Genomic DNA, 57,452 nt, shown 5'->3' on the forward strand with positions numbered 1-57,452 from the left:
GATGGTGCTGAATGTCATCGCACTGTGGAAGCAGGAGAAAATGTCGCCGATGACCAAGGCCGAGCGCGCGGCCGAGCGCCCGATCTTTCTGAACGCATGGGCCGATTTCACCAGGGAAAACGACGTGCTGCGTCTGATCTTCACGATCTTCGTCGGCACCGTGGCATTCAACATGCAAGACGTGCTGCTGGAACCCTATGGCGGCGAAATCCTTGGGCTGTCGGTGTCATCCACGACGTTGCTGACCGCGATGTGGTCTGCCGGCGCGCTTTTGGGGTTTGCTCTGGCGGCACGTTGGCTGGCACGCGGCACCGATCCATTTCGCATCGGCGGGAGGGGTCTGGTCGTTGGCATCGTCGCGTTCAGCTGCGTGTTGCTGTCGGCACCGATGGCATCGCCTGTCTTGTTTTTCGTAGGAGCGGCGCTGATCGGTCTGGGTGGCGGCCTCTTTGCAGTGTCGACCCTGATGGCCGCCATGACGATCAAGGTCACCGGTTTTGCCGGTCGTGGCCTTGCCTTGGGTGTCTGGGGCGCGGCGCAGGCGACAGGTGCCGGGCTTTCGATTTTCATCGGCGGAGCGATCCGCGATCTGGTGAACACCGCCGCCGCAAACGGCACACTCGGTCCCGCGCTTACAGAGCCGTCCACGGGATACTCCGCCGTCTATCAGCTCGAAATCATACTGCTCTTCATCACCCTCATCGCCTTAGGTCCGCTGGTGCGGACGCGTGGGCTTCACTCCAATGAATCGGTCAAGCTTGAGCTGTCCGATTTCCCCACCTGATCTGAAAAGGAGATCCCCATGGTTGGCACCGAATCTTTTGGAAACTTTGACCTCGCCAGCGCTGCGATCTGGATGTTCTGGATCTTTTTCGCCGTGCTCGTCTATTACCTGCAGACGGAAAACATGCGCGAAGGCTATCCGCTGGAAAACGACCATGGCGGCGCAGCGCCGAACCAGGGGCCGTTCCCGGTTCCCAAGGACAAGACGTTCCTGCTGCCCCATGGCCGTGGGTCGCTGACCGTCCCGTCAGGCCAGCACGGTGACCGCGAGGGCCTGGCACTTGAGCCCACGTCGAAAACCGCAGGCTCGCCGTTCATCCCCACGGGCAATCCGATGGCAGACGGCGTCGGCCCTGCCTCCTGGGCACCGCGCCGCGATGTGCCCGAGCTTGACGCGCATGGTTTGCCCAAGATCAAACCGATGTCGGCCCTGCCCGATTTCAAGATCTCGGGTGGCCGCGATCCACGGGGCAAGGCCGTGGTCGCGGGCGACGGCGAGGTGGTTGGCCGCGTCATCGACATGTGGGTCGATGTGCCCGAACAGATGGTGCGCTTTGTGACCGTCGACCTCAATCCCGAGGGCAGCGGCCAGACCCGGCTGATCCCGATCAACTTCTGCAAGATCCGCGGCGACCGCGTCACCGTGCGGTCGATCTACAGCGGCAACTTTGCCGGTGTGCCGACGCACAGAGGTTCCGATCAGATCACGCTGCTCGAAGAAGAAAAGATCATGGCCTACTACGGCGGCGGCACGCTTTATGCCGATCCTGCCCGTCTGGAAACACAGCTTTAACAAACGCGCCGGGCCTCAGCCAAGGCCCGGCTTCTGAACACAGGGGCACGGAAAATGGACAATGATGATTTCAAGTTCGAACCGGTTCGGGGACTGCCCGAAGCACTGCCGGCAGACGAGCACATTCTGTGGCAAGGCCAGCCCAATGCGCTGCGGCTGGCCAAGGACGCATGGAAGCTGAATTGGGTTCTGGGCTATTTTGCAGTGCTTGCCGTCGGACGGGTGATCATTTCAAGCGCGGACGTATCGCTGACCGTCGCGATGGCACACGGGTTGCCGTTCCTGCTGGCGGGTGTGATCGTCGGGCTGATGCTTCTGGGCCTTGCCACGGTTCAGGCGCGCAGCACCGTCTATACGCTGACCAACAAACGCGCCTGCATGCGCATCGGTGCAGCGTTGACCATGACGCTGAACCTGCCCTATGTCTGCATCGGCAACGCACAGGCGCTGGTGCGCAAATCGGGTCTGGGCACCATCACGTTCGAGATGATCGGCGATGCGCGCATCTCTTACCTGATGACCTGGCCGCATGTGCGCCCCTGGCACATCACCCGAACACAGCCTGCGTTCCGCGCCATTGCGGATGCTGCCCGTGTCGCCGCGATCTTTGCCGACGCAGCAGAAACGCGTGTTTCCCAACCCCAGATCACCCGCATCAGCCCGGCGAACGCGCCCGCTGCCGATGCGATTGCGGCGGAGTGAGCAGCATGGACATCAAGACGACATACGCACTGTCGAAACAGATGAAGCACCCGCAGCGCAACCTTGTGCCCAAGTTCATGGTGCAGGGTATGTTCGCGCTGATGCTCTCCACGCTGGCGTTGGTCAGCTACGCATCGCTCAGCGGTCGTGCCGTGGGATCGGTCGTGCCCCACAGCGACATCGTTCGCGAGATAACGGTCACGTTGGACGGGTCGCGCAGCGACGGCGTGGCGGTGCTAGACAGCACGGGCACGCAGATCGCCCACTCCACCAAGGAAAAATCGGGATTCATCGACGTTGTTTGGGTCTCGGTCAATCGTGAACGCACCGTTCATGGTGTCGCCTCTGATGCGCCGGTCCGCGTCGTGCGCCGCGCCAATGGCCTTGTCGCCGTGATTGATGACACCACCGGCTGGAAGATCGAATTGATCGGATACGGCCAAGACAATGTCGCAGCCTTCGCCAGGCTCGTCGACTGAACCACCAAGCCAAAAGGGACAAACCAATGGGACTTCTGACAAGATCGAAAGAAACCGCACCCTGCACCGTCACGATATCGCATCGTTTCGAGGAGCTGTCGGCACATGTGAAATTCAACAACGGGGCAGTCGTGAACCCCGGCGATTCCGTTCAGGTACACGGCGCCGAGATCATGGCACCCTATGGTGAGGTGGTCGTCGAGGACCGCACCGCCACGATCATCCGTGCCTCGAAAATCGAGCAGATGTGGACACGCGCAACCGGCGATTTCGAGTTCATGGAATTGTGCGAATTCTCGTTCTCCGAGGAGGTCCTGTCATGAACGCACATACTCAAACCCCGAGCCATTCGGCCTATGCCAACACCGCGGAAGAGGCGATTGCAGCGCAGGACGCGCTGGATCAAGGCGTCATGACATCGGATGCAGCGACTGAAATCGCCATGCAGAACACGCTGCTGACGCCGCGGTTCTACACCACCGACTTCGAGGAGATGGATGCGATTGACGTGACGCCCGTGCGCGAAGAATGGGACAAGCTGATTGCGCAGATGAAGTCCGACCCCAACAAGGGCCACTTCAAGAAGACCGATGAATGGGAAGCGGACTGGGAGGGGATGGAACCCGCGCTCAAGGCCGAGTTCATCGACTTTCTGATCTCATCGTGCACCGCTGAATTCTCGGGCTGCGTGCTCTACAAGGAGATGAAGCGGCGCGGGTCGAACGTGGACATCACCACGCTGTTCCAGCTGATGGCCCGCGACGAAGCGCGCCATGCCGGTTTCATCAACGACGCCCTGCGCGAAGCGGGTGTGCGGGTGAACCTGGGATTCCTGACCCAACAGAAGAAGTACACCTATTTCCGGCCCAAGTTCATCTACTACGCGACCTACCTGAGCGAGAAGATCGGCTATGCGCGCTACATCACCATCTTCCGCCACCTTGAGGAACACCCCGACAAGCGGTTCCACCCGATTTTCAAATGGTTCCGCGAATGGTGCAACGACGAGTTTTCCCACGGCGAGGCCTTTGCCCTGCTGCTGAAGACCGACCCCAAGCTGACGCAGTCGTTCTCCAACAAGCTGTGGATCAAGTTCTTTCTCACGGCGGTCTATTCGACCATGTGGGTGCGCGACCACCAGCGGCCCCTGTTCCACGAAGCGCTTGGCGTGGATGTCACCTGGTACGGGCAGGAAGTGTTCCGCAAGACCTCCGAAATCTCCAAGCAGATATTTCCGATGACGCTGGACATCGACCACCCGCGCTGGCGTCCCAATCTGGACCGGATGGAAGCCGCATCGCGGCAGGTGGCGGCTGGCAAGGCGCGTGGCGGCGTGGGCGGGACGATCACGCGCATCGGCGGCATGGCCAAGGCGACCTATGCCTTTGCAGCGCTCTACACGATCCCTGCGCAAAAGCATGTGGTTCCCGCCAATCCTCGCATGCAGCCTGCCTACTGATGTTGGGCAATCCCTGGATAGCAGCGCTTTTCGCGGTTTTCACCTGGTGGTTCTTTACGGGACTCATCTTGCTGATCGTGCGTCAGGCGGACCGCTCCGGGGCGCGCAACCACGGCTTGCTGGTTGCGCTGTCGTCCCCGCTGTTCGCCGCTGGCGTGGCGGGGATGGTGGTCTCTTCACAGGCCATGACGGTGATGAACGTCTATATCGCGTTTCTGTCGGTGATGCTGGTCTGGGGCTGGATCGAACTGGCGTTTCTGTCAGGGGTCATCGCAGGCCCCGAGCGCCGCCCCTGCCCCGCCGGGCTGACCGGCTGGGCGCGGTTCAACCGGGCGTGGCACACGCTGTCCTATCACGAACTTCTGTTGTTGATGGGCGTGCTGGTCGTGACCGTGGCCACCTTCGGCGCGGCAAACGAAGTCGCCTTTTGGTCCTATCTGATCCTGTTCGGCGCGCGCATATCGGCCAAGCTGAACCTCTTTTTCGGCGTTCCGCGCATCAACACCGAATTCGTACCGGCACGTTTGCAGCACCTGAAAAGCTATTTCCGCCAAGGCAGTGCAACCCCGGCCTTCGGCATCGGCATCGCGGTGCTCAGCCTGGCCACCGCCTATCTCGGCACGCTGCTGATCGGGGCCGAAGCCGCCCCTTTTATCGCCGGTTTCGCCCTGCTGACCTCGCTCGCCGCGTTGGCAACCCTTGAACATTGGCTGATGGTGATCCCGCTGCCCGATGCAAAACTCTGGCGCTGGATGCTTCCATCGCTTTCCGTGACCACAAAGACAGGACAGTCCCATGAACTTTGACACGCTTTTCCAGAACCAGATTGATGACCTGAAAAAAGAGGGCAACTACCGCTATTTTGCCGAGCTTGAGCGGAAATGTGGCAAATTTCCCCGTGCAGCCAATCATGTGGATGGCGAAAAGCGCGAGGTGACGGTCTGGTGTTCGAACGACTATCTGGGCATGGGCCAACACCCGAAAGTCGTCGATGCCATGTGCGAAGCCGTCCGGCGCACCGGTGCCGGTGCGGGGGGGACGCGCAACATTTCCGGCACGAACCACGATCATCTGCTGCTGGAAAAGGAACTGGCCGATCTGCATGGCAAGGAAGCGGCGCTGATCTTCACCTCGGGCTATGTGTCGAACTGGTCGTCGCTGTCGACGCTGGGCAGCCGGTTGGAAAATTGCGTCATCCTCAGCGACGCGGGCAACCACGCCTCGATGATCGAGGGCATCCGCCACTCCAAGGCGCGCAAGGTTATCTGGAAACACAACGACGTGGCCGACCTTGAGGAAAAGCTGCGCGCCATTCCGGCGAACTTTCCCAAGATCGTCGCCTTCGAGAGCGTCTATTCGATGGACGGCGACATCGCCCCGATCAAAGCCATCGTCGAGATGGCCGAGAAATACGGGGCAATGACCTATATCGACGAGGTCCACGCCGTCGGAATGTACGGCGCGCGCGGTGGCGGCGTGTCGGAAGAACTGGGGCTGGCGCACCGCATCACCCTGATCGAGGGCACGCTGGGCAAGGCGTTCGGCTGCGTCGGCGGCTATATCACCGGGTCGGTGGCGCTCTGCGACTTCATCCGATCCTTTGCCAGCGGGTTCATCTTCACCACCGCCCTGCCGCCCGCCGTGGCCGCAGCGGCCCGCACGTCGATTGCACATCTCAAGGTCAGCTCGGTCGAGCGCGAAGGCCAGAGACGGCAGGTTGCGCGCTTGCGCGCAGCACTGGACCATCAGGGCATTCCCCATATGTCCAACGACAGCCATATCGTTCCCGTGATGATCGGCGATCCGGTCAAGACCAAGATGCTGGCAGATCACTTGATGGACGTCTGGGGTATCTACGTGCAGCCGATCAACTACCCTACGGTCCCCAAGGGCACCGAGCGGCTGCGCTTCACGCCGTCGCCGCTGCACACGGACGCAGACATTGATTACCTGATTTCAGCGCTGACCTTCCTGTGGAAGCAATGCGCGATCTCGCACAGCGTCAACGTGGCCTGAGCCTGTCAGAAAACCGAATGATCGCCGCGCTGCACGTGGCGATCACCGGCAATCACCTGCGCGTAGTAGTCGAAGAGGGTGTCCGAGCCGAAAGACGGTGTCGCATCGGCGTCGTAACGCCCTGTCTGCGGGTCGAGAACCAACATGGATTCAGCGGCGTAATAGCGCCCGATGCGTTCAAGGTCGGCCTTGTCCCGCAGCCTTGCGCTGACCAGACCGCCCGCGCGCAACACGCAGGATATTCCGTCCAGCAGCGCAAGGGGCACGTGCCGAAACTTTGGGGGCTTGCCCAGCAACCGCGCCAGTGCGTTGCCCTGATCCAGCGGAGTGATCGCAGGACCCGGCCCGCCGATGGGCAGGATCTGGTTGTGCCGCGCGGGATCACCGATGCATCCGGCGATGAACCGCCCCAGATCATCGTCACTGATCGGTTTGCACGCGGTCAGCGTGCCATCACCGAACACCAGAAACGCCTTGCCCTGGCGCACCCGGTCGATCTGGCCTGAGAGCGATTTGAAGAACGCCGTCGGTCGGATGATCGAATAGGTCATGCCCGAAGCGATCAACGCCGCCTCGAATGCCAGTTTGGCGTATTGGAACTGAAGCCGTGGTTTTTGCACGCAAATGGCCGAGAGCAGGATGAATTGCGTGGCACCCATAAGCTGCGCGAGTTTCAAAATCTCCAGATGTGCCTGATGGTCAATCGCCCAGGCATCGCGTGGCGTGCCGGTGCGTGACGCAAGGCAGGACACCACAACATCGAACTGCTGGTCTTTGAAATGATCCGGCAGACTGCTGAGGTCGATGGATACCTGACACACTGACCCATCGAAAAGGTCCGGCTGTTCACGCCGCACGGCGCAGGTCACCACGTGTCCCGCATGAAACAATGCGCGCACAACGCCCTGCCCCGCGGTGCCGGTGGCCCCGAACACAAGAACGCGCTTTGTGGATGTCAGCACCACGGCGTTACGCAGCGCGCCAGTCAAAGAACCCATCGCCTGCCTGAGCCAGCAACTTGCGCGCCATGCTGCGCCCTGCCTCTGCGCCGTCTTCGACGGGAACGGTCATGTCGTCGCCAATCGCTTCCGACCCGTCGGGGCGCAGCACTTCGCCGCGCAGGCGCAGAGTGCCGCCGTCAAGCTCGGCCAGGCCCGCAATCGGGGTTTCGCAGGACCCGTCGAGCGCGGCCAGAAACGCGCGTTCGGCGGCCAGCTGCTGGCCCGTGGGTCCGTGATGGATCGCGGCCAGCATGTCCGCTGCGCGCGGATCATCTGCGCGGCGCTCGATTCCGATGGCACCCTGCGCGATGGCGGGCAGCATGTCGTCCACCGCAATCGCGACCTTGGGCACGTCGTGCATGTTCAGCCGGTTCAGACCCGCCATCGCCAGAAAGGTCGCGTCGGCCACACCATCGGCCAGCTTTTTCAGGCGCGTCTGGACGTTACCACGAAACTCGACAACCGACAGATCGGGGCGGCGCAGCTTGACCTGTGCCTGACGCCGCAGGCTGGAGGTTCCCACGACACGGCCCAATCCAAGGTTGGACAATGCGCCACCGTCCAGCGAGATGAACGCATCGCGCACGTCTTCACGCGGCAGATAGGTGTCCAGCAGCAGCCCACCGGGCTGGGCCACGGGCATATCCTTCATCGAATGCACGGCAATGTCGATGGACCCGTCCAGCAAGGCCTGCTCGATCTCGCGGGTGAACAGGCCCTTGCCGCCGATCTCTTTCAGCGGACGGTTCTGGATGCGGTCCCCGGTGACCGAAATCACCTCGATGTGAAACGCTTCCGGCGGCAAATTGAATGCCGCCGCAAGACGCGCGCGTGTCTCGAAGGCCTGAGCCATCGCCAGGGGCGACCCACGGGTGCCGATGTTCAGAGGGTGGGCGGGTGAGGGCAAGGAATATCGCATATGTCCTCTCTAAACATGTAAACTTATCCTGACAACTGTTGCGTATCGGGTTTGTTGCGGTACATGATTGATCGACCGGATTGCAAAGAAAGTGGCGCAATGAAATCGCAGAAAACCATCCTCCGCGCGCTTGCGGGCGAAAAGACCGAGACCCCCCCAATCTGGATGATGCGGCAGGCCGGACGCTATCTGCCCGAGTACCGCGCGACGCGGGCGCAGGCGGGCGATTTTTTGTCTCTGTGCTATAATTCCGAACTGGCAGCCGAGGTCACCTTGCAGCCGATCAGACGCTATGGATTTGACGCCGCGATCATGTTCGCCGACATCCTGCTGCTGCCGCAGGCTCTGGGTGCCGATGTTTGGTTCGTCGGCGGCGAAGGGCCGCGTCTGTCGACCACAACGACCCCGCAAGAGTTGCAGGCGCTGAAGCCCGCAGGCGATGTGCACGACCATCTGGCGCCTATCTATGAGACGCTGAAGATACTGACCAGAGAGCTTCCCCGAGAGACCACCCTGATCGGATTTGCAGGTGCACCCTGGACCGTGGCCACCTATATGATCGCAGGTCGCGGCACGCCGGATCAGGGGCCTGCACATGCGTTGAAGTATGAAAACATAGAAGTTTTCGAAGGTCTGATGGATCTGATCACCGAAGCGACCATCGGCTATCTGCTTGCGCAGATCGAGGCCGGCGCGGAAGTTATCAAGATCTTTGACAGCTGGGCAGGCTCGCTTGCCGGCGACGATTTCGAACGCTATTCCATTGCCCCCCTCCGCCGGATCACCGCCGCGTTGAAGGCCGCGCACCCGGACGTTCCGGTGATCGTCTTCCCCCGAGGCGCGGGCGAAAGATACGCAGGCCTGCACGCGGTGATCGGTGCCAATTGCATCGCGCTGGACGATGGCGTCAGCGCCGAATGGGCCGCCGCCCACGTGCAGAACGGCGGCTGCGTGCAGGGCAATCTGGCGTCGTCGCATATGGTCAGCGGCGGCGACGCGCTGGTCCGCGAAACCCGCCGGATCGTCGATGCGCTGTACGATGGCCCGCACATCTTCAACCTTGGGCATGGCATCACACCCGACGCGGACCCCCGGAATGTGCAGCTGATGATCGACACGGTGCGCGCGTCCAAGGGCCAGTCCGACGCGCCCCCTGCGGGCCACGCAGACATCGTTCAGAAATTAAACTTGTAGACTCGCAAAGTGTCAGATTAAACTGACACTATGACATCCGCGACAGCCTTCCCCCCAAGACGCCTGCCAGAGCCCGCAGCAATGTTGTGGCTGATCAAGCCGATTACCTGGTTCCCGCCGATGTGGGCCTATCTGTGCGGGGCGGTGTCGTCCGGCGTTTCACCCGACGGGCGATGGGGCGTCGTGATCCTGGGGGTACTTCTGGCCGGTCCGATCGTCTGCGGCATGAGCCAGGCGGCAAACGATTGGTGCGACCGCCATGTCGATGCCATCAACGAACCCTACCGCCCCATTCCTTCGGGGCGCATTCCGGGCCGCTGGGGTCTGTGGATCGCGCTGGCCATGTCCGTCCTGTCGCTGATCGTCGGCGCGCAACTGGGCCCTTGGGGCTTTGGCGCAACCGTATTCGGCGTGCTGGCGGCCTGGGCCTATTCCGCGGAACCCGTGCGCCTGAAAAAGTCGGGCTGGTGGGGGCCTGGCCTTGTTGGTCTGTGCTACGAGGGGTTGCCCTGGTTCACCGGGGCCGCAGTCTTGTCCGCCGGCGCGCCGTCATGGCAGGTGGTGGTGGTTGCGGCACTCTATGCAGTGGGCGCGCATGGCATCATGACCCTGAATGATTTCAAAGCACTTGAGGGCGACAAGCAGACGGGGGTGAATTCGCTGCCCGTCACGCTGGGCCCCGAACGCGCGGCAGGGGTTGCCTGCGGGATCATGACCCTGCCGCAGCTGGTCGTGATCGCCCTGATGTTCGCCTGGGACAAGCCGCTGTTCGGTGTGGCGATTGCTGCCGTTCTGGCCGGGCAGTTCTGGGCAATGACGGTGCTGCTGCCAGATCCGAAGGCAAAGGCGCCCTGGTACAACGGCACCGGTGTCACGCTTTACGTGTCCGGGATGACGATTGCGGCCTTTGCCTTGCGGGCACTGGCTTGAACCGATTTTGGCCTTGGGAGAACGTGGATGTATGATGTTGTCGTAATAGGGGGCGGCCCTTCGGGTGCCACCGCTGCCGAAGATCTCGCACGGTCCGGGCAAAAGGTGGCCATGATCGACCGGGCCGGTCGGATCAAGCCCTGCGGCGGTGCCGTACCGCCCCGCCTGATCGAGGATTTCCTCATTCCCGATGCGCAGATCGTGGCACGGATCAACACCGCGCGGATGATCTCTCCGACGCAGCGCTGCGTCGATATTCCGATTGAAAACGGCTATGTCGGGATGGTTGACCGCGAACATTTCGACGTCTTCCTGCGCGACCGCGCAGCACAGGCCGGTGCAACCTGTCTGACTGGCACCTTTCTGAGGTTCGAGCGTGAGAACAACGCGAAGCACGTGGTTTACCGCGACAAGAACAGCGGCGAAGAGGTCCGGTTGCAGACCAAGTTGATCATCGGCGCGGATGGTGCGCGCTCGAACGTGGCCAAGGCCGAGGTGCCGGGCGGCGACAAGATTCCTTATGTCATCGCCTATCATGAAATTATCGAGGCCCCCGAGCGGTCGCTGAGGTATGACCCGATGCGCTGCGACGTAATCTATGACGGTGCCATCTCGCCTGATTTCTATGGCTGGGTGTTTCCACACGGCAAATCCGCCAGCGTCGGCATGGGCACCGGCATCGAGGGGGTGGATCTGAAAAAGGCCACCGCCGATCTGCGCGTTGCCTCGGGACTTGAGAATTGCAGGACCATCCGCCGCGAAGGCGCGCCTATCCCGCTGCGTCCGATGGACCGTTGGGACAACGGACGCGATGTCATCCTGGCCGGTGATGCGGCAGGTGTCGTGGCCCCGTCATCGGGCGAAGGCATCTATTATGCCATGGTCGGGGGCCGCGTGGCCGCCACCGCCGCAAGTGCATTTCTAAAGACCGGGCGCATCAAGGACCTGCAACTGGCGCGCAAATTGTTCATGCGCGAGCACAAGAGTGTTTTCAAAGTGCTGGGTGCCATGCAAAATGCTTATTATCGCAGTGACGAGCGGCGCGAACGGTTCGTGTCGCTGTGCCATGATGTCGATGTGCAGAAACTGACGTTCGAGGCTTATATGAACAAACGTCTGGTCAAGGCGCGGCCGATGGCGCACCTGAAAATCGGCCTGAAGAATCTGGCGCATCTGACACGGCTTGTGTCTGCCACACGCGTCTGATGACGATCATGATCCCCGCCTGGGTCTCTGGCACCCTGCAGCCCGTTGAAAAGCTGGCCGCACATCAGCGCGGGCTGAAACACATGGCCGTGTCGGTCTTTGTGGTGTCGGGTGATGGCATATTGATCCAGCAGCGCGCCATGGGGAAATACCACACGCCCGGCCTGTGGGCGAACACCTGTTGCACGCACCCCGAATGGGGCGAGGCGGCCAGTGTCTGCGCCGTGCGGCGGCTGGACGAAGAACTGGGGATCAAGGGGCTGAGGCCGAACTATCGCGGTCAGGTCGAATATCGCGCGGATGTGGGCGACGGCATGATCGAACACGAGGTGGTCGAGGTGTTCGTGGCGACCGCACCCTCATCATTGCCGCTTGATCCAGACCCGGACGAGGTCATGGCGACGCGTTGGGTATCCGCTGATCAACTCCGGCAGATGATCGGGGACGAACCCGCACGGTTTACCCCGTGGCTGCGCATCTACATGGAAAACCATAGTGACATGATCCTTGGCGACGGCATTTTCGCCGCCCATTGATCAGCCCCTCAGGCCTTCTCTCGCGCTTAAACCGATTCTGGCTGCCTGCATCGCAGTGGCCGCGATATCTGTCGCGGTCAGACCGGCATCCGCATACATCGCATCCGGTGCAGCCTGATCAATGAAACGGTCGGGCAACGTCATCGTGCGCACCGCCAGATGGCCATCAAGCAATCCTTCGCCCGCGAGGTAATGCAGGACCATCGCACCAAAACCACCCTGAGCGCCCTGTTCGACGGTGATCAGCGCGCGGTGGTTTCTGGCCAATTGCCTGATCAGATCATGATCCAGCGGCTTGGCAAAGCGCGCGTCTGCGATTGTCACCGATGCACCATGCGCCTCCATCAGGTCGGCAGCTTTGTAGCACTCGCCCAGATGTGCGCCGAACGACAGCAGAGCCACGTCCGACCCTTCGCGCACCACGCGGCCCCGCCCGATCTCAAGCGCGGTCCCTATCTCGGGCATTGGCACGCCCTCGCCCGCACCGCGCGGATAGCGAAACGCAATCGGTCCGCTGTCGTGTGCCGCGGCGGTGGCGACCATGTGGACGAGTTCGCACTCGTCCGCGGCAGCCATCACGGTCATGTTCGGCAGGGCGCTCAGATAGCCCACATCGAACGCGCCCGCATGTGTCGCACCATCGGCGCCGACCAGTCCGGCGCGATCAATGGCAAAGCGCACCGGCAGGTTTTGCAAGGCGACGTCGTGCACAATCTGGTCGTATCCGCGCTGCAGGAAAGTGGAATAGATGGCGCAAAACGGTCTGAGGCCCCCCGCCGCCAGTCCGGCGGCAAAGGTCACGCCGTGCTGCTCGGCAATGCCCACATCGAACATGCGCTTGGGAAATCTCTTGCCGAATATGTCCATGCCCGTGCCAGATGGCATAGCGGCGGTGATGCCCACGATGGACGCGTCGACCTCGGCCAGCCTGGTCAGCGCGTCGCCGAACACCTTGGTGTAGCTTGGCGCATTGGCGCGCTTTTTCGCCTGCGCCCCGCTTTGCACGTCAAAGCTGCCGACGCCGTGGTATTTGTCTGCTGCGTTTTCGGCGGGCGCATAGCCCTTGCCCTTGACGGTGCAGCAATGGATCAGCACCGGGCCCGTCGCGCGCGTGCGGGTCGCGCGCAGCACGGCCAGCAGTTGCGGCATGTCGTGGCCGTTGGTCGGGCCGATGTACTGAAATCCCAGCTCTTCGAACAGTGTCCCGCCCGTGCCCATGGCGCCGGTGACCAGCTGCCGCGCGCGGCGGGCGCGGTCGCGGACGGGGCCGGGCAAGGCCGCCTCGAAACCTTCGGCCATGCTGTGCAGGTTGCCCAAGGGTGACGCGTAGAGGCCGGAGAGATATTTCGACATCGCGCCCACGGGCGGTGCGATGCTCATTTCGTTGTCGTTCAGGATGACGAACATCCGGCGCCCTTCGGCCCCGGCGTTGTTCAATGCCTCATAGGCCATGCCCGCGCTGATCGACCCGTCACCGATGACCGCAATCGCATCGCCGGTCGGCTGCCCCATGTCACGCGCCACGGTAAAGCCCAGCGCCGCAGAAATCGAGGTAGACGAATGGGCCGCGCCAAAGGGATCATATTCGGATTCGCTGCGTTTGGTGAAACCGGAAATGCCGCCTTCCTGGCGCAGCGTGCTCATGCGGTCGCGCCTGCCCGTCAGCACCTTGTGCGGATAGCACTGGTGGCCGACATCCCAGATCAGTTTGTCCCGTGGCGTGTCGAAGATGGCATGCAGGGCCACCGTCAGCTCCACCACACCAAGCGAAGAGCCCAGATGTCCGCCGGTTTCCGAGACGTCGGCAATCACCTCTGCGCGCAATTCATCGGCGAGACGCGACAGATCCACATCGCTCAGCGCCTTGAGACACGAAGGCGCGGTGATACGGTCCAGAATTGGGGTTGCGGGACGGGTCATGGAACAGTCCTTTCTCGACGAAGACGGCTCGACGTTTTGGCTGCCCTGCTGGCCGGGGAACTGATGGGGCACACCGCAAGGGCGACCGACACCAGCCTCCCGTAGCCAACAGGAAGGGTCAGGACGTCGAGATCCTGACATTTTCGGGCACCCAGGGACCGGATACCCGAAACGCGTGGTCGGCGGGTGGCCACCAAAGGCGACCCGCCGACAGGTTCTTCAGACCTGCACGACCGATGGGGTGCTCAGGTTGAAAGAATAGGGTGTCGGGTCCTGTGTATCGCGCGATTCAGGGGGCAGCAGTTTGCCGATCCCGTAGATCACTGCGATAGAAAACCAGATCACCAGACAGAAGATCGCCGCATAGCCTGCGCCCTTCATCATCAGCGCCAACACATCGGCACGAAGCCGGAAACTGCCTGACGCGTTTGTTCTGAGGTAGTCGTTGTTGTCGCTCATGGTCATTTCCTTTTCTCAGGTGTTCGTTTCGGGGTCAGAATGGCGGCGCATAGCCGTGCTCTTGTGCCCAGATGAACCAATTGTCGACGACGGTGCCGGTCAGAAGGATACCGATGCCCCCTGTCAGTGTTGTCAGCACGGCGAACCACCAGGCCCAACGGTGGATACCCTCCATCGTCGCGTTAAAGCCCATGGTCCAGCGCCAGAACAAGGCGGCCCGTTCCGAGGCGGTGCCACGGTCCACGATCTGTTCGATCTCGCGTTCGCCGCCAAAGCGGCTGACGGCCAGAATGGTTGCGCCGTGCATCGCAAACAGCAGGGCAGAACCATAGAGGAAGACAATCGAAAGCGCGTGGAACGGGTTGTAGAACAGGTTGCCATAGGTCAGCGAAAACAGGTTCGTCCAGTCAAGGTGCGAAAAAACACCGTAAGGCACCGCATGCGACCACGATCCCATCAGGATCGGCCGGAACAGCCCCAGCACGAAGACCAGCCAAAGCGCCGAGGCGAAGGCCCACGAGACGTGCTTGCCCAGGCCCAGCTCTTCGGCCCGCAGATAGGTGCGTATCCACCAGGTGATCAGCGACACCGCAAAGAAAAAGCCTGCGATCAGAAACCAGCCCCCTTCGTTCAGCGGTGCCATGCCCAGGCCGTATTCCTCGGCGGGTGGATCAAGCGAGAGCCAGAAGAGGTCGCGCAGGAAAAGCGCCGGAGAATAGCCGACCTGCGCCCAGTAGTTCATCCCGATGATGAAGAACCAGATCAGCCCGCTGGCCAGTGAAATCACCCCGAAGGTGCCCAGATGGATCGGCCCCAGCTGCGCGTTGCCGAAGGTGCCGAACAGCTTGGAAAATCCGACGCTCTTGGTGCGGTCCCGTGCAAGGGTTCCCGTCGGGTCCATGCCCAGTTCGGGCGGTCCTTGAACCTGAACCTGCGTGAAAATGTTTTGATATTCAGCCATGTTCCTATCCCTTTCCTACAGATCCGCCCACCAGGGCAATTCGGCGTACCAGTCCCACCAGCTTGACCAGGCGTCGAACCAGATCGTGCCCGAAATGACGATGCAGATCGCGCTCCAGACCACGGCGTTCAGCGCCAGGAACAGACCCAGACGGTGAATACCAAGCGGCCCGATCGAATAGCCGATCAGATCGCGGAAATACGTGTCTTCGTGGTCGGGCGTTGCAATGGTCTTGCCCTTGCCCGGATTGACGGCGGACAGCACCAGTGAGCCGTGCAGTGACAGGGCAAAGCAGGTCGTGAAGAAGAATGTGACCGCGACCATGTGCGCCGGGTTGTAGTGGAAGTTGCCATAGGCATATCCGACGTTGTTCACCCAATCGAGGTGGCTGAAGATGCCATAGGGGAACCCATGTCCCCAGGCCCCCAACAGGACGGGACGGATCACCACCAGCGTGACATAGGCCAGGATCGCGATGCCAAAGGCAAAGGGCACGTGATAGCCGATACCCAGCTTGCGGGCAATTTCGACCTCGCGCATCATCCAGCCGATGAATGCGAACAGCGCGCAGATCGTGATGATCTGCCAAAGCCCGCCTTCGGCCAGCGGTGCGGCCCCCAGACCCACTTCAAGAGCGGGCGGGTTGATTGAAATCAGCCAGGGGTTCCAAGTGTTCCCCAAAGACGCGCCATAGAAAATCAGGACGGTGCCGAGCGCTGAGAAAAAGAGCGTCACGACACCAAAAAAACCGACATAAAAGGGTCCAACCCAGAAATCGAACAGGTCGCCACCAACCAATGTTCCCCCTCGGACCCGGTATTTTCTCTCGAAGCTGAGCAGTGCCATCTTCTTTCTCCCATTCCGTCAGCGCCGTGCGGGCATCGGGTTGTTCAATTCATGATTGATGTTTGCTGCGGGCGGCGTCTGGCGTCGCCCGCAGCTCTTTTGAAAGCCGAGTTATTCGACGACCACGGCCGCGTCACTGAAGGCGCGGACGAACCAGTTTGTTTCTGGATAGCTAAGCAGCACGAGGTGAATCAGCACCGCCAGCAAAAAGAGAAACACACCCTGCGCTACGAATACGCGCCGGGGGTCGAAAATCAGCCAGATCTTGTAGAACTGTGCCATGAAATACTCTCCTTAGCCCCAGGCGAACCAGGGCAGTTTGATGTACGTCAGAACGTGAGCAACGACGGCGATCATCGTGAAGATCGCAAATCCGCTCATGTAGACTGAGTGCAACTCTTGCGCTTGCTCGTCTGTGAGACCCGTGAAACTCAGGTCAGTTTTATCAGCCATGTTTTTCTCCTGAAAATATGTACTGAAGCCGCGCAGCCCCCGCGACCGGGTTACGACGGGGGGTCATCCCCCGCCCAGATCTACCGCCCAGATGAGCAGTGGATTTCGAAGCCCCCGACGTAGCCGAGGGCGTTAAACTTATGCCCAGAAGATGCGGGGCGTGATCGTTTGCGCCTCGCGCCAGGCCCAGCGCACCGGGTCCTGTGGCGGCACTTGCGTCTGCCTGATCGCCGTCCACATCCAGCGGATCAGACAGATCGGCAGGGCGGCCAGGAAAATCAGCGCGAAATAAAAGGTGTATTCGCCCTTCGACGACCAATGCCGCTTGGCATCGCCAGTCATCTGAGTGGGCGTGTTGGTCAAATCAGTCATTTGGTTCCTCCCAAAGCTGGTTGAAGATCCTCTACAATTTCCAGAAACACCCGCTCGGCCCCTTTTTCGAGCGCGCGCTTTTCGGCGGCATCGCGCAGGGTTTTTGCGGCGGAAATCCGTGTCAGGATCGGATGAGTTTCAACGATCCTGTCCAGCAGCGCCTGCGCATCCATATCCCATGGAAAGTCGCGGCGCAGCGATGTGGGCGTAGCCGGTGTGGCATCCATTTCGGTGCCCAGCGGCAAGATATGGAACAGCGCGTCGAACAGGCTGTTGCACACTTCCTGAAGCAAATAGGTGGCGCCCGCATAGCCCATGAAGGGCGTGCCGGTCGCACGGCGGATCGCGGCCCCCGGAAAAGACGCAGGTATGAACGAGGGCGCAGGGCCAAAGCCTGCCTTCATCTCGGCCAGGTACATCTTTTCATTGATCGACCCCATAACGATCAGGGGGCGCTTTTCATGCAGCATGGCGCGCACGCTGTCATTGTCAGTCTTCTTGCCGCGCAGCCGCGATACGGCAAAGGCGCAAGGCAGGCCCAGATCTGTTTCCAGATAGTTGCGGATGCCGCGGGCATAGGTCTCGCTTGCGACGATGGCGAAAGAGGCCGTCGCAAAGAAATCCTGGGTGACCGAGCGCCACAAGTCCCAGACCGGTTTGATGGTCGAGTGTTTTTCCCGCTCGATGAACGGTTCGGGATCAAGCTCCAGCATCTCGCCCAGCGTGCGCAGGAATTTCGTGGTGCTGTCGATGCCGATGGGCGCTTGCAGGTATGGCTTGGCCAGAACTTCGCACAGGCCGCGACCAAATTCGCGGTACATGCAGATATTCACGTCCGCATTCACCAGCCCGCGCATTTCGGCGACATGTGCGCCCAGCGGCATCACCATGTTGATCTCGGCGCCGATACCTTCGACCAGACGCCGGATTTCGGCCAGATCAGATGGCATGTTGAACGTGCCGTACATCGGCCCCAGGATATTGACGCGCGGGGCAGCGCCCTCTTCGCGCTTCTTCTCGGGTGGCATGCGGCCCTTGGTCATGCCAAATTCGGTAAAGATCCACGTCATCGCGCGGTCTGCGGATTCCCACTGATCCTCGTCGATGGTGCGCGGCAAGAAGCGTTGGATATTTGTACCCTGCGGGGTGACGCCGCCGCCGATCATCTCGGAGATGGAGCCGGTCACGACCACGGCAGGCAATGCAGGATCAAGCACGCCCCAGGCGCGTTTCATCGATTCTTCGGTACCCGAACCCATCTCTTCCTCACCAAGGCCGGTGACGACGATTGGCAATTCATGGGGCGGCAAGGCGTCGGTGTAATGCAGCACGGATGTCACGGGCAGGTTTTCACAGCCCACCGGGCCGTCGATCACGCATTGCAATCCTTTGACGGCGCAGAACGCATAGACCGCGCCCCAGTATCCGCCGGCTCTGTCGTGGTCTTGCACCAGCATCAGATCATCTCCGCTGCTTTGGCGGCTTTCGCGGCACGTTCCAGCTTCTTGAGGTTCGTCGCACGGAAAGACGGCTGCAAATTCGGAGCGCCCTCCCAGACGCCTGCCGTATCGCCGGAGCCTACGCCCTCAAAGAAGGCGCGCATGCCGTTCATCCGGTCCTTGTTGGCAATCGCCGCGTTCACGACCTGCGCCAGCGAACCGGCACCCGCAGGACCCATCAGGGGCCGCGCCGAAATCAGGTTAGTAAAGTAGAGCGAAGGGATGCCCAGTTCCTTGCCCTTTTGCACGACGGGGGTCGTCCCGATAGCAAGGTCGGGCTGGATCGCTTCCATTGCGGCGCAATCGTCTTCTAGCGACGCGCGGTACTTGACCTTGACGCCCTTCGCCTCCAGCCAGGCTGCATCGTCGGCAGACCACGGCGTCTTGGGGCAAGCCGTGCCCACATAGGGCACGTCGGCACCGCTTTCGATCAGCAGACGCGCCACCAAGAGCTCGCTGCCCTCATAGCCCGACAGGGTGATCGTGCCCTTGATCTGGGTCGCGGCAAGCGCCTGTTTGATCATCGGCAGGAATTGGTTTTGCGCGGCTGCGACCTGGTCTGCGGGCACGTTGTACGCATCGCCCACGGCAGCCAGCCAACTGGCGGTGCCATCGTGGCCCACCGGGGCAGATCCGATGACGGCGCGTCCCGCCGCCTGAAATTCGCGGACGGCGGCAGTATAGAACGGGTGGATCGCGGCGACCGCACCACAATCCAGCGCTGCATAAAGCTCGCGCCATTCACGGCAGGGCACGACCGGACCAGCGGCCAGACCCAAGGGCGCCAGCATCTGACCGATCACCATCGGGTCGGCGGGAAACATCTCGCCCAGCAAGGCCAGCGTCGGGCGGTCGGACTTACCCGAGGCGGGCATCGCAACCGGGCCTGCCTCGATCTCTTTGCGGGCATAGTTCAGCATGGCCCCGGCCAGTACGTCCTTGGCCTCGGCGTGGGTGGGGATACCGAAGCCAGGCACGTCGATGCCGACGATCCGCACGCCGTTGATCTCTGACGGCAGCAGACGCAAGGGCACGCCCGAGGCTGTCGGCACACAAAGGTTCGTGACCACGACCACGTCGAGTTTCGCCGGATCGGCGATGTCATGCACCGCCTCGCGGATGTCCTCGAACAGCTTGCCGGTTACCAGGGTTTCCGAGTTAAACGGCACATAGCCGACCGACCGGCGCGCACCATAGAAATGCGACACAAACGTCAGGCCATAGACACAGCAGGCCGACCCGCTGAGGATCGTCGCCGTGCGTTTCATCCGCAAACCGACACGCAGCGATCCGAACGCAGGACACATGCTTTGCGGCTTGTCATGGGGGCCTTGGGGGTAGTCCCTGGCGTATTGGTCCAGAATGTCGGATTTGCCAGCAGTACGCGCAGCGGCTTCCATCGCGCCTTTGCCTGCGGTGCAGCCACCTTCCAATGCCGTGGCTTGTGTTTTCGTGGCGTCGCCGTTCGATGCAATGACCTGCACGGCACCATTTTCGTCGAAGCCGACTTCATATCCCTGACGTCCGCCATCATCCATCGCTGCGCACCTCCCTCGAAGCGGTGCAGCGCACATCATGCAGCAGCCGTCTGATCTGGTCAGGTCGCGCGTTCCGCAGCATGTGCAAAACCTCGGCGAGGATGTCGGCCTTGCGCTCAGACATTGTCATAGACCACTTCAAGGCTGACTTTCGCTTTGGAATACTTGCCGCGCATGTCCGCATCTGTGGCGGGCACCAGCTGGTAATCGCCGCCAGTGTCCTTGGCATCGAACAGCGCCAAAAGACCGTCCTGATCCAGAGGAGCCGGGCGCACTGGCGGAGCAATGCCCACCGCATCGCCCAGGGCTGCAAACAAACCGCCCCACTGCGATTTGCTCGTGCCGACAATCTGATAATTCGCCGATTTCTTGCGCAGATCGTCGTCCTGCGGAATGGCGGCCAGCACCGGGATGTCGACCGCCTTGGCAAAGGCCGCAGCCTCGCCCGAGCCGTCGTCCTTGTTGATCACCAGACCAGCCACACCGACGTTGCCGCCCAGCTTGCGGAAATATTCCACCGCCGAGCAGACGTTGTTGGCCACGTAGAGCGATTGCAGGTCGTTCGAGGCGACCAGAATGACCTTTTGCGCCATGTCACGCGCAATCGGCAGTCCGAAGCCACCGCAGACCACGTCGCCCAGGAAATCGAGCAGGACATAATCAAAGTCCCAGTCGTGAAAGCCGAGTTTCTCCAGCAGCTCAAAGCCGTGGATGATGCCGCGCCCACCACAGCCGCGCCCGACTTCGGGCCCGCCAAGCTCCATCGCAAACACGCCGCCACGTTTAAAGCAGACATCGCCGATCTGAACCTCTTCGCCAGCCAGCTTTTTCTTGCCCGAAGTTTCGATGATGGTCGGGCACGCCTTGCCGCCGAACAGCAGGCTGGTGGTGTCGGATTTAGGGTCGCAACCGATCAGCAACACGCGTTTGCCCTGTTCGGCCATCATGTGACTGAGGTTGGCCAGCGTGAACGATTTGCCGATGCCGCCCTTGCCGTAGATCGCGATGATCTGCGTCTTGCTGGTAGGTTCGCCCGTGGGCACCTCCAGCGTCGGCTCGGAGGCTTCATCGCGCAGGCGTTGGTCGAAATCTCTGAGGTTTGGCACTTCGTCTTTCATCGCGCGTCCTTCCAGTTCAGCATCATCTTCAGGCAGGCAGGATCGCTGAAGGCCGTGGTGTAGGCCTGCGGTGCATCCGAAGATTGTGCCGTGTGTGTGATCAGACCGCCTAAGTTCAGCGTTCCGCTTTCGACCAGAGCGCGCGTGGCGATCAGGTCATCTGCATTCCATTCGGCTGCGATCCGAAACCGGGCTTCTTTCATGAAGGCCGACGGAAAGGCGAAACTGATGGGGTCGGTGTAAAATCCAGCCAGGACAATCTCGCCGCCCTTGGCGATGCGACCGATCAGATCTGCCAGCACGGCGACAGAGCCGGAGGCATCATAGACCGATGTGTAATCGCGGCGCGTGTCCGTTGCGGGGTCGATTACCTCGTAGCCTGTGGCCCCGGTGCGGCGTGTCGGGTCAATCTCCCAAACCGTGGGGGCCGGTGCGCCCGCGGCGATCGTCAGCCGTGCAAGAAGACGGCCCAGCACGCCGTGCCCGACAATCAGATCGGGCACCGATTTACCCGCACCCGCCATCGCATGACGCGCCGTCGCCGCCAGCGCCAGAAGCGCCCCTTCGGCCTGCAACCCGGCGTCGATGCGCGAGACACGCTCTGCCTTGCTGACCAGCAACCGCGATGCGCCGCCGAACAGACCAAAAGCCCCTTCGTAGCAGTTCGCGCCGGGCACGAAAACGTTGTCGCCAGCCTTGAAACCGCTACCGGGTGCGGCTTCTACGACTTCGCCCGTCGCTTCGTAGCCGGGAACCAGCGGATAGCCCATGCCGGGAAACGGGGGCATGTCGCCGGACCAGAACAGCTTTTCCGTACCGGTTGAAATTCCCGAGTGATTGACGCGGATCACCAGATCCCCCTCGGTGGGCGGGGTGATGTCGAGGCTGTCGAGGCAAAGGTCTTTCGGACCCTTCAAGAGTACGGCTGTGGTTTGCAACTTGACCCCCTCTCTGTGCCTGTCCCGGTCCGTTGTGGTCGGCCTCGGGTGTTTCGGTATCTTCTGTATGTAAGGTAAATTGCACAACTTATACTGTCAACTTTTATTGACATAATTAGTATCAGAGCCTTTTGCGAGCCTCCAGGCAACGGGTGATAAAGGGCCGGAACGGCGCGGGGCTGGCCGAGATTTCAAAGCCTGCCGCCTCGCAAAGTGCTTTGATTTCAAGGAGTGAACGGGTTTTCCCTGTTTTCATTGCCAAAGTGTAAAGCGCAAAGTACACATCCCCCGCCCGCTCGGGCACGTCACCGCCCAGCATAGGCTCGGAGATGATCAGACGTCCGCCCGCAGGCAACGCGTCAAAGCACTTGGCCAGCAAAGCGGTCACGGTGGAATCGCTATGGTCATAGAGAACGCGGATCAGGCTGATGGCGTCGGCACCTGAGGGAATCGGATCGTTCAGGAACGACCCGCCGAGGATCGTACTGCGCCCCGCAACTCCGGCACGTTCAAAACGTGGCTGCGCTGACGGTGCGACTTCGGGCAGATCGAACAGCATCAGGTTCAGATGCGGAAATTCGCGCCCTGCGGCTGCCAGAAATGCGCCGGAACCGCCCCCGACATCCAGCAGGGTTTTGACGTTGCTCAGATCGACGCTGCGCAGGGTGTCATCCGCAACCAGCTCAAGACTTTGCGCCATCAGGTCGGAGTAGGCCGCAGCCGCCCGCGGCTCCATGTCACCGCCGAACACATAGGGCCAGAACGATGCCAGTTCGGTTTCGGTTTCGCCGCGAAAGAACGCGGCAGGGTCGGCAAGGTCGCGGTACAGGATATCGTGGTGCCGGATCATCGCCTGCAGACCGGGCACGCCCACCAATGCGGCAGATCTGCGTGTCAGGCCGATCTTGCCGCCCCGCTTGCGCTTGAGCAGGCCCAGCGCGGTGGCGGCGCGCACCAGTATAACCATCCGGTCCAGCGGCACATTGCACTGCACGGACAGCTCTTCCGCCGTCATCGGAGCGTTCATGAGCTTGCCCGGCATCTCGAACTGCACAAGCGCCGACAGAATCTGCGAATGGCAAAAGCCCGCCAGAAGGTCAAACAGCGCCTCGCCTTCGCGCCGGACGATCCGCCGGGTGAGGAACGACCCTGCAGCCCATTTCTGAAACCGTCGCGACGCGATCAGCCGCGCGTTCCAGCCCGCAAATCCACCGCTGTTTCCACGACCACGCGCCACAGGCATATCCGCTGGCACGTCGGTCATTTATTCACCGGGGATGTGGCTGGCCTGACCCGCGCGCCATTTGATCGGCGTCAGCATTTCAGCCTGCGCGTTGACCATTTTTGCCAGCATCGCCTCGCCCGGACATTTCGGGATCGAGGAAATCGCACCACTCAGGATGTCTTTCATCCGGCGGATCGCACCGGCGACCCCAAGTTCGGCCACGGCGTTCGGACGCCCGTGCAAATCATCCTGACCCGCGGGTTTGCCCAAGGTCTCTTCGTCGTAAAGCGCATCGCGCAGATCGTCGGCGACCTGAAAGGCCTCGCCGATCCGCGCGCCAAGGTCTTCCCATTGCTCGCCATCCTGACCGGCGGCGATGGCTCCCATCTGGGTGGCCGCGATGAACAAAGCACCCGTCTTGGCGCGGTGATAGGCCGACAAATCGATCACTTCTTCGCTTTCCCAGCCCTGGCCCGCGCAGATGCCATTGGGCATCCCCGTACGCTCGGCCAGCACCTTCAGCAATTCTATCGCGCGTGCAGAATCCAGAGCAGCAGCATGGGTTAGAACCGAAAACGCCATGATGATCAGGCTATCGCCGGTCAGCACGGCCAGCGGCTCTCCGAATGCGCGGTGCACGGCGGGTTTGCCGCGCCGGGTGTCCGCATCGTCAAAGCAGGGCAGATCGTCATGTACCAAGGACGCACAGTGGATCAGTTCAAGCGCCGCCGCCGCCGCATTTGCAAGTTCGGGATTGTCGTCACCACATGCTGCCGAAACGCTGAGCAGGATTTTCGGCCTGATCCGCGCGCCGCCGGGTGTCACCGTGTACTGCAAGGCGGACGCCAGCTTTCCGGGTGACGGGGCGGCCTGCCCGTTGCGAATGGCACGCGAAATCGCAGTTTCGATCCGGTCGTCGAAAGGCATGGGATGGTTCCTTTGTCAGCAAAGTGTACTATCATTCTTGCAACTCTAATTGTAAACTAAACTGGACACTTCGCGTTCACCTGTCAATCCATACCTGCGCAAAGGAACCTTGACCCCATGTCCGACGCCGCCCCTCACGTGGCCATTGTCGGTGCCGGCATCGGCGGGCTTGCCGCCGCTTTGCGGCTGGCGCATCGGGGTGTGCGCGTCACGGTGCTGGAACGTCACGGCACGCCGGGCGGCAAGATGCGCACGCTGCCGACCGTGGCGGGGCCGGTCGACGCAGGGCCGACCGTTCTGACGATGAAACCTGTGTTCGAGGCCCTGTTTGCAGATGTCGGCACGCGACTGGACGATCACGTCACACTGGACGCGCAAACCATCCTTGCGCGGCATTTCTGGCCTGACGGCACCCGACTGGACCTGATGCACGACCCCGACGCCAGCCTGCGGAATGTGGCGGATGTCTTTGGCCCCCGTTCGGCGTCAGAATTCGCCAGCTTTTCGGAAAAGGCACGCACGTTGTTCGAGGCCTTCGACGCGCCGATGATGCAATCCGCCGCCCCGACCAGCGCCGCGCTTACCCTCGAGGTCGCCAAGAACCCGAAGCTGATTCGCCACATCACCCCGCACCTCAGCCTGATGCAGAGCCTGAGCCGCCATTTCACCGATCCGCGCCTGGCCCAGCTTTTTGCGCGCTATGCGACCTATGTCGGCGGCTTGCCTGCATTATCGCCTGCATTGCTGAGCCTGATCTGGCATGCCGAACGCATGGGTGTCTGGCACGTCAGGGGCGGCATGATCGAACTGGCCCGTAGTATCGCGAAACTGGCCACATCCTTTGGCGCCACGTTCCATTACGACACGCACGTCACCCGCGTGGAACTGCAGGCGGGACAGGCCTGCGCTGTCTATACAGCCACCGGGCGCATTTCCGTCGATGCGGTGCTGTTCAACGGCGATCCCGCGGCGTTGCACTTGGGCCTGTTGGGCGATGCCGTGAAACCAGCCGTCACACCCGAGGCGACGCGGCCCCGCAGCCTGTCGGCTTGCGTGATGAGCTTTGCCGCCAAGCCGCAGGGTGTCGCGTTGTCAGGCCACAACGTCTTTTTCTCAGGTGACCCGAAATCGGAATACGGCCCGCTTGCGCAGGGCAGGATGCAGACCGATCCGACGCTTTACGTCTGCGCCCAAGACCGGCTTTCCGGCGACAGGCCCGATGGGCAAGAGCGGTTCGAGATCATCCTCAACTGTCCGCCCATCGACCGCCCCGACCCCGAACACGACAAGAAAGCGAGAACCATATGTCACACCTTGATCCTGAAACGGCTGCGTCACCTCGGGCTGACATTCACACCGCAACCCGGCCCCGAGACACTGACGACGCCGCAGGGCTTCGACAGTCTCTATCCGGGATCGGCGGGCGCGCTTTACGGGCGGTCGCCACACGGGATGATGGCGGCGTTCAAACGTCCGACGGTGCGCACGGCGATACCGGGGATCTACCTTGTGGGGGGCGGGGTGCATCCGGGGCCGGGGGTGCCGATGGCGACGCTCTGCGCACGGCACGCGGCCGAGGCGATCTTGAACGACCTGCCTTCGATCTCACGGTTCCGCCCGGCGGATACGCATGGTGGTACGTCGACGGTGTCAGCGACGACGGCACGCGCGCCGTCTCGGTCATCGGCTTCATAGGCTCCGTTTTCTCGCCTTGGTACGCGTGGTCAGGGCGCGGTGATCCGACGAACCACTGCTGCATGAACGTCGCGACCTATGGCGCAGGCGGGCGTTTTGCCATGACAGACCGGGGCAGTTCTGCCCTGCGCCAGTCGCGCGATTGCCTGCAAGTCGGTCCCTCCTCGATAAGCTGGCAGAACGGGCAGTTGGTCATCGAAATTGACGAAGTGTCCTCGCTGCCCCTGGTTTCGCGGATGCGCGGACAGATCACCCTGACCCCTTCCGCAATCACCCAAGCCGAGCTTCCGCTAAGCCCTGACGGTGCTCACATCTGGCGGCCCTTTGCCCCCATCGCGCGCATCTCTGTGGCGCTTGAGGCAAAGGGCTGGCAATTCGACGGGCACGGGTATTTCGATGCCAACTTCGGCACGCGACCATTGGAAAAGGATTTCAAAACATGGACTTGGGGGCGCTATCCGACCGAGGCGGGCGCGTCATGTTTTTACGATGCGACACGGCGGGACGGATCGACGTTGAACGCCGCCATCGCCTTTGCACGGGACGGCACTGCCCGGACCTTCGACGCGCCGCCCGTCACTGCGTTCAAACGTACGCTGTGGGCCCTGCGCCGTGACACCAGAGCGGACCCCGGAACCACGCCGGTCCAGGTCAAGCCGATGCTGGACGCGCCGTTCTATTCGCGGTCGATCGTGAAAACACAGATCAATGGCGAGGTTGTCCAGGGCGTGCACGAAGCGCTGGATCTGGATCGCTACGCCCAACCCCTGCTGAAACCCATGCTCGCGTTCCGCGTGCCCCGCAGACGCAACTGGACGTTCTAGGGGTCTGTCATACGCCACGCCCGGTTGGCAGCAGGCCTTAAACCTTTGACAGGTCCAAAGGCTGCACATCCGGGTTAAGCCGCGCCACCGACAAGTTCAGCAGCCCGGCAACACTGACCCAAGCCAGATAGGGCAGCATCGCGACGCCTGCCCACGTATCCAGCTGCCAGTGCGTGATCACACAGCCCAGCACCGACAGCCACAGGCACGCCATGACGATCAGCGCGCCCTTCAACCGGCGCACGCCGAAAAAGACGGGGGTCCACAGCGCGTTGAATGCGATCTGTGCGGCCCAAAAGGCCATCGCATATCCGTTGTCTGGCAAGACAGCTACCCGCGCCGCCGCAAAAGAGATCAGCAGGTAGATCGTCGTCCACATCACCGGAAACGCCCAGTTGGGCGGTGTCCAGCTTGGCTTTTTCAGCTGTTTGTACCAGTCACCCGGCGAGAATATGGCGCCGGTTGCTCCGGCCCCGAAACAGGCCGCCAGAAAGAGTGCGAAGAGAATGATATCCATATCTTGTCATAGGGCACAGGTTACTCTGCCGCTACCCCGGTTGTGCGCCCTTGCGCGGATTCGCGCGATTTCAATTCCGCCAGAACGCTGAGAACCGCGCCTGTGCGCCCGGAACCCCAGACTGCCGCGCGCGGTGCGCTGCTTGCGGCGGCATCGACCAGAAAGCGCACCTCGTCCAGCGGCGGTGCAAACAGGACGGGTGATCTGGGCAGGATCAGGCTGCCGCCGGTGCGCAGCACAGACCTGCCGATCAGCGCCATCTTTTGCGATGTGCCGGTGCGCGCGCGGTGGTTGATGGTGTCGAAACCGTTGCGCACCACGCCTGCACCGATCGCAGCATAGATATAGCGCGCGGCGAAAATGCCGGTGCGCGCGCTGCGCGGCAGCACGGCTATGCCCGATTCGGACCGGATGTAGAGCCTGCGCGCCTCGGCCAGCAGGCGGCGCACCATCTGGCGCACCTCCGGGCTGGCGGTGGGCTGCTGCAGGAAACTCGTGGGGGTCAGGCCCGCCTGCTCCAGCCACTCCAGCGGCAGATAGATGCGCCCGGCGCGCGCGTCTTCGCCCACGTCGCGCGCGATGTTCGTCAGCTGCATCGCCACACCCAGATCGCAGGCCCGCGCCAAGGCATCGGCATCGCGGACCCGCATCAGCACGCACATCATCGCACCCACCGCCGAGGCGACCCGTGCCGAATAGGCCCTGACATCCGACAGGGTGTCATAGCGCCGGTCGACGGCATCCCATGCCAGACCTTCCAGCAATGCCTCGGGCAGGGCGCGCGGCATGTCGAACCCTTCGACAATCGCGGCAAAGGCGCGATCTTCGGGGGCGTTCCGGGGGCGGCCCGCATAGGCCAGATCCAGACGCTCTTGCAGCGACAGCACCGCCCGCCCCTTGTTGTCCCCCTCGTCGACTTCGTCATCGGCCAGGCGGCAAAACGCATAAAGCGCCAGCGCAGGGTCGCGTACGGAGGCGGGCAACAGCTTCGACGCCGCGTGAAACGACAGCGACCCCGTGCGGATCACGGCGCGACAATGTGCAAGGTCGTCAGGATCAATCATTCCGCAGCCAGCCTTTCATATCCGGCCCTCCGCGGCCTGTCAGGCACCAGCTTGCCCAGAACCTCGGCGCTGGAGACGACACCCGGCAGCCCCGCACCGGGATGCGTGCCTGCACCCACCAGATAGAGCCCTCGCGCCTCTTCGCTGACATTGTGCGGACGGAACCAAGCGCTTTGCAGGATGCGCGGCTCGATCGAGAAACCACAGCCGTGCGGGCTGAGGTATCTGTCGCGGAAGGTTTCGGGGGTAAACACCAGTTCGGTCGAGATATGCTTTTGAAAGCCGGGAATCAGCTTTTCGACTTCTGCCGCAACCTTGGCGCGGTAAACCGGTTCTTCGGCGGCCCAGTCGACCGCATTCTTCCACCCCAGGTGCGGCACCGGCGACAGGACATAGAACGTGTCGTCCCCCGCAGGCGCGACCGTAGGATCGGTGACCGACGGGCGGTGGACGTAAAGGCTCATGTCGTCCGACAGCTTGCCCTTGATGAAGATGTCCTTGAGCAACCCCTTGTATCGCGGGCCGTTCAGGATGGTGTGGTGACCGACATCAGCCCATTTGTCCGCCGTCCCTTTGGTGCCGAAGTACCAAACATAAAGCCCCATCGACCAGCGTTTGCGCGACAGCTTTTTGTCGGTCCAGCGGCGGCGCGGGTGATTGCGCAGCAAATGGTCGTAGGTGTATCCGGCGTCGGCATTGCTGACGACCACCGGCGCCTTGACCTCGGTGCCGTCGTCCAGCCGCACGCCCTGTGCCGCGCCATCGGTCAGGATGATCTCGTCTGCCACGGTATTGTGCCGGATCTCGCCGCCCTGCGCGCGCACCACGTCGGCCATCGCATCGGCAATCGCCTGCACCCCGCCCATCGCGTAATGCACGCCAAACCTTGTTTCCAGATGCGCCACCAGCGCGTAGATCGACGTCACGTGCATCGGGTTGCCCCCGATGAACAAAGGATGAAACGACAGTGCCATGCGCAGCTTTTCATCCTTCACGCGGCCGGACGCATGCGCATAGATCGACCTGTCCGCCCGCAGCCGCGCAAAGGTCGGCAGCACCTTGATCGTGTCGATCAGGCGGTGCATCGGCTTGGCCACCATCCCCTCGAACCCGACCACATAGCGGGCCTGCGCATCTTTCAGGAACCGCTGAAAGCCCTTCACGTCGCGCGGGCTGAGCCGTGCCACTTCTTCCAGCATTTGCGCGGGGTCAGAGCCTGCACGAAACTTGGCCCCGTCGGGCCAGCGGATCTCGTAAAACGGCTCTAACGGGCGCAAATCCACGTCCTTGCGAAAGTCGCGCCCGCAATCTGCCCACAGATCCTCGAATACCTGAGGCACCGTCACGATGGTCGGTCCCAGGTCGAACCGGTGGCCGTCTTGCGTGATGGCCGACCCACGCCCGCCCGTGCGGTCCAGCTTGTCCAGAACCGTGACCGCATAGCCTTTGGCCCCCAGCCGCATCGCTGCCGCCAACCCGCCCAGCCCTGCGCCGATCACGATGGCGCGGTCATCTGACACTGCTTCGTTTCGCTTGAGCGGGGCAACAGCCATCAACATCATCCGATTCAGTTATGTCTAGTTTAGTTTACAATTCTAGGACGCCACACCTTCACAACGCAAGCAGTATGTGTCAGATTAAATTTACATATCGGGATCAAACGCCTTATGCCGCAAGTCGTCAGTTTCAGCTTCTTTCGATTCGATACAGTCCGGTCGCGTCTGTGGGCCTTTGCGATGATGGGACTGGCACGCGGCCCGATGGCGCGGATTGCCGACATCGGTTTCTGGAAGCTGTGCGGGTCAGGTACGGGCGAGGGGTTCACGCCCTTGCCCAACACCTCGGTCTATGCGGTGCTGGCCACATGGCCCGACGCGGAAACGGCACGGCAGCAGACGGACACGGCAGAGATTTACAAACGCTACCGTACACAGGCTTGCGAACACTGGACCGTCTTCATGTCCACCGACAGCGTGCGCGGCGCGTGGTCGGGCAAAACCCCGTTCGAGGCGTCACAGCACATGAACACCGGCCCGCTCGCCGCACTGACACGCGCGACGATCAAACCCGGCATCCTGATGCGGTTCTGGCGCCGCGTGCCCGATATCTCGGCGGTGATCGGTCAGGACCCCAACGTCATCTTCAAGATCGGCGTGGGCGAAGTGCCGATGTTGCACCAGGTGACATTCTCGATCTGGCCCGACGCCGCGCGAATGGCGGATTTTGCCCGCACCGGCCCACATGCCGCCGCGATCAAGGCCGTGCGCGAAGAAGGCTGGTTCAACGAAGAACTCTACGCCCGTTTCACGCTGCTGTCCGACGTGGGCACTTGGGGCGGCTCTTCTCCTCTTTCACGACTGGAAACCACATGAAACAGCCGTTCCCCTTTTCCGCCATAGTCGGTCAGGAAGACATGAAACGTGCGATGGTGCTGACTGCCATCGACCCCTCGATCGGCGGCGTTTTGGTGTTTGGTGACCGGGGCACGGGCAAATCCACAGCCGTGCGCGCGCTTGCGGGTCTGTTGCCACCGATCAGCGTGGTCAGATCCTGCCCCGTCAACTCGGCCCACCCCGAGGATTGCCCCGACTGGGCCAGGATCACCGACCCGGAAACGCACGAGATCCCCACGCCCGTGGTCGATCTGCCGCTGGGCGCGTCAGAGGATCGCGTGACCGGCGCGCTGGACATTGAAAAGGCTCTGACACAGGGCGAAAAGGCGTTTCAGCCCGGTCTGCTGGCGCAGGCCAACCGTGGCTATCTCTATATCGACGAGGTGAACCTGCTCGAAGATCACATCGTCGATCTTCTGCTCGATGTCGCTCAGAGCGGTGTGAACGTGGTTGAACGCGAAGGGCTGTCGATCCGGCACGACGCGCGCTTTGTTCTGGTGGGATCGGGCAACCCCGAAGAGGGCGAATTGCGGCCGCAACTGCTGGACCGCTTCGGGCTGTCGGTCGACGTGACCTCGCCCACCGATATCGACGAGCGTGTCGAGGTGATCAAACGCCGCGATGACTACGAGAACAGGCACAGCTCTTTCATGCTGCGCTGGCAGGCTGAAGATGCCGCCCTGCGCGATCTGATCATCAAGGCACGCCAAACCCTGAAAGAGCTCAAGACGCCTGATGCAGCCCTGCGCACGGTGGCCGAACTCTGTGTCAAACTTGGCTCTGACGGTCTGCGTGGCGAATTGACCCTGCTCAAGGCCGCCCGCGCCTATGCCGCATTCCGCGATGATACCGTGCTGACCACCGGCCACATTCGCAGCACCGCAGCGCTGGCCCTGCGTCACCGTCTGCGCCGCGATCCGCTGGACGAAGCGGGATCAGGCGCGCGCGTGGCGCGGGTGGTCGCAGAAACGCTGGGCGTCTGAATGACGCCCTGGGAGCACGCGGTACTGGCCCTGACCCTGCTGGCGATTGATCCGCCAGGATTGAAGGGGCTGGCCGTGCGCGCGCGCATCTCACCGGTGCGCGATGCCTTTCTGGCCGTGACCTCTGCCCTTCCGCTTCCCGCGGTGCGTCTGCATCCGCAAATGTCGCCTGCCATGCTGGACGGCGATCTGGATGTGGCCGCGACACTTGGCGGTGGCACCGTCGTCATGGCCAGGGGGTTGCTGGAACGCGGGCCATCCACGCTGATCCTGCCGATGGCCGAACGCACAAGCGCTTATATGGCCGCACGGCTTGCGCAATCCCTGGATGGCCCCGATCCGCATGTTCTGATCGCGCTGGACGAGGGCGCGGACGCGGACGAAAACCTGCCTGCGGCACTGGCGGACCGGATCGCATTTCGTGTCTCGCTGGACGGATTGGCGATGTCGGATTATTGCGGGTCAGCGCTGCCCGCCGACCTCGATGCCCTGCGCAAGGCGGCGCGCAAGGTCACGCTCCCGGACAGCATCCCAGAGCAACTGGTCGTTCTGGCGGTCAAACTCGGCATCACCAGCCTGCGCGCGCCCAGCTTTGCGCTGCGCGCGGCACAGGCTCACGCTGCGCTGCACCATCGCAAGGCCATCGCTGCGGAAGACGTGACTGCGGCAGTGGCACTGGTCTACGCACACCGGGCAACGCAACTGCCCGACACAGACGACACCGAGCAAGGCCCGCCACCCGAGCCACCGCCCGAGACCGCAGAGCGGCAGGACAACGATCTGACCATCCCCGATGATGTCCTGCTGGACGCCATCACCGCCGCATTGCCCAAGGATCTGCTGGCCGGGCTGGCCGCCCCCGCCGCAAATCAAGGCGCAGGTGCAGGTTCTGGCAGCAAGCGCACAGGGTCCCGCAAGGGCCGCCCGCTGCCTGCACGAAACGGCGCGCGCGCGTCCGGCGCACGCGTCGATATCATCGCCACTTTACGCACGGCGGTGCCTTGGCAGACCCTGCGCAGACAGAGCGCGCCGGAAAGCACCCGACCCGACACCCAGCCGATTATCCGCTTCAGTGACCTGCGGCACAAACGCTATCAAAGCCTGTCTGACCGGTTGCTGATCTTCACCGTCGATGCCTCCGGCTCTGCGGCGATGGCGCGGCTGGCCGAAGCGAAGGGTGCCGTGGAATTGCTGCTGGCCGAAGCCTATGCGCGTCGCGATCACGTCTCCCTGATCTCGTTTCGCGGAAGTGCGGCAGAGGTGCTGCTGCCGCCGACACGGTCACTGGTGCAGACCAAGCGCCGTCTGGCAGCGATTCCGGGCGGCGGTGCCACACCGCTGGCCGCAGGTCTGACCGCCGCGATGACGCTGGCGCAAACGGCGCGGCGCAAGGGCATGACGCCCACAGTCATCGTATTGACCGACGGGCGCGCCAATATCGCGCTGAACGGCCAGCCGGATCGCCGAAAAGCCGCCCAAGACGCGCAGGACACTGCGGCCAAACTGGCGTCCCTGGGGATCGAGGCATTGGTGATCGACACCACGATCAGGCCCGAAGCAGCACTTAAGACGCTGGCCGATACGATGCGCGCACAGTACGTAGCGCTGCCCCGCGCCGATGCCAAGAGCCTGTCTGCCGCCGTCGCCACATCCCTGAAGGACTGAGCGCGATGAAATGGGCCGACGCACGCGCAACATGGCCTCTTGCCCGGCATTCGCGCTTTGTCACGCAAAAGCCGCACCGCTGGCATTTGCAGGAAGTGGGCGAAGGACCGACCTTGCTGCTGATCCACGGCGCGGGGGGGGCCACGCACAGTTGGCAGCATCTGTTCCCTCTGCTGGCTGCGCACCACCGGTGCATCGCCGTCGATCTGCCCGGTCAGGGCTTTACCCAGCTTGGTGCGCAACATCGCTGCGGTCTTGATCCGATGGCCGAGGATCTGCTGGCGCTCTGTCATGCAGAGGCGATTGACCCTGTGTGCATCATCGGACATTCCGCCGGGGCCGCCATCGCGCTGCGATTGGCCGAGATGATGCAACCGTCGCCACCGGACGTCGTCGGGATCAACGCGGCGCTTGGCACATTCGAAGGGCCGGCCGGAGTGCTGTTTCCGGTACTGGCGAAGACAATCGCGATGCTGCCGCTGGCCGCCAATCTGTTCAGCGCGACCGCGTCACAACAGTCGGTCGAGCGGATCATCAAGGGCACAGGTTCGACACTGCCCCCGCAGGAGATCGCCCTTTACCGCCGCCTGGTTGCCAGCCCCACGCACGTCAGCGCCACGCTGCAGATGATGGCGCAGTGGCAGCTGGAGCCGCTTCTGGACCGCTTGCCAAGAAACACCGCGCGCACGCTGTTGATCACCGCCAGTGGCGACAAGGCCGTGCCGCCCGCCACATCGCAAAAGGCCGCCGAAAAGATGCCCAATGCGACGTGCAAGAGCCTGCTTGGGCTGGGGCACCTTGCCCACGAAGAAGACGCCGTGGCGGTCGCTGCCCTGATCCTCCCGTTTCTGGAGGGCGCCCGCGCCTGATCCCCCCAAGCCAGCCCAATTCACAAAGGAAGCAGACATGTCGCACATCAAGGATCATCCGCTGCGCTATGAATTGGCCAACGAGCTTCACGCCCGTCCGTTTCCGACGTTGCAGGTGCCAAGCACCGCCGCCTATCTTGCCATCAAGCCGGTCAGCAACGCAGCCAAGCGGGACCGGTCGGCAGACATGGCGCATCTGAGCGATCTTCTGAAACGGCACGGCGCGCCCTGCCCACCTGCGGACGCGACGCATTTTTCCGGAAAAATCGGCCAGCACAGGCTGAAATGGGAAAGCCATACCGAATTCGTGACCTACACGGCCTTTTCCTATGCTGTCAGCGACCGCCCCTTCGACCCCACCGACTTCGAAGTGTTCCCAGCCGACTGGCTGGCACAGGCACCCAGCGCCCGCATCACCTCGGCCTTGATCCGGATCGTACCCGCCACCAGCGACACGCAACTGATGGAAGAGATCGCCAACTGGTTCGTTCCCGAAAGCGCCGCAGTCGCCTCGGTTCTCGGCAAGGCCGCGACAATTGCGGGCGACTTTCGCATAGATACAGCGGGGCACCTGCGGTTTCTGGTCTCCGTGACACCTGACATTGGGGAAAAGGACGTGGGCCGGATTGTGCAAAGCCTCTGCGAGATCGAAACCTACAAGACGATGTCGATGCTGGGCTTTTCGCGGGTGCGCACCATGTCGGCGCGCATGGGGCATATCGACGACCAACTGGGCCACCTGATGAAGGAAATGACCGGCGGCAAGGACACCGCCGAGGATACTCTGGACGAGTTGCTGGAAGTGTCAGCCGAGCTGGAATCGATGGCCGTCGACACCTCGTTTCGCTTCGGCGCGACCTCTGCATACGTCAAGATCGTCGATCAGCGCATCACCAGCCTGCGCGAAGAGCGGTTTGCGGGTCGCCAGACCTTTGCCGAGTTCATGACGCGGCGGTTTCTGCCAGCCATGCGGACGGTCGAGGCGACGCAGAAAAGACTGGGCACCATGGCAGATCGCGCCATGCGCGCCAGCGATCTGTTGCGCACACGGGTCGACGTGACACGCAGCGCGCAGAACCAGGTGCTGCTGGAAAACATGGACAAACGCGCCGATCTGCAATTGCGCCTGCAAAAAACTGTCGAAGGGCTGAGCGTCGTGGCGATCAGCTATTACGCAGTCTCGCTGTTGGGCTACATGCTGTTTCCGCTCAGCGTGCCCCTGGGCATCAGCAAGGTCGTGATGACGGCTGCCATAACGCCTGTCGTCGTCCTGGGGGTGTGGTGGATGATCCGGCGCGTGCGCATGAAGATCACCTGAGCGCCTATTCGGCGGGCACCAGCTCTGCGGGCCGCCGCTCTGCGTTGGCCATGATCCGCGCCGCCATCACGGCGGCGGCAACAAACACCACAGCCTCGGCCAGGAACACGATGCCAAACGCAGGCCCGTCCGCCACCACCGCGCGCATCACGTCGACCGCAACCGCGCCTGTCAGACCGCCAAAGCCTGCCGCCACAGCCTGTGCGGCCCCCCACAGCCCCATCCGCGTGCCTTCGCGCTGGCCGCGCCCCTGGGACGCAAGCGCCATCATCGACCCGATGGCCGCCACAGCGAACATCCCGTTGAAAAACCCAAGGCCAACGACAAGCGGCGTCAGCCCAAGCATGGTCGCGGAAAAGCCGGTCATGGCGATCAGGCCCAGAAACAGTGCCGAACCCAGACATCCCGTCACGACCCAGGCGCGCAGGCTCCCCAGCTTCAGCCCTGTCGCGACGACACCCACCGTCAGCATCCCCAGAAAAACGCCACCGTTCTGCATCCCGCTGAGCGAAGTCGATTGTCCGGGCGTAAAGCCAAAAACCAGTCCGGCATAGGGCTCCAGGATCAGTTCCTGCATGAAATAGGCGTTCATCGCCAGAAACACGAAGACCGTGAAATGCCGCGTCTCGGCTTCGGCCCAGATTTCCCGAAGCCCCTGCATGAACGGCGTGCTGTCGGACTGCGGCGTGACGGTCACGCGCTGCTCGATCCGGCCGATCGCCAGCACGGTGACCCCCCATGCCAGCCCGCAGATTGTCGCCACGACCACCATCAGTCTTTGCGGTGAATAAGGGTCGAGAAAATGGCCCGCCAGACCTGCGGTCACGGCAATGCCGAAGATCATCATCAGCCAGGTGATCGTCGCCGCCGCCGCACGACGATGCGGCGCAGTCGCCGTCGCCAGCAATGCCAGCAAAGACGTGCCCGACGCCCCCACGCCGATCCCGATCAAGGCGTAGCACAGAACCGACAAGAAGACCGCGATCCAATAGCTTTGCGCAAACAGTGTGACGGCAAAGGCCGCACCCAATGCGCCCAGCGCCAGAACGCCCATGCCGCCCACGATCCAGCGCGTGCGCTTGCCGCCAGTGTCCGAGGTGAACCCCCAGCGCGGACGCGACAACTGGATACCATAGTGCAGCCCGACCAGAAGCCCCGGAAGCACGGCAGGCAAGGCAAACTCGACCACCATCAGCCGATTGAGCGTGGACGTGGTCAACACCACGATCGCCCCCAGCGCCATCTGGACAAGGCCAAACCTTACAATCTGAAACCAGCTCAGCGTCATGTCAGCCCGATCTTGTAATAACAGCGAAATTTGTCGTTTTGTAATCTTACACTTACACTTTCGCTTGCATCAAGTGTTAAGTCCTCCTTACACTCACGCAAAGGCACGTCTGGAACGCTCGGACTGGCCGGATGGTGAAAGAGGGGCGCTTCACGCAAAGTTGCTGCTTGCTGTCTTTACTGTCCTGGCGTGCGCGCTACCGTACGACCATAAACTAGGAGGAAATAAAATGAAGTTATTGAATACACTCGCCGTCGGGTTCAGCTTGGTCGCAGCCCCGCTGCTGGCAGAAGGTCATGCCAGCGGCGATGCTGATGCGGGCGCAAAGGTCTTTGCCAAGTGCAAGGCCTGCCACTCCATCGTGGCGGATGACGATACCGTCATCGAACGCGGCGGCAAGATCGGCCCCAATCTTTACGGCGTCTACACCCGCCAGGCAGGTTCGGTCGAAGACTTCCGGTACGGCGATTCGATCGTCGAGGCAGGCGCGGCTGGCCTGATGTGGAACGAAGCCGACTTTGTGTCCTACCTTGCGGACCCCAAGAAGTTTCTGGCCGAATATCTGGACGACAGCAAAGCCCGCTCGAAGATGGCTTTCAGGCTGAATGACGACGAAGATGCGGCAAACGTCTGGGCCTATCTTGTCTCGGTCGGCCCCGAAGTCGCAGAAAAGGCAGAGACCGAAGCCACCAATTGAGCTTTCGCAGCAACGCGATATCCCAAGCAACGCCTCCCTCAGCGGAGGCGTTGTTTTTCGTGGCACAACGTTGCGGAGGCATGCGAGGCACCGCAGTTGAGCCGGATTTGCCAACGAAAGGAAATGTCTGCGCAAGTTGGAATGTCACGAAAAAACGGAAGTGATTAAAGATATATAATCAGTCACTTATGTGACTTCCGAAAACGAATCGAAAGCTATTCCCTGCGCACGAAACCTATAGAGTGCGCAAAAATTTTTTGATCTTTTTTTCTCGATGATCCGAGGCGGATTAAGACACAAAAAAAGCCCGCCTCGATGAGGCGGGCCATGAAATCTAAGTCGTCGGATATGATCGGTATCAGTCGTCCAAGGCTTTCATGAACGGATCATCTTTCCGGTACAGCGTCCTGTAGTCACTGTGGGTGAACGGCGTGGCGACCCGCGAGACCATGGTCTTCCCGACCCACCAGTCCGTGAAATTGTCCCGGATCAGAGTTTCCGTGCCAGCGTCTTGACATACCATGACCGCGCCCTTTGTAACCTCGATCAACAGACCCCACCGCGATGCCGCGGCAGCGACCAACCGGTCGAAGAAATCCTGAGTCATCAGATCAGGATCAACGTCCACACCAGCCCGAAGGGCATAGCTGCCGACGATTTCATGAATGGTCCTGTAATCTTCCGGAATATTGATGTCGCTGAAGCGGATCAGGTTGAGAAGCCGATAAAGCTGGGGCTCCGTCTTCATGTAGCCATCAAGCTCCGGCACGCCGGAGAAAATCAGCATCAAAGGCCAGTCATGGGATTTCATCAAAGTCTTGAAGGAGTCGAGTACCGCCAAGCGGTCAGCATCGCTCTTTTCACGAAAGATATGCTGGGCTTCATCAAAGTGAATGCCGACGATCCCGGCGAGCTTGGCCTCCCGAACGACGATGTCCCAGATCTCGCTCTGGGTCAGCCTAGCTTTTGAGCTTACAGGATAACCGATGGCATGTGCGGTTGCTTTGCCAAGATCTTTCCAAGTTCCGATGCCCTTCAACACGCACTCTGCGAACCGCGCGCGCGAACCATCGGGGAGAGCAATGTTGTCAGCGTTGAACCGGCGGATCAAGGCGCCAATTTCGGTGGTCTTACCCGTGCCGGACGGTCCCGTTACGAGCAGTCCTTCGGTCTCGAAGCGACCGCCACCGATCAGATGCCCCAAGTGCGAACTGAACACACGGGCGAAGTCTGACTTCAGTTTTGCCGCGCGACCCAAAGGATAAATACGGCTGCCCGTATGCGCGGCTGCATCCCGATATGCCTCTATGATGAATTCGCTCATACTTTACTCTCCGTGATGGGGCTGAACATAGGTTTCGTTTTTGCTGTCGGATCATCGAAATCCTCGAGGCCTACCTGCACTTCGGATTCAAGAGAAGCCATTTCATGCATTGGGTCCGTCGGCTCCTCTGCCAAGGTTGGCACTGGCCGACGTGGACTGTCGTACAGGTTGCGGTCCATGATGCTTCCAGGGGATGCTGTCACCATCGAACGGGACAGAGGAGCAAGCTCCACGTGGGCCATTTCGGCGGCTTCCCTGCGAAGCCTGTCGATTGTGACGTAGGATGACGGCAAATCAGAGTCAGGGAAAAACCCTGAATCGCGGATCCTGCGCCGACGCGCTTCCGAAAGATGCTGTGCATGCAGCATCCGCAGTTCTGGGTTGGCCTCAATCGCAGAGCGTTTCACGGCGAGGGCTTCGTCCAGCGTCAGATCTGCAAAGGTGGTCATCGAAAGACCCGCGGTGATGACTTTGTTCGTTTCCTGAGACAGGACGCTGACTTGACGGAGGTCGTCCGGATCAAGCATTACCGTACACTTCTTGCGTGCGCCTCCCGCGAAATTCTGAAGGTCCGGAGAATTGTAAGGTATGCCGAAAATCTGGACACCTTCGGATGTCGTTGTTGCCTGTTCCTCGACTCCCAGGTGAACGCGCAGTTGCTCTGAATTCGGAGCGTCAATACCTTTGGTCCTCTGAGAGACCTCTCCAAATTTCTGCCAAGGGGTCGCACCAAACATGCCCGTCCCATTGTGTGGAGTGTACGGGTATTCATCAACAAAGAAACGGGTGATGATCCCCATCAACGCGTCAGGCGTGATCTCAGCCTTCTTCTGACCGTCATATCCGTTCAATTCGCCCGGCCGACTGCCCGTATACCCGGGCAGGAAGTTCAGAACCTTCCATTGCAGTGTGCCGAACATCCGTTCCACATAGGTATTGTCAGTGGAATTGTACGCCCGACCGGTCACGACGGCAGTGCCGAGCCCGAGCTGGCTCGCGTAAACATCAGCGTTGCGGGCAGCTGTGCCGTTGTCTGACTTTACCAGTGCCAAACTCACCGGCGGCGCTGGCTCCCGGTTACAGCCATAACGGACCTTTTCACGGGTTTTGTCCCGCAGTGCCATGCGGAGAAGTTTCTTCTGATGGTCGCCATCGGCCGATTCAGCAAGGGTCCACGCCAGAGGCAACCTGGTGGCCAAGTCCAGCATGTAGAACAACCAGAGACGACTGATTTCCCCTTCCTCGAGAGGGTCATTCGCCTTCTTAGGATCTATTTTCTTGATCCCAGTGTTACCCTTCGCATCCGTAAAGATCGACAAAAGATACTGATCGGTCGGACAGGTCTCGCCGTACTTCAGTGCGCGCACATCCGTACAGCCCGCCCCGTACTTGTTCTGCGCGTGGCGTTTCCCATTACGCCCCGATTCCTTCAATGCTGGGGATAACAGGCTCAGCCGTGTGCGGATCGTGGTGATCGATGGCAACTTGACGCCGTTCAGAATGTCATATTCCGAAAACTTGAACGCCTCTTTCGCACCCTCATAGAGCGGGGCAATTTTCGGCTGCCGTTTTTCCATGTAGAGGTTCGCGACGTAATCGACAAAACGCTCCTGCGTGGGGCACAGACGTTGCCTTTTCTCTTCCTGCGGGCCTTTCCGATGATGCCTGCGCATCAAGACAACCGGCTCGCGACCGTACCTGATAAAATTGTTGCGCATTTCCTGAAGTACGCGACCTGTGGGCAAGGAGTGCGGACGCGTGGCACTGCCGATATGGACGTCATTGAAGAGCTTAGGATTATTGGAGAGTGTCTTTGCCATTTCGCGAAGACGCTGCCGGACATCGCGGCGATCCAGGAGCCGCTGGGTGAGTTTCCTGCCCTCATTTTCGAGGCCATCCATAGCGTGGACGAGCCCGAGACGCGCACGTACATCGCGCTGTTCATCCTCGGAGAGCTGAGCAACCTTTTCCAAGCCGCCAGTATAGGCCAGAAGGTTTTTGCGGCGCTCGGCCATCACTGGCGTGATGACCTGGCCGTCGCCGACAGTCAGGGCGTCGTTGATCCGCTGGAATGGCAGAACCAAGCATTCACCATCGTCGAGGCCCTCGACGGCATAACCGTCGGCCTCCTTGCCAACCACGCGCCAGCGGCGCCGTTCCAGGACCAATTCGGAGCCCTGAGGGATCCTATAGTCTACGACGACTGACATCAGGCGAGCCAAATCCGCGAGTATTCACAGATAACCGCATGCCAGTTCGCCTTGATAACGCCCTGCCCGACATGGCGAAGAATTGCGTTGAATGCCCGAGCTGCCGGGACCTCGCACTGCGTCAGCAATTCACGCATCAGCCAGTACCGGCCTGTGCGAGCACAATCGAGGACATGGGTGTCGGCTTCTTCGTCGACGGTCTCACTCGCCCTGTAGATACGTATCAAATTGTCCCGATAAGCACGCGTGTAGTGGTCGCCATTCACGACGATTTTGTCGTCCGCAAACCATGCCGGAGTGGCTTCGAAAATTGCCTTGATTTCGTCCTTGGTTTTTTGACGTGCGAGGCTCTCGCCATGGCGGACATATACCGCGCGTCTGAACCCATCCCTGAAGGTGATACGCAAATCGAAGCTATGTTCCGCCAGCTTCCCCTTGCGATTGCGGTAAGCAACGGGCGGAAGCTGCACCTCAAGACCGTAGAGATTGGGTGAGAGGAGCGCTTCGAGGCCGACCGCCATTTCGCGCTGACCATCAAAGTGATATACCTTGCGCTGTCCCTTCGTGGCGGGAGTGGCGAACGTCATGGACACGCGGGAGGCCGAGCTGCTGCGAGTCAGCGGATTGCGATTGCCGTCGTAGGGCAGGACACCCAGGATCGGATTCACTTTCAGCGCGGGAAGCTTTTTCTGCTTGCCTGTCGATGTGTCCCATTCGAGAGGATATGGCATGACGTCTCCGTTCTCATCCGCTCGCGCGAGTGAGGTCTTGAGTTAAGGTTTTCGGGTTCGGTCGCGGTTGCCTGAACTTTTTGAAGTTCTTACTGGGCAAGATTACGCGGCCAACGGCCCTTTTCTAGCGGTGCATATTCAGGTGCGCATGGTGATGCGGAACCGAAGTTTCATCGATCTCTAACCCGCTCAATGCGATTTGGCAGAAACCGTTCAACCCAATCCGATTCGAGTCAATTATTATTTTATTACAGCACATTAGCTTTCTATTCCTTCCTCGAAATCCGCACGCCTGATCGCCCCGTTCACGTCGGTCGTGAGTATCGTTCCATCACTTGGCCCAGCTCTATTTGCGCCCTGTGACAAGGATTTAGGTTTTGAGTTTTACGAATGAAAGCTTGGGGTAATTTTGAGATGTGGATGGAGTATCTACTTTACTCATTTCCAAGTGCTTGCCAGCGTCGCCGCTGCATCTCGCCTTGCAAATGCAGCAGGTGACTTTCACTTCCAAACACCATATCTGGGGGGAGGCTTGGAAAATCGGAGCAGATGCAGCGCCCGAGCAGACCGCCGTGGAACTTTGCCAAATTTTCGGTCAGTTTGCTTCGAAGCCTGATGGCTGTTGCGTATGCCATGTCGTGCTTGTCCTGAAGTTGCCGTAAAGTGGGCATCGCTCCTCTCTGCCGGTACTGGATAATCTCTTCTGCGAGCTCGAAATAGGCCTTCAGGCCCAGGTGAATGCGATGCAGGTCCGTTCCTGATGTCAGGCTGAATTGCTTCTTGCATTTTCGGCAGGTCTGGATTTTTCGCAGATCAAGAAAATGCGCGTTTGTCTGAAAGCAGGTCGGACATACTGGTCCATCTGGCCACCGTACCTCAAACAACCGAGCCTCGCAGGCATCCTCGGATGGGAAGGCGGCATCGATACCGCCGGGCGGCAGGCCGAGATACAGTGAAATCCAGTGTATCTGTTCCAGAGTCTTGTTTGAGAATAGGTCTGGCGTCATGTGGGGGCCATAGCACATCCGCCTGGTTCGAATGAACAGGCTAAGTCATGGCGCAAGCTTCTCAATCCCAATTGACGTTTCCCGCATCTTGTCCAGTCCAAATATTCGGGAACCTCGAGGCAGCGACACGAAGTAGTGTTCGAAAAAAAACGGATTGCCCATCTTGGTGTAGTTGTTTGGACCCAATCTGATGCTCACGCGGATTGCGTTCGAACGCATCGAACGCCATGATAGGAAAAAGAAATGCAGTCTCAGGCCTTATCGCATGCCACCTGGTGTCAACCAAAACCCCGAGCAGCTCGCCCGGGACCGGATAAATGAACGCCTACGGGCGTCCGGTTGGCATGTACAGGACAAGGAAGCGCTCGATTTTAACGCGGGCCTTGGCGTGGCCGTCCGCGAGTACCAGACGGATAAAGGGCCCGCCGACTACGTCCTGTTCGTCGACAGACATGCGGTCGGTGTGGTCGAGGCAAAACCCGACAACCGGGGCGTCCGCCTGACCTCCGTCGAGGAGCAGTCCGAGGGCTATGCGAACGCCAAGTTGAAATGGGTCACCAATGCCGAACCGCTCCCGTTCCTCTACGAGAGCGCTTGCCGGGTCACACGCTTCGTCGACCGGAACGGGCAAACGTCGGAGCTCACTTGCCGTGTGATAAATCCGGCATTGCTCACAGGACCGCCCAACCAGCGATGACTTACAACTTGAACGCCTGAGGCATCCCGATATCATTTATGGTCCAGAATTCGATACCATTGGTCGCCGGAACATAAGAAAGCTGCCACCTCTCTGCGCCCGCGTATCCGCAGCCTTCTTGGTCATCTCTCCACCCTCGGGGCCAACCATGTAGATCATCAGATCACACAGATCCGACATCACATGGGTTCCCCGTTCGACCTCCGCCATGAATTCGGCCTGCGGGATGGGACCGCCGCGCAGTCTCATGCGTCTGCTGCGCCCCGTAACCGCATCGGCCAGCGCTGTCGACTGCCTGCGGGAGGTGTCCTGCGTCGCGTGGTCGAGCGCGTAAAGGTCCAGAAACGCTTCGGTTTCCGCCTCAAGCATAAGCAGATCGGAAACGCCGCCCCGCGCGTTCCAGTCCGCGATCAGCGCCTGTGCGGCGACCCGGTCAAATCCGGGGGCGTTTGGCGTGACGACTTCCAGCCGATGCGTATCGGTCCTGATCTTACGCTCTGCCAGCCAGTCCCCGAAATCCGACAGCGTCGCCGTGAAATCGAAGTCGGGGCCGACCGACAGCGGCCCCATCACACCCACACGGACCCGCTTTTTCCAGCAGGACCCCGATGGGTCGGCGTGATATTGACGGCGCGCTTCCTTGAAGACGGCGCGGACGTTGTTGGAATCCTTCGAGATTTCCTGGGCTGCATGTTCCTGCAACTGCGCAAAGGGCAACATGAGCCAGTGAATTTTGCGACGATCGTCGCGATCCTTGCGGGTCGGGGGATCTGCCGTGGTCTGGGTCCAACCCTCCGCTTGTCGCTCTGCAACCCAACGGTCGTGTTCCGTCACGGACAAGTCCGCAATTGCCGCTTTGAGATCGAGAACCTCGTCGATCACGTTCGGATGCAGCCTGAGTTCCGCAGCAGCCGCACCTTGCGGGGGAACAAGTCCAAGCGTCTGGAACATCTCTACCGCCGACAGCGCCGCCCGGGTGTTGGTCCGCTTCTTTCCTAGGGTCAGACTGTCCCAGGTCACTGAATACTCCGGTTCGGCGGTGTTCCAGATCTCGTGCATGGCCCGGCCAAGCCGCATTTGCATCTTATCGAAGGCTAGATCCGTCACGCGCACCTGGGGTCCTCCGAACCGGTATAGCCCGCAGGTCACGTCCGTGATCGGGTCTGGTGCAACAGTCGATGTCGCGCGCGACCGCATCAGGATCGGCGCCAAACACAAACCCTGTTCGTCCTGCAACCGGCGCAGCCGCAGGGCGATGTCCACATTGATCGCGTCGCTACCCGTGCAGACGATGATCGCCGTCAGCGGTGCGACCCGGGCTTCCGCCGCGATCAACGGATCCTTGGCAACGCCCAGCGACCCGCATTGCGCGCCGTCCAGCTGTTCCGTCCGGGGCATGTCCACCGCATCGAGAAGCCCCCCACGCTCCATCTTCAACTTGGTCCAGGCGGCTTCGGCGTCGCAATCGAAGGTCCAAATCTTGAGCTTGCCCAGATCGCGCGCGTGGCACCGCAAACCCAGTTCCTCAATGATGCCAAGCGCCATGTCACCGATCCCGATGATCGCGATATGCGGGCAGTCCTGCCCCCGCAGACGCGCGATGTTCATCGGCTCCAGCTCGGTCACCAAGGCGCGCGCCGTGAATTCGGTTTCGCTCAGGATCGGCACCGCGTCGAACGTGTGGGACCAAAGATCGAGATCGGCATTGATGTTCTGCTTTTCCGACCGGATGCGCATGGGAAACTTTCCGCGCAACCTAACGAGGCTTTGCGCCCGCTCGACGTTGACGCTTGCCTCGGGATCGCCGAACACGACTTCTGCGGGGCTGCGACCCAAAGCGGCGTCAAGCGCCGCGTCGTCGATGAAATCGATCTCAGCCTTCAGGATATCGCCGCTGCGGTCTTTCAGCGTCTGGGCGGACAGGACCACTTCGGTATCGATCAGGACAAGTGTATCGCCGCGCGCCTTGCGGGCCAAAAGGTAGGACAGCGAAAAGTCATTGACCCCGACAAGCACCAGATGACCGCTGAGCCGCGCCACCCGCCGCCGTCGAAGCCATCCGGCGGCGAAGACAAAAACGACCCCAAGCACGAAAGCCAGTCCCGACGCGGCCCCGAGCCATCGCGTAAACTGAACCCCGGCGTCGGGGTGATTGTGGTAGATGTCGCTGCCGCCGATGGCGAGGACACTTGCATAAAGCGCCTGATCCCATTGCAGCGGCACGCAATCCGCATCGCCGATGGGTGTGCAGTCCAAATGCATCCAGGCATAGGTCCCGATCAGAACGGTCAGCACCGATATGGCCGCGACAAGACCGAAAACCAGGCGGTTCGAAGATGTCATGGTGGTCCCCCGTTAAATGGCGTCGGTGTGAGCGCGGAAACCGGTTTCATACCAAGAGTTGATCTAGGTCGAGCGTCGCGTCGATATACGCACGCGTGATATCGTAGAGCGGCGCGATGGCGTCGGGATCGTCGATCCGGCGGATGGACCTCAGCGTGCGGACATCCATATCAATCCCCGCCCGGTGCAGTTCAGGCATTTCCAGCGGCAGATCGAGGCGCAGAAAGGCGAACGCAGGTCCCCCCATGAGACTGTCGTGTTCAAGCGTTCCCACTTCTGAATTGATATGGGCGGGCCTGCGCGACTCACCCAGCCATTCCATCATCGACAGACTGTGCAAGTCTGCATCGTTCAACATGCCCCGCAGGCTGAGGTAAGCGGTCCGGATCGGGGACATACGCGCGGCCGCCTTTGCCGGTATCGGCTCCCGAAACCGTCCTGTACCAATGGACAGGACGAACATCTGGTCCAGGCCCGCGGGCCAATTCAGCCCGAAGGCCCGCAGCCGCGCCATTTTGAGCAAGGAAAGACTGGGATCGTTGTAGGGAGACAATCCGCCGTCCACGAACACGCCTTGGGCCTCGCCCTCGGCGATGTCCAGCGTCATTTGGTCGAAATATGTTGGCGCGGCGGCGGAAGCGCGCAACAGCGGCGCCAGCGAATAGTGCCGGTTGCCCAGAAACGATCCATCTGCCGGGTTCTCGAAATAGGGTGCGGTGGGGATATTGTTGACGATCCAGGGCTGCCCGGTGTCAATCCGCTTGAGAACAATCGCAAGATACGTCTGCAACGCGTCGCTGCCCAAGGTCAGGTCACCCACGTCGCGGCGCAGTTCGACCTCGAGCGCCGCACCGTCGAACACCGCGGCCTGCCCTTTTGCCCACCATCGCCGCCGGGAAAAGAACGTGCGCGCCCTGTTCAGATAGAAATCCGCAACCCGCTCAAGCGGATGCCCCAAGGCAATTGCCGTCGCGATCAGCGCCCCGGTCGACGTCCCGCCAACCAGGTTAAACACGTCACACAGCCGCGTGTCTGGCCCAAAACGTTCGCGGTACGCACGCTCGACGGCCTCCAGAAATGCCACCTCGACGATGCCGCGCACCCCTCCGCCCGACAGTGCCAGCAACCGCTTCACGGCTCAGGCTTGTTGAGATTGAGCATCTTCCAGCCAATCCCGATAGTCCTGTTCGGACGACTGTTCGTTTTGATCTATTAGATAGGTCAGCTCCTTCCGGATCTGATCGAAGACTGGCGGATTGTATTCGTCCGTGTTGTGCGGATCGGGCCGGGCGATGATGCACAGACCGGAATTGTATTTCTGCGTGTAGAACCTAAACGTGTAGAACAGGCTTTGCTCCGTCATGCTCGCGCGGAACGGCAGGTAGCGCTTGCGCATCCGCACCACCCGGAATCCGTCGGGCGGCAGATCGAGACGCCCGCGCTTGCGGATACTGTCGTAGGTGCGCCGCTGGGTGTTCCATATTCGATAGGCCGCCTCCAGATCCTGTATCGCCGGTTCGGGCCCTTCCCTGATGTTGGTGCGGCGCAGGTGGTCTTCGGAATAATTATCCGGATGCCGCGTCAGAATCGTGACTTTCACGCCATCGAGCGCGCGCTGCAGCAGCAACTCCTCTAGGTCGATCTCTTTCCCGTTGCCGTCCAGAAAATCCTGTTTCAGGATCTGGCGCATGTTCGAACTGGCAAGGGTGATGTATTCCCTGGCATCGAGAAACTGCTGTGACCATTCCATGGGCGAAATGTTCTGGAACCGCCCCAGCAAATCCACTTTGCCATGCGCCAGTTGCGTGGGCTTGAAGGTCTCGAACGGTCGCAGGCGGGGTTCGGTGTTCAGCCGGTTCAAGATCGCCTTGGCCAGTTCTTTTCCGGATTGGACGGCATCCCCGGACTCGTCCTTCTGAATTTCAAGGGAATCATACGGGACCCGAAACATATCGTTGATGTCCGACGGCGGCTCGCATGTCAATTCGTGCAAGATGATCGGATTACGCCAGAGACCCATCGCCCACCCCAGCTCGATATAGGCATTGGGCTTGTTGTTGGTCATCACCATCACGACGACGTCGCTGGTGTCGATCAGCTCCACCACACGCTTGCGGATCGTGCCTGCTTCGCCTTCGTCGAAGCCCCGCGCGTCTGTAAGCTTCACGTCGTATCCGGCTTGTTTGCAGACTTCACGCGCCGTGGCGAAAACGGTCCGGTCCAATCGCGAAATTTCGTTCCAGACCTCCACCTCCTGTTCGGAACCCTTCTGATTGCCGAACGGACAGATAACGAAGCACGAGCGCTGCAAAAGTCTTAATGGATCGTTAACCATTCCTAACTACCCTCTAAATTGAATTTGAAAATTAAGAAGTATCATATCCCCGATGGCGCACCTCACTTCCCCGCCTGAGCCGCTCGACGAGAAGGAACCGACAGAAGCGCCGCAAAGCGGTGAGGTGCTCCCGCTGCCGTTCCTGGACCTCAATACCGTCGTGAAAACCGTCAGAATGCTGCGCGGGATGAGCGACCAACGCATGCTGGACAACTTCAACCGACGCGTTGAGACATCCGACTAGGATCATTCCGGCACCTCGATCTTTGTCCTTGCGCAGATCTTGCCCCGCTCTTCGAACAACTCAAGCTCAGACGACGTCCGACCCATTTGCGTCGCGGCGGCGGTTACCCAGCGGTCCAGCAGCGCAATCCGCTGCGTTGCCTGGATTCTATGTTGCGTGGGCTCAAGATCCTGCGGGACCACGTCGATGAATTCGACCGAAACCCTTCCATCCACCTCGCGGCTTTCCAACAACCTCCTGAGGCAAGCGACCGCCAGATTGTCGCCCTGCCCCCCCGCGTTGAAGTCGGTGAACCGCACCTTTCCGGTACCGGCCTCTTCCATGCGCCACCAGAACAGGGGGTCGCCGTCGATCGTCATTTGCATCGAAAAGTCATCCTTACGGAACAGCAGACGTCCTTCGGCGCTGTGCGCATCGTCCGAAAGGGGCTGTGTGGATCGCGGCAACACAATGTACCTTTCCATGGCTGTCGAGTATAAAACCCCTTAATCTTCCCTGAAATTCTATACGCCAGCCTCGTAAAGTCCATCATGTTCTTGCTCGCCTCCCTACAGTCCCCGATCAACATCGGAATGATTCTGCGAACCGCCGAAGTCTTCGGCCACGGTGTCACGATCTATGACCCCACGAATGTTATGCAGGGGGGCAACCTCGACTGGGTCGCGGACTTTGGCTGCGGCAGTTTCGGGCGCCGCCCCCCGTTCGTGTCGCCGGACCTGAGTACATGTCTGGATCGCGCGCAGGGGCGCGTCATCACCACCGCGGCCGACGGGACCGCAACCCCTTTGGGTGCCTTCGTCTGGCAGCCGGACGACTGCATCGTTTTCGGAAACGAGTATGACGGCATCCTGAAACAGATCGAAACCAACGCGGATGCGACGGTTTGGGTGCCGGTCCCGAAAAGATACCTGCCAAAGCCCAAATCGAAATCGCCCATCGACCCGGATCGCTCAGACGGGGTGGTCAATGATGGCTCGACCAGCCTCAATGTCGCGGCCACGGCAGCGATCATCGCTCACGCGATTTACGCTTCCAGAACGGACCTCGGCAGCTGATTGACGCAAGCGTCAAGGACTTCGCGCGTTTGAATCGTCTGCTTCTCCACCTCAACAAGAATGCGACCGCTTCGAGGAACGGAGAGTGCGAACCGCGCCGGTTCGGAACGGGCAATCCCACCGGCCACCGTGGCGCTTTCGCCTTTTTGGTTGGCAAGAACACATCGAATACGGCAGTCTGAGGCAAGGGTCGGAACATGAAACTTGGGATAGGCAGGTTCATTGAGCGAGACATCCGTGCGCATTTTTCTGTCGTCACCCAGCGACGTCTCGGCGGAACGCGCCGCGGTAGAACGTGTGGCGGCCCGTCTGAATGGCCGGTTCGCCCCCCTCAAGCTGGAGGTCTACCGATATGAGGCCGACACCTATTTTTCGGCCCACACCGGCTTTCAGGAGCAGATCCCGGACGTCACCGAATTCGACATCGTGGTCGGCATTCTATGGTCCCGCATCGGGTCGGCGCTCCCGCCGGACTTTCCCCGCCGTATCGACCGAAAGACGCCCTATCCCTCGGGCACCGCATTCGAATTACTGACGGCGATCGACCACCGCCGCAGTGAAGGCTCCGAAAATCCGGACATCTTTGTGTATCGCAAGCTGGCCGGGCCGCCTGCCGTCCCGCCCGACCAGATAGATGCCTACGAAAAGCGGCTGAGCCAATTGCGCGTGCTGAACGACTTCATCAGCCGCTGGTTCGTCAACGAAACCGACGGCTTCTCGGCCGCATTCACCTCTTTCGAAACGACATCGGAATTCGAAGAGCGGATAGAGCAGCATCTACGCAAATGGATCACCGACCACCGCGTGTCCGATAACCCCGTCAGTTGGCGGGTCGAGGATCGCGGGTCTCCGTACCGCGGCCTCAAGGCGTTCGATGTGTCGCATCGCGACGTCTTTTTCGGGCGCGGCACGGACATCGAACGCGCACGCGAACGTCTTGCCGACACAAGCGAACAGGGCAACCGGTTCCTTCTGATCGAGGGAGCGAGCGGATCCGGAAAATCCTCGCTTGCACGCGCGGGCCTACTGCCGCGTCTGAGCGACCTCAATCCAGACAGGATCGCCATCGCCCTCCAACCGGGCAACGGCGATGCCAGCCCGGTGATGGCATTGGCGACCGCGTTGTTCGATTCCGATCTGGCGACAGAACTGGCCAGCGGCGATTTCACCACGGCCGGCGCCCTTGCGTCCCACCTCCTCAGGACGGGTGACCCGGCCCCGATCATGCGGGCCTGCGATCGCCGCGCCGCGCATCTGGCCGACGTCCGGGGTCTTGAACAGCGCCCCGGTGTCGAGGTCGTCATTCTGATCGACCAACTGGAAGAGCTTTTTGCATCGCAGATCGCGACAGATGAACGGGACAGTTTTGCCGAAGTGCTTTCAAGACTTGCCGACAGGCCGCAGGCGCTGATCGTGGCGACGTTGCGGGCCGATCAACTGGCCAAGGCGCTTGAGCATGAAATCCTTCTGCGGCTGATCGATTCCGGTGCGCGGCTGAGCCTGGCAAGCCCCGGCGCGGATTCGCTTGCAGAGATCGTCCGCGCCCCGGCCCGTGCGGCCGGCCTTGCCTTCGAAATCGGGCCCGATGGTGTTCCGCTGGACGACAGGCTCCTCCGCGAGACCGAAGGGGCGGCCGCTCTGCCGCTTTTGCAATTCACCCTCGAACAGCTTTTCATCATGGCACAAAGCCGCGCAGAAAAGACGGGCGGTGGTGACCTGACGCTTTCGCTCGAAGACTACGATGCCCTGGGCGGCATCGGTGGCGCGATCGGGCAGCAGGCAGAGGCCGCGTTCGCGCAGGTCGACGAGAGCGCTCGCAAGGCGCTGCCCCGTCTGATTCGGGCCCTGACCGACTTTGGCGGCGTCGCCAACCCCGTGTTGCGCAGCGTCCCGCTTGGCATCGTTGCGCAGGATCCGGCGACCCAACGCCTCGCCGCCCGGCTGACCTCGGCCCGGATACTTATTCAGGACGCGCAAAGCGTGCGCCTGAGCCATGAAAGAGTCCTGACAAGCTGGCCGCGCGCCCGAACGGTGGTCGACGCCGCCGAGCGTTTCTTGCGGGTCCGCGCGGCGCTCGAACAGGCCGAGGCCGACTGGCGCACCGCCGGGCAGCGTCGCGATCTGCTGCTGCCCGCGGGCCTTCGCCTTGCCGAGGCCGAAGACCTGGTGGCCACCTATTCCGAGGAGATACCGACAAAGACCATCGCCTATGTCGAAGCCTCCGGCCTGCGCGCCCGCAGAACGCAGCGACTTACACGGGCTGCGGCGTTGATATTTGCTGTGGTCTCCGTCTTTGCGCTTTGGTCCTTCAATGACGCCCTCAAGAAGGGCGACCTTGCCAGAGACGCCGCCGCCCTTGCCGAAGCCGAAAGCGCGCGCACCACGCAGGCCCTGTCGTCAGCGGAAACGCATCTGCGCGCGCTCCAGCAATCCAAGAGCCAGCAACTCGCGTCGGAGGCATTCGATGCGCTCGACTCCCGCGCCTATGACCGCGCCCTGACGCTGGCGGTCGCTTCGGCGGGGCCTGCCGGGGATGACTGGCCCGATGTTCCGCTCAGCTCTGCCGCACTTGCGGCGGCAAACCTGTCCGCGAGTTTTGGGTATGCCGTGCCTCTGGCCACGTTGCGCGGTCATGAAGGAACGGTGCAGGGCGGTCTTGTTACGACGGACGGATCACGGGCGCTGACCTGGTCGCTCGATGGGACAGCACGGATCTGGGACACCGCCACCGCAGGCCAGCGCCACGTCCTGAACCATGAGGGACCCGTTTTGGGTGGGCAGATACTGGACGATGACACACGGTTCGCGACCTACGGCCTGTCCCCCGATGTCACTTTGTGGAACGTCGAAACCGGCGACCGCATAGCGGACGTTTCTCACGCCGCCGTCGTTCTTGGCGTCGTGGCGTTCGATGAGGGTCGGTCGATGGTGTCGTTCGGGGTGGGCGGGGACGTGATCGCTACGTCAGCCGCAGATGGGCGCACACTCGGGAAATTTGAAAGCTCCGACACCGTGCGCGCGCTTGCGATAGCCGAAGATCAAGATCGCGCCCTTGTTCTGAATGGCGGGGTGACGTTGCTGGATCTGCCGAACCTGGACGCCGTCACGACAGAAGCGAACGACACATCGCCCCGGTTCGATGCGGGCCGTTTCATCGGAGATGAGGGGGACTGGGCGGCGTGGTCCGGCAGCGGTCGGGGGGTCATCGGGCGGTCCGACGGCACCTTGCGGGCCGATGTCGCCATGGAAGAAGCCATCCTTGGCATGGTCTATCTGGAAGGATCCGACGCCGTCTTTTTCTGGACAGCAGAAGAAATCCGGCGTGTCGATGTTCGGACCGGGCAAGAAACCCCTTTGGTCACGAATCAGGAAAACCTGTCGTTTGTCGATCGCATACCGGGACGCGCGTGGCTCGCCTGGGCGACACGCACCAACCAAGTTCACGCAATCTCAGAGGACGGCGTGCGGAAAGGGGTCATCACGCTCGACGGTGCCGTCGAAACGCTGACGAGCACCGGCGCCGATGGTCAGTTGCTGGCCGCATCTTCCAGCGGCAGGGTGGTCGTATTGAGCGTCGAGGAAAGATCCGTGTCACGGGGCGGCGATCCTGAACGCCCGGAACTCGTTATCGATACGACAGGCCAGACTTTGCATGACAGCCCGGCGCGGTTGCTCAATACGTCCGACAATATCGCCATCAGCGGCGGACAGGACGGGACGCTTCGATTTTGGGTGATGGGGACCGGGCATGAAATTGGCCGCATCACGCATGCTGGGTCGGTGCGCGGTCTCGCCAGTGGTGCGTCGACCCTGCTGAGCTGGGCGGATGAACCCGCCGCAAAGCTTTGGCGCTGGACCCCTGACCCGGTCCTGACCGAACGCACCACGATGACGGGAACCATTACGGAGGTGATCGTCGGGCCGGTTCAGGATCGGGTGGCTTTGCTGAACGAGACCAACACGCTCCAGTTGATCGGGCTGAGCGAGGGCATGCGCCGGACCGAGCTGACCCTCGAACTAATCCCGCGTTCCGCAGCATTTTCCCCGGATGAAAGCCGTCTTTTGCTTTGGTCGGCGGACCGCGTGCAGCTTTGCGACACAAGCGCGGGTGCCTGTGATCACCCTTGGGGTCCGGGGTCCGCAATCGTTCACATCCAATGGCACATCGACCGGCTGTTGATCGCCACGGAAGATGGAAAAGTCCAAAGTGTGCGGCCCGACGGCACCGATGCAAGGCCGGTCGCCGACCTTGCTGCCCCGACATCGGTCGAGGTCTTTGCCGGGGGTACGGGCAGTTTCGTCCACGGCGCTGATTTTGGCGTATTGATGTCGGATACCCTCAAGGGGGGACCCATTGTCATTCAACTGACGGATCTACGCCCCCAGAGCAGCAACATCGGGACGGCTGTCCTTTCACAGGACGGCCAATCGCTTTTTCTGAGCGTGCCCGGTGAAGGTGGCCGCCATGTCGATCTGCAAACCGGTCATATACTTGATTTCCCGGAACTGTCCAAACAGAACATACGGGCACAGATGCTCGACGAGACGAGGTTTGTCGTGGGATCGGTATCGGGCGGCGTGTGGACCATCGATACGCGCACTGCAGAGATTAAAGAGATCTACAATGTCGGCGGGGGGGTCCAAAGCATCGCGGCACTTGGCAGTTCGGGCGAATTCGCGGTCGTCGCCGGCGCTCAGGACGCAGAGACCGGGGTCATCATATCGGCAAACGGGACACCCCGGGCTTTCTTTGACGTAAGCGGGGGGCATACAAGGCTCAGCGCCAACGCAAAGGCGATCATCGCCCTGAACACCGCGGGTCAGACCTTCGTTTTGGTAGATGCGGTGACCGGGTCTACAGCGCTGAAATCCACCTACGCGGCTGACGAACCCCGGCTGCTGATCGGGGACAGACTGCTCCTTTCAACGCTGGGTCGGGTGCTGAACGTGACCGACCTGAACCCCGGGCGCGCGATCCTCCTGGAGCAGGCAAGAAAAAGCGCCAAGCTTCTCGCACCGCTTGATGCCATCGAAGCCTGCGAAGTCGATGCCTTTTCGGTCGTCGATTGCTCCAGCGTGGTTTCGGATACCGCCCTGGCCCTGCGGGTGGACGAAGGCGTCACAAGTTCGGGAACCGGCTTCGGCAACGTGCTAGACATGGTTTTGCGAGACGACGACGCGCCAATCTTCACGCTCGAGCTTTCGGTCATGCGTGACGGCAAGCTGGCGCTTTTTCACACTCAATCCTTTCGCGATGACCTCGCGTTTTATCTGTATTCGGAAAGCCGGCGGTCGATGAGCTTTGTCACCGAACAAGGCGAGGTTCGGTCGTTCGGGTTCTCGGTGAAAGAAAGCTTGATGAAGAGCGCCCGTAATCGACGCGAGGTTCTGGCGATCAAGCTCGATCCGGTGACGCAGAAGGCCATCGAGGGCTTTTACGTCCCCCTGATCTGGATGCGTTGAGAGACCAGCCGCATCTCGGTGACATCTGCACCGGCAATCGTGGCGATCAGAGCAGCAACCGGAACAGACCGAACAACGAGAATGCAGCCCTGTCGGCAGAGGCCGCGGCGGCAGTCGTTGCGGTCGCTGTCACGGCAACGTCCACTGCCACCTCGGTGGTCGCTGCGACTGCGGCGGCGACCGTGGCTTCCGCTGCCGCGCTGGTGGCCACACCGGCGGCGTCGGCTGCTCCTGCGGCGGTCGCGGCTTCTGCCGCCGAAGACCACGCGGCAATGCCAAGATTGTCCTGCAGTTCGCGCAAAGTCAGCATGGCCCCTCTCTGCCGGTACTGGATGATCTCGTCGGCGAGCTCGAAATAGAACCGCAAGCCCCGGTGGATGCCGTGCAGGTCAGTTCCCGATGTCAGGCTGAACTGCTTCTTGCATTTCCGGCAGGTCTGAACTTTTCGCAGATCAAGAAAATGCATGTTCGTTTCAAAGCAGTCCGGACATACCGGTCCATCTGGCCACCTAACCTGATACAGCCAAGCCTCGCAGGCTGCCTCTGATGGAAAAGTGGCATCAAGACCTGCATCGGGCAGGCCGAGAAACAGTGAAATCCAGTGTATCCGTTCCAGAGTCTTGTTTGGGAATAGGTCTGACGTCATGAGGGGGCGATAGCACATTCGCTTGGTTCGAATGAACAGGATCAGTAATGGAGCGAGGTTCTCACCGCAAACTGAAGTTTCTTCCATATTTGCCGATCCAGATCTGCGTGGCCCTCGAGGCAGCGAGACGAAATGATGGCCGGTAAAGGACGGATTTCCTATCCAGGCGAAGTTGTCAGGGGCTCATCCGATACTTACGCCAATTGCGTTTGCACGCATCGAACGCCATGATGTTCCTGCACGGGATCGGTGAGATGACAGGTGATACGCTGGTATCACCCGCCGACGCCCTCATTTCGCCACCTCCCGACACCTTCGATGTCGTTCTGGCAAACCCGCCCTTCGGAAAAAAAAGCTCGATGAGTTTTACCAATGCGGAAGGCGAGCAGGAAACCGACGATCTTACCTATAATCGGCAGGACTTCTGGGCGACCACGTCGAACAAGCAGCTGAACTTCGTCCAGCATATCCGAACGATGCTGAAGACGACGGGCCGTTCCGCCGTTGTCGTACCAGATAACGTTCTTTTCGAGGGAGGCGCAGGTGAGACGATCCGGCGCAAGCTACTCCAGACGACAGACCTGCACACGATCTTACGACTGCCAACCGGCATCTTCTACGCCCAAGGCGTTAAGGCAAATGTGATCTTTTTCGATAACCGTGCTGCCAGTCCCGATCCGCAAACGTCAAAGGTCTGGTACTATGATTATCGGACCAACGTGCATCACACTTTGAAGCAGAAACCCCTTACCTACGCGCATCTCGAAGACTTTGTGTCCTGCTACAACCCCGGCAACCGCCATGAACGCAGCGCGACATGGAGCGAGGAATCGCCAGATGGGCGATGGCGCGCTTTTGACCGGGAAGAGCTGCTTGGACGCGACAAAGCAAGCCTTGATCTCTTTTGGCTTCGCGACGCGTCAATGACGGATCTGGACAACTTACCGGAACCGGAAGTGCTAGCCGAAGAAATTATGGAGAACCTTCGTTCTGCACTCGCGAACTTTGAGGCCGTCAGTCCGGGATAGGGCTTGCGTTTTTTTACTAGAACCGCGCTACGAGACCAAAGTATCTCATCCTAGTGAATTCGCGTATCCAACTGCCTATCGTTGCGGCCTGAAGCTTTTCTATGCATTCTTGCTCCAGCCCGGAACTGATAACTGTCCGCACTACTCAGGCGCACTATATGGCCGACCTCAAGTTCAGCCTCGAAATCTGGGGCCTACCAGCCGCGGACGACGTTCAGTTGTCATTTATAACTCAGGAGCTGATCCCTGCCTTATCCAAACTCTATAAGTCATGAGCCTCACCCTCGTGAAGGACTTGTATCGTTCGTGTCGCGCGCAGCAGGTATTCGGGGCTTGTCGCTGTCTGGTTTTTGTAATGAGCTGGGATTATCCACCAAAAAGTTGATCAACCTCGATCATCTTCAAACGAATGCTATTGCAGAGATATTTGGAATTCATAATTCGGCGCTCACCGAAATGCTGTCTTGGTCGCCGCAACCTTCGCCGAGCGTGCAGGTCCAGTTCCGAGGAGAGGACTTCGTCTCTCGCGCCCTGATTAACCCCATAGTCAGGGGGTGTCCGGCCTGTCTTCGGGAAGATATTCAGTCTGGCGCGGTACCACCTCGAGGCCAGATGGCCATGCGAGGCGACTGGCAGCTGAGGTACGTCGATATGTGCCTGCAACACCGCCAAGCTCTTGTTCCGCTATGGAACATCGCACAAACGCTGGCGCGATATGATTTTTCTACGCGGCTTCATAGTATCGCGGATGACATTGTTGCCGAACGGCTGGATCAGCCCTG

At 61.0% G+C, this 57,452-nt stretch carries 54 protein-coding genes (2 of these 54 running past the window's edge); 26 read left to right on the forward strand and 28 right to left on the reverse strand.

The genetic code is table 11. The features are described from left to right. The 8 genes in view from NTA49_RS01480 to hemA are tightly spaced (at most 54 nt apart) and all read left to right on the forward strand, a layout consistent with a single transcriptional unit that may run on beyond the window. Positions 1-784, forward strand: partial view of a PucC family protein gene (locus tag NTA49_RS01480; protein WP_258292873.1) — the 3' portion only. Its footprint begins 644 nt before the window's first position; the window shows 784 of its 1,428 coding nt (coding positions 645-1,428); its start codon lies beyond the left edge, outside the window; its stop codon occupies positions 782-784. A gap of 18 nt (positions 785-802) precedes the next feature. Next, positions 803-1,576, forward strand: a complete 774-nt coding sequence (puhA, locus tag NTA49_RS01485) for a photosynthetic reaction center subunit H (RefSeq protein WP_258292874.1) — start codon at positions 803-805, stop codon at positions 1,574-1,576. Between the two features lie 54 nt (positions 1,577-1,630). Continuing rightward, positions 1,631-2,278 (forward strand): photosynthetic complex putative assembly protein PuhB, encoded by a 648-nt coding sequence (gene puhB, locus NTA49_RS01490; RefSeq protein WP_258292875.1) that lies wholly within the window; start codon positions 1,631-1,633, stop codon positions 2,276-2,278. Positions 2,279-2,283: 5 nt separating this feature from the next. Beyond that, entirely contained in the window at positions 2,284-2,757 is a 474-nt protein-coding gene (gene puhC, locus NTA49_RS01495; protein WP_258292876.1) for a photosynthetic complex assembly protein PuhC, read from the forward strand. A gap of 26 nt (positions 2,758-2,783) precedes the next feature. After that, the gene (locus tag NTA49_RS01500) at positions 2,784-3,080 is read left to right on the forward strand and encodes a hypothetical protein (protein ID WP_258292877.1); all 297 of its coding nucleotides are present in this window, start codon (positions 2,784-2,786) and stop codon (positions 3,078-3,080) included. Further along, complete coding sequence (gene acsF, locus NTA49_RS01505) at positions 3,077-4,216, forward strand: magnesium-protoporphyrin IX monomethyl ester (oxidative) cyclase (protein ID WP_258292878.1); 1,140 nt, start codon at positions 3,077-3,079, stop codon at positions 4,214-4,216. The genes NTA49_RS01500 and acsF overlap by 4 nt, the downstream gene beginning before the upstream one ends. Continuing rightward, positions 4,216-5,022 carry a putative photosynthetic complex assembly protein PuhE gene (gene puhE, locus NTA49_RS01510; protein ID WP_258292879.1) on the forward strand — a complete coding sequence of 269 codons (807 nt, stop codon included), beginning with the start codon at positions 4,216-4,218 and terminating at the stop codon, positions 5,020-5,022. Before acsF ends, puhE begins: the two co-directional genes overlap by 1 nt. Then, positions 5,012-6,232, forward strand: coding sequence for a 5-aminolevulinate synthase (gene hemA / locus NTA49_RS01515; RefSeq protein WP_258292880.1), 1,221 nt, complete (start codon positions 5,012-5,014; stop codon positions 6,230-6,232). Before puhE ends, hemA begins: the two co-directional genes overlap by 11 nt. A gap of 5 nt (positions 6,233-6,237) precedes the next feature. Here hemA and NTA49_RS01520 read toward each other — a convergent pair whose 3' ends face one another. Together NTA49_RS01520 and hemC are read right to left on the reverse strand one after the other, a co-directional pair. After that, positions 6,238-7,230, reverse strand: a complete 993-nt coding sequence (locus tag NTA49_RS01520) for an NAD(P)H-binding protein (RefSeq protein WP_258292881.1) — start codon at positions 7,228-7,230, stop codon at positions 6,238-6,240. After that, the gene (hemC, locus tag NTA49_RS01525) at positions 7,202-8,152 is read right to left on the reverse strand and encodes a hydroxymethylbilane synthase (RefSeq protein ID WP_258292882.1); all 951 of its coding nucleotides are present in this window, start codon (positions 8,150-8,152) and stop codon (positions 7,202-7,204) included. Before hemC ends, NTA49_RS01520 begins: the two co-directional genes overlap by 29 nt. A gap of 99 nt (positions 8,153-8,251) precedes the next feature. Between hemC and hemE the strand changes: the two genes are divergently transcribed. From hemE to idi, 4 genes are all read left to right on the forward strand, one after another. After that, entirely contained in the window at positions 8,252-9,346 is a 1,095-nt protein-coding gene (gene hemE / locus NTA49_RS01530; protein ID WP_258292883.1) for a uroporphyrinogen decarboxylase, read from the forward strand. 81 nt (positions 9,347-9,427) lie between these two features. After that, a complete protein-coding gene (gene chlG, locus NTA49_RS01535; protein WP_408637125.1) occupies positions 9,428-10,276 on the forward strand; it encodes a chlorophyll synthase ChlG in 849 nt (282 codons plus the stop codon). 27 nt (positions 10,277-10,303) lie between these two features. Continuing rightward, on the forward strand, positions 10,304-11,482 hold the full coding sequence (locus NTA49_RS01540) for a geranylgeranyl diphosphate reductase (RefSeq protein WP_258292885.1): 1,179 nt from the start codon (positions 10,304-10,306) through the stop codon (positions 11,480-11,482). Continuing rightward, complete coding sequence (gene idi, locus NTA49_RS01545) at positions 11,482-12,018, forward strand: isopentenyl-diphosphate Delta-isomerase (protein ID WP_258292886.1); 537 nt, start codon at positions 11,482-11,484, stop codon at positions 12,016-12,018. Before NTA49_RS01540 ends, idi begins: the two co-directional genes overlap by 1 nt. On the opposite strand, the gene dxs is transcribed toward idi, so the two are convergent. From dxs to NTA49_RS01610, 13 genes are all read right to left on the reverse strand, one after another. Then, the gene (gene dxs / locus NTA49_RS01550) at positions 12,019-13,938 is read right to left on the reverse strand and encodes a 1-deoxy-D-xylulose-5-phosphate synthase (RefSeq protein ID WP_258292887.1); all 1,920 of its coding nucleotides are present in this window, start codon (positions 13,936-13,938) and stop codon (positions 12,019-12,021) included. 219 nt (positions 13,939-14,157) lie between these two features. Beyond that, positions 14,158-14,397, reverse strand: a complete 240-nt coding sequence (gene pufX, locus NTA49_RS01555; RefSeq protein WP_258292888.1) for an RC-LH1 core complex protein PufX — start codon at positions 14,395-14,397, stop codon at positions 14,158-14,160. A 34-nt stretch (positions 14,398-14,431) separates the two neighbouring features. Further along, positions 14,432-15,358, reverse strand: a complete 927-nt coding sequence (gene pufM / locus NTA49_RS01560) for a photosynthetic reaction center subunit M (RefSeq protein WP_258292889.1) — start codon at positions 15,356-15,358, stop codon at positions 14,432-14,434. Positions 15,359-15,373: 15 nt separating this feature from the next. Beyond that, a complete protein-coding gene (pufL, locus tag NTA49_RS01565; protein WP_258292890.1) occupies positions 15,374-16,204 on the reverse strand; it encodes a photosynthetic reaction center subunit L in 831 nt (276 codons plus the stop codon). A gap of 111 nt (positions 16,205-16,315) precedes the next feature. Next, a complete protein-coding gene (pufA, locus tag NTA49_RS01570) occupies positions 16,316-16,486 on the reverse strand; it encodes a light-harvesting antenna LH1, alpha subunit (protein ID WP_258292891.1) in 171 nt (56 codons plus the stop codon). 12 nt (positions 16,487-16,498) lie between these two features. Further along, the gene (gene pufB / locus NTA49_RS01575; protein ID WP_258292892.1) at positions 16,499-16,657 is read right to left on the reverse strand and encodes a light-harvesting antenna LH1, beta subunit; all 159 of its coding nucleotides are present in this window, start codon (positions 16,655-16,657) and stop codon (positions 16,499-16,501) included. Positions 16,658-16,795: 138 nt separating this feature from the next. Beyond that, on the reverse strand, positions 16,796-17,029 hold the full coding sequence (gene pufQ, locus NTA49_RS01580) for a cytochrome PufQ (protein ID WP_258292893.1): 234 nt from the start codon (positions 17,027-17,029) through the stop codon (positions 16,796-16,798). Then, positions 17,026-18,486 (reverse strand): chlorophyllide a reductase subunit Z, encoded by a 1,461-nt coding sequence (bchZ, locus tag NTA49_RS01585; RefSeq protein WP_258292894.1) that lies wholly within the window; start codon positions 18,484-18,486, stop codon positions 17,026-17,028. The genes pufQ and bchZ overlap by 4 nt, the downstream gene beginning before the upstream one ends. After that, the gene (gene bchY, locus NTA49_RS01590; protein ID WP_258292895.1) at positions 18,486-20,066 is read right to left on the reverse strand and encodes a chlorophyllide a reductase subunit Y; all 1,581 of its coding nucleotides are present in this window, start codon (positions 20,064-20,066) and stop codon (positions 18,486-18,488) included. The genes bchZ and bchY overlap by 1 nt, the downstream gene beginning before the upstream one ends. A gap of 116 nt (positions 20,067-20,182) precedes the next feature. Next, a complete protein-coding gene (locus tag NTA49_RS01595; protein ID WP_258292896.1) occupies positions 20,183-21,184 on the reverse strand; it encodes a chlorophyllide a reductase iron protein subunit X in 1,002 nt (333 codons plus the stop codon). Next, the gene (gene bchC / locus NTA49_RS01600; RefSeq protein WP_258292897.1) at positions 21,181-22,122 is read right to left on the reverse strand and encodes a chlorophyll synthesis pathway protein BchC; all 942 of its coding nucleotides are present in this window, start codon (positions 22,120-22,122) and stop codon (positions 21,181-21,183) included. Before bchC ends, NTA49_RS01595 begins: the two co-directional genes overlap by 4 nt. Positions 22,123-22,243: 121 nt before the next feature. Next, a complete protein-coding gene (locus NTA49_RS01605) occupies positions 22,244-23,386 on the reverse strand; it encodes a methyltransferase (protein WP_258292898.1) in 1,143 nt (380 codons plus the stop codon). Continuing rightward, a complete protein-coding gene (locus NTA49_RS01610) occupies positions 23,387-24,274 on the reverse strand; it encodes a polyprenyl synthetase family protein (protein ID WP_258292899.1) in 888 nt (295 codons plus the stop codon). It abuts the gene before it with no gap. Positions 24,275-24,391: 117 nt separating this feature from the next. On the opposite strand from NTA49_RS01610, the gene crtD reads away from it, so the two are divergent. Continuing rightward, positions 24,392-25,969 carry a 1-hydroxycarotenoid 3,4-desaturase CrtD gene (gene crtD, locus NTA49_RS01615; protein ID WP_258292900.1) on the forward strand — a complete coding sequence of 526 codons (1,578 nt, stop codon included), beginning with the start codon at positions 24,392-24,394 and terminating at the stop codon, positions 25,967-25,969. Continuing rightward, complete coding sequence (crtC, locus tag NTA49_RS01620) at positions 25,957-26,793, forward strand: carotenoid 1,2-hydratase (RefSeq protein ID WP_258293191.1); 837 nt, start codon at positions 25,957-25,959, stop codon at positions 26,791-26,793. The genes crtD and crtC overlap by 13 nt, the downstream gene beginning before the upstream one ends. A gap of 37 nt (positions 26,794-26,830) precedes the next feature. Here the strand turns inward: crtC and tspO are convergent, their stop codons facing one another. The 3 genes from tspO to NTA49_RS01635 are packed head-to-tail and all read right to left on the reverse strand — an operon-like array spanning position 26,831 to position 29,933. Further along, positions 26,831-27,310, reverse strand: a complete 480-nt coding sequence (gene tspO, locus NTA49_RS01625; protein ID WP_258292901.1) for a tryptophan-rich sensory protein TspO — start codon at positions 27,308-27,310, stop codon at positions 26,831-26,833. 20 nt (positions 27,311-27,330) lie between these two features. Continuing rightward, positions 27,331-28,374 carry a 15-cis-phytoene synthase gene (crtB, locus tag NTA49_RS01630; protein WP_258292902.1) on the reverse strand — a complete coding sequence of 348 codons (1,044 nt, stop codon included), beginning with the start codon at positions 28,372-28,374 and terminating at the stop codon, positions 27,331-27,333. Beyond that, entirely contained in the window at positions 28,371-29,933 is a 1,563-nt protein-coding gene (locus NTA49_RS01635; protein WP_408637126.1) for a phytoene desaturase, read from the reverse strand. The genes crtB and NTA49_RS01635 overlap by 4 nt, the downstream gene beginning before the upstream one ends. A gap of 108 nt (positions 29,934-30,041) precedes the next feature. On the opposite strand from NTA49_RS01635, the gene crtA reads away from it, so the two are divergent. Genes crtA through NTA49_RS01660 form a run of 5 tightly spaced genes read left to right on the forward strand, consistent with a single transcriptional unit; the run spans position 30,042 to position 35,602 of the window. Continuing rightward, a complete protein-coding gene (crtA, locus tag NTA49_RS01640) occupies positions 30,042-30,746 on the forward strand; it encodes a spheroidene monooxygenase (RefSeq protein WP_261368060.1) in 705 nt (234 codons plus the stop codon). Then, positions 30,743-31,750 (forward strand): magnesium chelatase ATPase subunit I, encoded by a 1,008-nt coding sequence (bchI, locus tag NTA49_RS01645; protein ID WP_258292905.1) that lies wholly within the window; start codon positions 30,743-30,745, stop codon positions 31,748-31,750. Before crtA ends, bchI begins: the two co-directional genes overlap by 4 nt. Next, complete coding sequence (locus NTA49_RS01650) at positions 31,751-33,415, forward strand: magnesium chelatase subunit D (protein WP_258292906.1); 1,665 nt, start codon at positions 31,751-31,753, stop codon at positions 33,413-33,415. A 5-nt stretch (positions 33,416-33,420) separates the two neighbouring features. After that, entirely contained in the window at positions 33,421-34,284 is an 864-nt protein-coding gene (bchO, locus tag NTA49_RS01655; protein ID WP_258292907.1) for an alpha/beta fold hydrolase BchO, read from the forward strand. 37 nt (positions 34,285-34,321) lie between these two features. Next, positions 34,322-35,602, forward strand: a complete 1,281-nt coding sequence (locus tag NTA49_RS01660) for a DUF3422 family protein (protein WP_258292908.1) — start codon at positions 34,322-34,324, stop codon at positions 35,600-35,602. Positions 35,603-35,606: 4 nt separating this feature from the next. Here NTA49_RS01660 and NTA49_RS01665 read toward each other — a convergent pair whose 3' ends face one another. Beyond that, positions 35,607-36,890: a BCD family MFS transporter gene (locus tag NTA49_RS01665; protein WP_258292909.1), complete on the reverse strand. Its 1,284-nt coding sequence runs from the start codon at positions 36,888-36,890 to the stop codon at positions 35,607-35,609. Positions 36,891-37,119: 229 nt separating this feature from the next. Here NTA49_RS01665 and NTA49_RS01670 point away from each other — a divergent pair, with 229 nt between their 5' ends. Then, positions 37,120-37,587 carry a c-type cytochrome gene (locus tag NTA49_RS01670; protein WP_258292910.1) on the forward strand — a complete coding sequence of 156 codons (468 nt, stop codon included), beginning with the start codon at positions 37,120-37,122 and terminating at the stop codon, positions 37,585-37,587. Between the two features lie 358 nt (positions 37,588-37,945). On the opposite strand, the gene NTA49_RS01675 is transcribed toward NTA49_RS01670, so the two are convergent. The 4 genes from NTA49_RS01675 to NTA49_RS01690 form a co-directional block, all read right to left on the reverse strand. Then, complete coding sequence (locus tag NTA49_RS01675; protein WP_258292911.1) at positions 37,946-38,911, reverse strand: ATP-binding protein; 966 nt, start codon at positions 38,909-38,911, stop codon at positions 37,946-37,948. Beyond that, on the reverse strand, positions 38,908-41,079 hold the full coding sequence (locus NTA49_RS01680) for an integrase catalytic domain-containing protein (RefSeq protein WP_258292912.1): 2,172 nt from the start codon (positions 41,077-41,079) through the stop codon (positions 38,908-38,910). The genes NTA49_RS01675 and NTA49_RS01680 overlap by 4 nt, the downstream gene beginning before the upstream one ends. A gap of 41 nt (positions 41,080-41,120) precedes the next feature. Continuing rightward, positions 41,121-41,852 carry a hypothetical protein gene (locus NTA49_RS01685; RefSeq protein ID WP_258292913.1) on the reverse strand — a complete coding sequence of 244 codons (732 nt, stop codon included), beginning with the start codon at positions 41,850-41,852 and terminating at the stop codon, positions 41,121-41,123. A 434-nt stretch (positions 41,853-42,286) separates the two neighbouring features. Next, the gene (locus NTA49_RS01690; RefSeq protein WP_258292914.1) at positions 42,287-42,859 is read right to left on the reverse strand and encodes a transposase; all 573 of its coding nucleotides are present in this window, start codon (positions 42,857-42,859) and stop codon (positions 42,287-42,289) included. 190 nt (positions 42,860-43,049) lie between these two features. On the opposite strand from NTA49_RS01690, the gene NTA49_RS01695 reads away from it, so the two are divergent. Beyond that, entirely contained in the window at positions 43,050-43,556 is a 507-nt protein-coding gene (locus tag NTA49_RS01695; protein ID WP_258292915.1) for a hypothetical protein, read from the forward strand. A 36-nt stretch (positions 43,557-43,592) separates the two neighbouring features. Here NTA49_RS01695 and NTA49_RS01700 read toward each other — a convergent pair whose 3' ends face one another. The 3 genes from NTA49_RS01700 to NTA49_RS01710 are packed head-to-tail and all read right to left on the reverse strand — an operon-like array spanning position 43,593 to position 48,234. Further along, the gene (locus NTA49_RS01700) at positions 43,593-45,899 is read right to left on the reverse strand and encodes a hypothetical protein (protein WP_258292916.1); all 2,307 of its coding nucleotides are present in this window, start codon (positions 45,897-45,899) and stop codon (positions 43,593-43,595) included. Between the two features lie 46 nt (positions 45,900-45,945). Beyond that, a complete protein-coding gene (locus NTA49_RS01705) occupies positions 45,946-47,034 on the reverse strand; it encodes a patatin-like phospholipase family protein (RefSeq protein WP_258292917.1) in 1,089 nt (362 codons plus the stop codon). Between the two features lie 3 nt (positions 47,035-47,037). Next, positions 47,038-48,234, reverse strand: coding sequence for a nucleotide-binding protein (locus tag NTA49_RS01710; RefSeq protein ID WP_258292918.1), 1,197 nt, complete (start codon positions 48,232-48,234; stop codon positions 47,038-47,040). Positions 48,235-48,286: 52 nt separating this feature from the next. On the opposite strand from NTA49_RS01710, the gene NTA49_RS01715 reads away from it, so the two are divergent. Further along, entirely contained in the window at positions 48,287-48,478 is a 192-nt protein-coding gene (locus NTA49_RS01715; RefSeq protein WP_258292919.1) for a hypothetical protein, read from the forward strand. 2 nt (positions 48,479-48,480) lie between these two features. Here the strand turns inward: NTA49_RS01715 and NTA49_RS01720 are convergent, their stop codons facing one another. After that, a complete protein-coding gene (locus NTA49_RS01720; RefSeq protein WP_258292920.1) occupies positions 48,481-48,924 on the reverse strand; it encodes a hypothetical protein in 444 nt (147 codons plus the stop codon). 84 nt (positions 48,925-49,008) lie between these two features. Between NTA49_RS01720 and NTA49_RS01725 the strand changes: the two genes are divergently transcribed. Together NTA49_RS01725 and NTA49_RS01730 are read left to right on the forward strand one after the other, a co-directional pair. Next, complete coding sequence (locus NTA49_RS01725; RefSeq protein ID WP_258292921.1) at positions 49,009-49,533, forward strand: TrmH family RNA methyltransferase; 525 nt, start codon at positions 49,009-49,011, stop codon at positions 49,531-49,533. Positions 49,534-49,755: 222 nt separating this feature from the next. After that, entirely contained in the window at positions 49,756-54,996 is a 5,241-nt protein-coding gene (locus NTA49_RS01730) for an NACHT and WD repeat domain-containing protein (protein ID WP_258292922.1), read from the forward strand. Positions 54,997-55,042: 46 nt separating this feature from the next. Here the strand turns inward: NTA49_RS01730 and NTA49_RS01735 are convergent, their stop codons facing one another. After that, the gene (locus NTA49_RS01735) at positions 55,043-55,729 is read right to left on the reverse strand and encodes a transposase (RefSeq protein ID WP_258292923.1); all 687 of its coding nucleotides are present in this window, start codon (positions 55,727-55,729) and stop codon (positions 55,043-55,045) included. 140 nt (positions 55,730-55,869) lie between these two features. Between NTA49_RS01735 and NTA49_RS01740 the strand changes: the two genes are divergently transcribed. Next, complete coding sequence (locus NTA49_RS01740; protein ID WP_258292924.1) at positions 55,870-56,670, forward strand: HsdM family class I SAM-dependent methyltransferase; 801 nt, start codon at positions 55,870-55,872, stop codon at positions 56,668-56,670. A 264-nt stretch (positions 56,671-56,934) separates the two neighbouring features. Further along, a protein-coding gene (locus tag NTA49_RS01745; protein WP_258293192.1) for a TniQ family protein crosses the window boundary here: on the forward strand, positions 56,935-57,452 show its start. It continues 1,282 nt past the right edge of the window; only the first 518 of its 1,800 coding nucleotides appear in the window; it begins with the start codon at positions 56,935-56,937; its stop codon lies off the right edge, out of view.

Source organism: Pseudosulfitobacter koreensis (genome assembly GCF_024733015.1).
GTDB classification, from domain to species: Bacteria; Pseudomonadota; Alphaproteobacteria; order Rhodobacterales; family Rhodobacteraceae; genus Pseudosulfitobacter; species Pseudosulfitobacter koreensis.

Coding starts and splice junctions, on each gene's coding strand:
- puhA (WP_258292874.1), top strand. CDS start 803: ATGGTTGGCACCGAATCTTTTGGAAACTTTGACCTCGCCAGCGCTGCG.
- puhB (WP_258292875.1), top strand. CDS start 1,631: ATGGACAATGATGATTTCAAGTTCGAACCGGTTCGGGGACTGCCCGAA.
- puhC (WP_258292876.1), top strand. CDS start 2,284: ATGGACATCAAGACGACATACGCACTGTCGAAACAGATGAAGCACCCG.
- NTA49_RS01500 (WP_258292877.1), top strand. CDS start 2,784: ATGGGACTTCTGACAAGATCGAAAGAAACCGCACCCTGCACCGTCACG.
- acsF (WP_258292878.1), top strand. CDS start 3,077: ATGAACGCACATACTCAAACCCCGAGCCATTCGGCCTATGCCAACACC.
- puhE (WP_258292879.1), top strand. CDS start 4,216: ATGTTGGGCAATCCCTGGATAGCAGCGCTTTTCGCGGTTTTCACCTGG.
- hemA (WP_258292880.1), top strand. CDS start 5,012: ATGAACTTTGACACGCTTTTCCAGAACCAGATTGATGACCTGAAAAAA.
- NTA49_RS01520 (WP_258292881.1), bottom strand. CDS start 7,230: ATGGGTTCTTTGACTGGCGCGCTGCGTAACGCCGTGGTGCTGACATCC.
- hemC (WP_258292882.1), bottom strand. CDS start 8,152: ATGCGATATTCCTTGCCCTCACCCGCCCACCCTCTGAACATCGGCACC.
- hemE (WP_258292883.1), top strand. CDS start 8,252: ATGAAATCGCAGAAAACCATCCTCCGCGCGCTTGCGGGCGAAAAGACC.
- chlG (WP_408637125.1), top strand. CDS start 9,428: ATGTTGTGGCTGATCAAGCCGATTACCTGGTTCCCGCCGATGTGGGCC.
- NTA49_RS01540 (WP_258292885.1), top strand. CDS start 10,304: ATGTATGATGTTGTCGTAATAGGGGGCGGCCCTTCGGGTGCCACCGCT.
- idi (WP_258292886.1), top strand. CDS start 11,482: ATGACGATCATGATCCCCGCCTGGGTCTCTGGCACCCTGCAGCCCGTT.
- dxs (WP_258292887.1), bottom strand. CDS start 13,938: ATGACCCGTCCCGCAACCCCAATTCTGGACCGTATCACCGCGCCTTCG.
- pufX (WP_258292888.1), bottom strand. CDS start 14,397: ATGAGCGACAACAACGACTACCTCAGAACAAACGCGTCAGGCAGTTTC.
- pufM (WP_258292889.1), bottom strand. CDS start 15,358: ATGGCTGAATATCAAAACATTTTCACGCAGGTTCAGGTTCAAGGACCG.
- pufL (WP_258292890.1), bottom strand. CDS start 16,204: ATGGCACTGCTCAGCTTCGAGAGAAAATACCGGGTCCGAGGGGGAACA.
- pufA (WP_258292891.1), bottom strand. CDS start 16,486: ATGGCACAGTTCTACAAGATCTGGCTGATTTTCGACCCCCGGCGCGTA.
- pufB (WP_258292892.1), bottom strand. CDS start 16,657: ATGGCTGATAAAACTGACCTGAGTTTCACGGGTCTCACAGACGAGCAA.
- pufQ (WP_258292893.1), bottom strand. CDS start 17,029: ATGACTGATTTGACCAACACGCCCACTCAGATGACTGGCGATGCCAAG.
- bchZ (WP_258292894.1), bottom strand. CDS start 18,486: ATGCTGGTGCAAGACCACGACAGAGCCGGCGGATACTGGGGCGCGGTC.
- bchY (WP_258292895.1), bottom strand. CDS start 20,066: ATGGATGATGGCGGACGTCAGGGATATGAAGTCGGCTTCGACGAAAAT.
- NTA49_RS01595 (WP_258292896.1), bottom strand. CDS start 21,184: ATGAAAGACGAAGTGCCAAACCTCAGAGATTTCGACCAACGCCTGCGC.
- NTA49_RS01605 (WP_258292898.1), bottom strand. CDS start 23,386: ATGACCGACGTGCCAGCGGATATGCCTGTGGCGCGTGGTCGTGGAAAC.
- NTA49_RS01610 (WP_258292899.1), bottom strand. CDS start 24,274: ATGCCTTTCGACGACCGGATCGAAACTGCGATTTCGCGTGCCATTCGC.
- crtD (WP_258292900.1), top strand. CDS start 24,392: ATGTCCGACGCCGCCCCTCACGTGGCCATTGTCGGTGCCGGCATCGGC.
- tspO (WP_258292901.1), bottom strand. CDS start 27,310: ATGGATATCATTCTCTTCGCACTCTTTCTGGCGGCCTGTTTCGGGGCC.
- crtB (WP_258292902.1), bottom strand. CDS start 28,374: ATGATTGATCCTGACGACCTTGCACATTGTCGCGCCGTGATCCGCACG.
- NTA49_RS01635 (WP_408637126.1), bottom strand. CDS start 29,933: ATGTTGATGGCTGTTGCCCCGCTCAAGCGAAACGAAGCAGTGTCAGAT.
- crtA (WP_261368060.1), top strand. CDS start 30,042: ATGCCGCAAGTCGTCAGTTTCAGCTTCTTTCGATTCGATACAGTCCGG.
- bchI (WP_258292905.1), top strand. CDS start 30,743: ATGAAACAGCCGTTCCCCTTTTCCGCCATAGTCGGTCAGGAAGACATG.
- NTA49_RS01650 (WP_258292906.1), top strand. CDS start 31,751: ATGACGCCCTGGGAGCACGCGGTACTGGCCCTGACCCTGCTGGCGATT.
- bchO (WP_258292907.1), top strand. CDS start 33,421: ATGAAATGGGCCGACGCACGCGCAACATGGCCTCTTGCCCGGCATTCG.
- NTA49_RS01660 (WP_258292908.1), top strand. CDS start 34,322: ATGTCGCACATCAAGGATCATCCGCTGCGCTATGAATTGGCCAACGAG.
- NTA49_RS01665 (WP_258292909.1), bottom strand. CDS start 36,890: ATGACGCTGAGCTGGTTTCAGATTGTAAGGTTTGGCCTTGTCCAGATG.
- NTA49_RS01670 (WP_258292910.1), top strand. CDS start 37,120: ATGAAGTTATTGAATACACTCGCCGTCGGGTTCAGCTTGGTCGCAGCC.
- NTA49_RS01675 (WP_258292911.1), bottom strand. CDS start 38,911: ATGAGCGAATTCATCATAGAGGCATATCGGGATGCAGCCGCGCATACG.
- NTA49_RS01685 (WP_258292913.1), bottom strand. CDS start 41,852: ATGCCATATCCTCTCGAATGGGACACATCGACAGGCAAGCAGAAAAAG.
- NTA49_RS01690 (WP_258292914.1), bottom strand. CDS start 42,859: ATGACGCCAGACCTATTCTCAAACAAGACTCTGGAACAGATACACTGG.
- NTA49_RS01695 (WP_258292915.1), top strand. CDS start 43,050: ATGCTCACGCGGATTGCGTTCGAACGCATCGAACGCCATGATAGGAAA.
- NTA49_RS01700 (WP_258292916.1), bottom strand. CDS start 45,899: ATGACATCTTCGAACCGCCTGGTTTTCGGTCTTGTCGCGGCCATATCG.
- NTA49_RS01710 (WP_258292918.1), bottom strand. CDS start 48,234: ATGGTTAACGATCCATTAAGACTTTTGCAGCGCTCGTGCTTCGTTATC.
- NTA49_RS01715 (WP_258292919.1), top strand. CDS start 48,287: ATGGCGCACCTCACTTCCCCGCCTGAGCCGCTCGACGAGAAGGAACCG.
- NTA49_RS01725 (WP_258292921.1), top strand. CDS start 49,009: ATGTTCTTGCTCGCCTCCCTACAGTCCCCGATCAACATCGGAATGATT.
- NTA49_RS01735 (WP_258292923.1), bottom strand. CDS start 55,729: ATGGAAGAAACTTCAGTTTGCGGTGAGAACCTCGCTCCATTACTGATC.
- NTA49_RS01740 (WP_258292924.1), top strand. CDS start 55,870: ATGATGTTCCTGCACGGGATCGGTGAGATGACAGGTGATACGCTGGTA.